53 protein-coding genes, 1 other RNA gene and 1 pseudogene (1 of these 55 only partly in view) are annotated in these 55,653 nt (G+C 58.0%); 29 read left to right on the top strand and 26 right to left on the bottom strand.

What is annotated here, in order from left to right:
* Positions 1 to 418: 418 nt before the first annotated feature.
* The 4 genes from RYC17_RS21960 to RYC17_RS21975 are packed head-to-tail and all read right to left on the bottom strand — an operon-like array spanning position 419 to position 3,268.
* The gene (locus RYC17_RS21960) at positions 419 to 1,153 is read right to left on the bottom strand and encodes an amino acid ABC transporter ATP-binding protein (protein ID WP_003317352.1); all 735 of its coding nucleotides are present in this window, start codon (positions 1,151 to 1,153) and stop codon (positions 419 to 421) included.
* The gene (locus RYC17_RS21965) at positions 1,140 to 1,790 is read right to left on the bottom strand and encodes an amino acid ABC transporter permease (protein ID WP_032074436.1); all 651 of its coding nucleotides are present in this window, start codon (positions 1,788 to 1,790) and stop codon (positions 1,140 to 1,142) included. The genes RYC17_RS21960 and RYC17_RS21965 overlap by 14 nt, the downstream gene beginning before the upstream one ends.
* Entirely contained in the window at positions 1,787 to 2,452 is a 666-nt protein-coding gene (locus RYC17_RS21970) for an amino acid ABC transporter permease (protein WP_219170773.1), read from the bottom strand. The genes RYC17_RS21965 and RYC17_RS21970 overlap by 4 nt, the downstream gene beginning before the upstream one ends.
* A 30-nt stretch (positions 2,453 to 2,482) precedes the next feature.
* Positions 2,483 to 3,268, bottom strand: a complete 786-nt coding sequence (locus tag RYC17_RS21975; RefSeq protein WP_002551557.1) for a transporter substrate-binding domain-containing protein — start codon at positions 3,266 to 3,268, stop codon at positions 2,483 to 2,485.
* A 249-nt stretch (positions 3,269 to 3,517) separates the two neighbouring features.
* Here RYC17_RS21975 and RYC17_RS21980 point away from each other — a divergent pair, with 249 nt between their 5' ends.
* The 6 genes from RYC17_RS21980 to RYC17_RS22005 all read left to right on the top strand — a co-directional run bounded on the left by RYC17_RS21980 (position 3,518) and on the right by RYC17_RS22005 (position 9,604).
* Positions 3,518 to 4,222 (top strand): FadR/GntR family transcriptional regulator, encoded by a 705-nt coding sequence (locus tag RYC17_RS21980; RefSeq protein ID WP_004655184.1) that lies wholly within the window; start codon positions 3,518 to 3,520, stop codon positions 4,220 to 4,222.
* Positions 4,223 to 4,343: 121 nt separating this feature from the next.
* Positions 4,344 to 4,673, top strand: a complete 330-nt coding sequence (gene trxA / locus RYC17_RS21985) for a thioredoxin TrxA (protein WP_004655183.1) — start codon at positions 4,344 to 4,346, stop codon at positions 4,671 to 4,673.
* Between the two features lie 231 nt (positions 4,674 to 4,904).
* A complete protein-coding gene (gene rho, locus RYC17_RS21990; RefSeq protein WP_002551560.1) occupies positions 4,905 to 6,164 on the top strand; it encodes a transcription termination factor Rho in 1,260 nt (419 codons plus the stop codon).
* 128 nt (positions 6,165 to 6,292) lie between these two features.
* Positions 6,293 to 7,759: a 4-hydroxy-3-polyprenylbenzoate decarboxylase gene (gene ubiD, locus RYC17_RS21995; RefSeq protein ID WP_024674574.1), complete on the top strand. Its 1,467-nt coding sequence runs from the start codon at positions 6,293 to 6,295 to the stop codon at positions 7,757 to 7,759.
* Positions 7,759 to 8,727 carry a CDP-6-deoxy-delta-3,4-glucoseen reductase gene (locus RYC17_RS22000; RefSeq protein WP_057401137.1) on the top strand — a complete coding sequence of 323 codons (969 nt, stop codon included), beginning with the start codon at positions 7,759 to 7,761 and terminating at the stop codon, positions 8,725 to 8,727. Before ubiD ends, RYC17_RS22000 begins: the two co-directional genes overlap by 1 nt.
* A gap of 208 nt (positions 8,728 to 8,935) precedes the next feature.
* Positions 8,936 to 9,604, top strand: coding sequence for a gamma-glutamylcyclotransferase (locus tag RYC17_RS22005; RefSeq protein WP_002551563.1), 669 nt, complete (start codon positions 8,936 to 8,938; stop codon positions 9,602 to 9,604).
* Positions 9,605 to 9,616: 12 nt separating this feature from the next.
* On the opposite strand, the gene glpT is transcribed toward RYC17_RS22005, so the two are convergent.
* Positions 9,617 to 10,966 carry a glycerol-3-phosphate transporter gene (glpT, locus tag RYC17_RS22010; RefSeq protein WP_005744792.1) on the bottom strand — a complete coding sequence of 450 codons (1,350 nt, stop codon included), beginning with the start codon at positions 10,964 to 10,966 and terminating at the stop codon, positions 9,617 to 9,619.
* 274 nt (positions 10,967 to 11,240) lie between these two features.
* Between glpT and RYC17_RS22015 the strand changes: the two genes are divergently transcribed.
* Complete coding sequence (locus tag RYC17_RS22015; protein WP_316904462.1) at positions 11,241 to 11,906, top strand: energy transducer TonB; 666 nt, start codon at positions 11,241 to 11,243, stop codon at positions 11,904 to 11,906.
* Positions 11,903 to 12,538: an energy transducer TonB gene (locus RYC17_RS22020; protein ID WP_316887554.1), complete on the top strand. Its 636-nt coding sequence runs from the start codon at positions 11,903 to 11,905 to the stop codon at positions 12,536 to 12,538. The genes RYC17_RS22015 and RYC17_RS22020 overlap by 4 nt, the downstream gene beginning before the upstream one ends.
* Positions 12,539 to 12,828: 290 nt before the next feature.
* Here the strand turns inward: RYC17_RS22020 and RYC17_RS22025 are convergent, their stop codons facing one another.
* From RYC17_RS22025 to RYC17_RS22045, 5 genes and pseudogenes are all read right to left on the bottom strand, one after another.
* Positions 12,829 to 13,407, bottom strand: a complete 579-nt coding sequence (locus RYC17_RS22025) for a hypothetical protein (RefSeq protein ID WP_223886826.1) — start codon at positions 13,405 to 13,407, stop codon at positions 12,829 to 12,831.
* Between the two features lie 209 nt (positions 13,408 to 13,616).
* Positions 13,617 to 14,408 carry a hypothetical protein gene (locus RYC17_RS22030; protein WP_230017316.1) on the bottom strand — a complete coding sequence of 264 codons (792 nt, stop codon included), beginning with the start codon at positions 14,406 to 14,408 and terminating at the stop codon, positions 13,617 to 13,619.
* Positions 14,409 to 14,456: 48 nt separating this feature from the next.
* The gene (locus tag RYC17_RS22035; protein ID WP_230017317.1) at positions 14,457 to 14,729 is read right to left on the bottom strand and encodes a bacteriocin immunity protein; all 273 of its coding nucleotides are present in this window, start codon (positions 14,727 to 14,729) and stop codon (positions 14,457 to 14,459) included.
* Positions 14,719 to 16,352, bottom strand: a pseudogene (locus RYC17_RS22040) (S-type pyocin domain-containing protein). The gene RYC17_RS22035 and the pseudogene RYC17_RS22040 overlap by 11 nt, the downstream one beginning before the upstream one ends.
* Positions 16,353 to 16,680: 328 nt before the next feature.
* Entirely contained in the window at positions 16,681 to 17,721 is a 1,041-nt protein-coding gene (locus tag RYC17_RS22045) for an NADPH:quinone oxidoreductase family protein (RefSeq protein WP_316904498.1), read from the bottom strand.
* A gap of 130 nt (positions 17,722 to 17,851) precedes the next feature.
* On the opposite strand from RYC17_RS22045, the gene RYC17_RS22050 reads away from it, so the two are divergent.
* Positions 17,852 to 18,259, top strand: coding sequence for a flagellar basal body-associated protein FliL (locus RYC17_RS22050; RefSeq protein WP_002551568.1), 408 nt, complete (start codon positions 17,852 to 17,854; stop codon positions 18,257 to 18,259).
* Between the two features lie 6 nt (positions 18,260 to 18,265).
* Here RYC17_RS22050 and RYC17_RS22055 read toward each other — a convergent pair whose 3' ends face one another.
* Entirely contained in the window at positions 18,266 to 18,715 is a 450-nt protein-coding gene (locus RYC17_RS22055; protein WP_058402773.1) for an EVE domain-containing protein, read from the bottom strand.
* 193 nt (positions 18,716 to 18,908) lie between these two features.
* Here RYC17_RS22055 and RYC17_RS22060 point away from each other — a divergent pair, with 193 nt between their 5' ends.
* Positions 18,909 to 19,061 carry a hypothetical protein gene (locus RYC17_RS22060; RefSeq protein WP_058402774.1) on the top strand — a complete coding sequence of 51 codons (153 nt, stop codon included), beginning with the start codon at positions 18,909 to 18,911 and terminating at the stop codon, positions 19,059 to 19,061.
* A 45-nt stretch (positions 19,062 to 19,106) separates the two neighbouring features.
* Here the strand turns inward: RYC17_RS22060 and RYC17_RS22065 are convergent, their stop codons facing one another.
* The 4 genes from RYC17_RS22065 to RYC17_RS22080 form a co-directional block, all read right to left on the bottom strand.
* Positions 19,107 to 19,718, bottom strand: a complete 612-nt coding sequence (locus RYC17_RS22065; RefSeq protein WP_122280499.1) for a 5-formyltetrahydrofolate cyclo-ligase — start codon at positions 19,716 to 19,718, stop codon at positions 19,107 to 19,109.
* Between the two features lie 94 nt (positions 19,719 to 19,812).
* Positions 19,813 to 19,991, bottom strand: a non-coding RNA gene (gene ssrS, locus RYC17_RS22070) — 6S RNA.
* A 30-nt stretch (positions 19,992 to 20,021) separates the two neighbouring features.
* Entirely contained in the window at positions 20,022 to 20,351 is a 330-nt protein-coding gene (locus RYC17_RS22075) for a cell division protein ZapA (RefSeq protein WP_003317331.1), read from the bottom strand.
* Positions 20,348 to 20,557, bottom strand: coding sequence for a TIGR02449 family protein (locus RYC17_RS22080; protein ID WP_002551573.1), 210 nt, complete (start codon positions 20,555 to 20,557; stop codon positions 20,348 to 20,350). Before RYC17_RS22080 ends, RYC17_RS22075 begins: the two co-directional genes overlap by 4 nt.
* A 150-nt stretch (positions 20,558 to 20,707) precedes the next feature.
* On the opposite strand from RYC17_RS22080, the gene RYC17_RS22085 reads away from it, so the two are divergent.
* The 4 genes from RYC17_RS22085 (at position 20,708) to RYC17_RS22100 (ending at position 25,146) form a co-directional block, all read left to right on the top strand.
* On the top strand, positions 20,708 to 21,262 hold the full coding sequence (locus tag RYC17_RS22085) for a YecA family protein (RefSeq protein ID WP_005734812.1): 555 nt from the start codon (positions 20,708 to 20,710) through the stop codon (positions 21,260 to 21,262).
* Positions 21,263 to 21,337: 75 nt separating this feature from the next.
* Complete coding sequence (gene pepP, locus RYC17_RS22090) at positions 21,338 to 22,672, top strand: Xaa-Pro aminopeptidase (protein ID WP_058408245.1); 1,335 nt, start codon at positions 21,338 to 21,340, stop codon at positions 22,670 to 22,672.
* Positions 22,669 to 23,856 (top strand): 2-octaprenyl-6-methoxyphenyl hydroxylase, encoded by a 1,188-nt coding sequence (gene ubiH, locus RYC17_RS22095; RefSeq protein ID WP_230017320.1) that lies wholly within the window; start codon positions 22,669 to 22,671, stop codon positions 23,854 to 23,856. The genes pepP and ubiH overlap by 4 nt, the downstream gene beginning before the upstream one ends.
* 51 nt (positions 23,857 to 23,907) lie before the next feature.
* Positions 23,908 to 25,146, top strand: a complete 1,239-nt coding sequence (locus RYC17_RS22100; protein ID WP_316904466.1) for a 2-octaprenyl-3-methyl-6-methoxy-1,4-benzoquinol hydroxylase — start codon at positions 23,908 to 23,910, stop codon at positions 25,144 to 25,146.
* Between the two features lie 48 nt (positions 25,147 to 25,194).
* On the opposite strand, the gene RYC17_RS22105 is transcribed toward RYC17_RS22100, so the two are convergent.
* Positions 25,195 to 26,187, bottom strand: a complete 993-nt coding sequence (locus RYC17_RS22105; protein WP_230017321.1) for an AraC family transcriptional regulator — start codon at positions 26,185 to 26,187, stop codon at positions 25,195 to 25,197.
* Between the two features lie 637 nt (positions 26,188 to 26,824).
* Here RYC17_RS22105 and RYC17_RS22110 point away from each other — a divergent pair.
* The 4 genes from RYC17_RS22110 to RYC17_RS22125 all read left to right on the top strand — a co-directional run bounded on the left by RYC17_RS22110 (position 26,825) and on the right by RYC17_RS22125 (position 30,888).
* Positions 26,825 to 28,108, top strand: coding sequence for an MFS transporter (locus RYC17_RS22110; RefSeq protein WP_058402779.1), 1,284 nt, complete (start codon positions 26,825 to 26,827; stop codon positions 28,106 to 28,108).
* Between the two features lie 214 nt (positions 28,109 to 28,322).
* Complete coding sequence (locus RYC17_RS22115; RefSeq protein ID WP_230017322.1) at positions 28,323 to 28,904, top strand: alpha/beta hydrolase; 582 nt, start codon at positions 28,323 to 28,325, stop codon at positions 28,902 to 28,904.
* Between the two features lie 80 nt (positions 28,905 to 28,984).
* Entirely contained in the window at positions 28,985 to 29,935 is a 951-nt protein-coding gene (locus RYC17_RS22120; RefSeq protein WP_058402781.1) for a sigma 54-interacting transcriptional regulator, read from the top strand.
* Positions 29,936 to 30,105: 170 nt separating this feature from the next.
* Complete coding sequence (locus RYC17_RS22125; RefSeq protein WP_058402782.1) at positions 30,106 to 30,888, top strand: MetQ/NlpA family ABC transporter substrate-binding protein; 783 nt, start codon at positions 30,106 to 30,108, stop codon at positions 30,886 to 30,888.
* Positions 30,889 to 31,193: 305 nt separating this feature from the next.
* Here the strand turns inward: RYC17_RS22125 and RYC17_RS22130 are convergent, their stop codons facing one another.
* Positions 31,194 to 32,456, bottom strand: a complete 1,263-nt coding sequence (locus RYC17_RS22130) for a lipase family protein (protein ID WP_316904468.1) — start codon at positions 32,454 to 32,456, stop codon at positions 31,194 to 31,196.
* 116 nt (positions 32,457 to 32,572) lie between these two features.
* Here RYC17_RS22130 and RYC17_RS22135 point away from each other — a divergent pair, with 116 nt between their 5' ends.
* On the top strand, positions 32,573 to 33,799 hold the full coding sequence (locus RYC17_RS22135) for an MFS transporter (protein WP_316904470.1): 1,227 nt from the start codon (positions 32,573 to 32,575) through the stop codon (positions 33,797 to 33,799).
* A gap of 120 nt (positions 33,800 to 33,919) precedes the next feature.
* Here the strand turns inward: RYC17_RS22135 and RYC17_RS22140 are convergent, their stop codons facing one another.
* From RYC17_RS22140 to RYC17_RS22155, 4 genes are all read right to left on the bottom strand, one after another.
* Positions 33,920 to 34,537, bottom strand: a complete 618-nt coding sequence (locus RYC17_RS22140) for a GAD-like domain-containing protein (protein WP_219171671.1) — start codon at positions 34,535 to 34,537, stop codon at positions 33,920 to 33,922.
* Between the two features lie 54 nt (positions 34,538 to 34,591).
* Complete coding sequence (locus tag RYC17_RS22145) at positions 34,592 to 35,209, bottom strand: GAD-like domain-containing protein (protein ID WP_054985511.1); 618 nt, start codon at positions 35,207 to 35,209, stop codon at positions 34,592 to 34,594.
* Positions 35,210 to 35,222: 13 nt separating this feature from the next.
* Positions 35,223 to 36,584 (bottom strand): DUF6861 domain-containing protein, encoded by a 1,362-nt coding sequence (locus RYC17_RS22150; protein ID WP_316904472.1) that lies wholly within the window; start codon positions 36,582 to 36,584, stop codon positions 35,223 to 35,225.
* Positions 36,585 to 36,743: 159 nt separating this feature from the next.
* Positions 36,744 to 39,842 (bottom strand): autotransporter domain-containing protein, encoded by a 3,099-nt coding sequence (locus RYC17_RS22155; RefSeq protein ID WP_316904474.1) that lies wholly within the window; start codon positions 39,840 to 39,842, stop codon positions 36,744 to 36,746.
* A gap of 219 nt (positions 39,843 to 40,061) precedes the next feature.
* On the opposite strand from RYC17_RS22155, the gene RYC17_RS22160 reads away from it, so the two are divergent.
* The 10 genes from RYC17_RS22160 to RYC17_RS22205 all read left to right on the top strand — a co-directional run bounded on the left by RYC17_RS22160 (position 40,062) and on the right by RYC17_RS22205 (position 52,272).
* Positions 40,062 to 40,958: a TauD/TfdA dioxygenase family protein gene (locus RYC17_RS22160; RefSeq protein ID WP_005730943.1), complete on the top strand. Its 897-nt coding sequence runs from the start codon at positions 40,062 to 40,064 to the stop codon at positions 40,956 to 40,958.
* A gap of 16 nt (positions 40,959 to 40,974) precedes the next feature.
* Positions 40,975 to 41,856 (top strand): ABC transporter ATP-binding protein, encoded by an 882-nt coding sequence (locus tag RYC17_RS22165; RefSeq protein ID WP_316904476.1) that lies wholly within the window; start codon positions 40,975 to 40,977, stop codon positions 41,854 to 41,856.
* Between the two features lie 91 nt (positions 41,857 to 41,947).
* Positions 41,948 to 42,814, top strand: coding sequence for an ABC transporter permease (locus RYC17_RS22170; RefSeq protein WP_003317308.1), 867 nt, complete (start codon positions 41,948 to 41,950; stop codon positions 42,812 to 42,814).
* A 38-nt stretch (positions 42,815 to 42,852) separates the two neighbouring features.
* A complete protein-coding gene (locus tag RYC17_RS22175; RefSeq protein WP_316904479.1) occupies positions 42,853 to 43,872 on the top strand; it encodes an ABC transporter substrate-binding protein in 1,020 nt (339 codons plus the stop codon).
* Between the two features lie 486 nt (positions 43,873 to 44,358).
* Positions 44,359 to 44,574, top strand: a complete 216-nt coding sequence (locus RYC17_RS22180) for a DUF6124 family protein (RefSeq protein ID WP_005747748.1) — start codon at positions 44,359 to 44,361, stop codon at positions 44,572 to 44,574.
* Positions 44,575 to 44,685: 111 nt separating this feature from the next.
* Positions 44,686 to 45,636, top strand: coding sequence for an RHS repeat-associated core domain-containing protein (locus RYC17_RS22185; RefSeq protein WP_316904481.1), 951 nt, complete (start codon positions 44,686 to 44,688; stop codon positions 45,634 to 45,636).
* A 70-nt stretch (positions 45,637 to 45,706) separates the two neighbouring features.
* Positions 45,707 to 46,729, top strand: coding sequence for an RHS repeat-associated core domain-containing protein (locus tag RYC17_RS22190; protein WP_316904483.1), 1,023 nt, complete (start codon positions 45,707 to 45,709; stop codon positions 46,727 to 46,729).
* 241 nt (positions 46,730 to 46,970) lie between these two features.
* Positions 46,971 to 48,089: an efflux RND transporter periplasmic adaptor subunit gene (locus RYC17_RS22195; protein ID WP_058408296.1), complete on the top strand. Its 1,119-nt coding sequence runs from the start codon at positions 46,971 to 46,973 to the stop codon at positions 48,087 to 48,089.
* Complete coding sequence (locus tag RYC17_RS22200; RefSeq protein WP_057404580.1) at positions 48,086 to 49,174, top strand: efflux RND transporter periplasmic adaptor subunit; 1,089 nt, start codon at positions 48,086 to 48,088, stop codon at positions 49,172 to 49,174. Before RYC17_RS22195 ends, RYC17_RS22200 begins: the two co-directional genes overlap by 4 nt.
* A complete protein-coding gene (locus tag RYC17_RS22205; protein WP_122258880.1) occupies positions 49,171 to 52,272 on the top strand; it encodes an efflux RND transporter permease subunit in 3,102 nt (1,033 codons plus the stop codon). The genes RYC17_RS22200 and RYC17_RS22205 overlap by 4 nt, the downstream gene beginning before the upstream one ends.
* Before the next feature lie 52 nt (positions 52,273 to 52,324).
* Here RYC17_RS22205 and RYC17_RS22210 read toward each other — a convergent pair whose 3' ends face one another.
* The 5 genes from RYC17_RS22210 to RYC17_RS22230 form a co-directional block, all read right to left on the bottom strand.
* The gene (locus RYC17_RS22210) at positions 52,325 to 52,792 is read right to left on the bottom strand and encodes a hypothetical protein (RefSeq protein WP_122258879.1); all 468 of its coding nucleotides are present in this window, start codon (positions 52,790 to 52,792) and stop codon (positions 52,325 to 52,327) included.
* 130 nt (positions 52,793 to 52,922) lie between these two features.
* Complete coding sequence (locus RYC17_RS22215; protein WP_122258878.1) at positions 52,923 to 53,549, bottom strand: class I SAM-dependent methyltransferase; 627 nt, start codon at positions 53,547 to 53,549, stop codon at positions 52,923 to 52,925.
* Between the two features lie 56 nt (positions 53,550 to 53,605).
* Positions 53,606 to 54,250, bottom strand: a complete 645-nt coding sequence (locus RYC17_RS22220; RefSeq protein WP_002551596.1) for a methionine ABC transporter permease — start codon at positions 54,248 to 54,250, stop codon at positions 53,606 to 53,608.
* Complete coding sequence (locus RYC17_RS22225; RefSeq protein ID WP_122258877.1) at positions 54,240 to 55,370, bottom strand: methionine ABC transporter ATP-binding protein; 1,131 nt, start codon at positions 55,368 to 55,370, stop codon at positions 54,240 to 54,242. The genes RYC17_RS22220 and RYC17_RS22225 overlap by 11 nt, the downstream gene beginning before the upstream one ends.
* A protein-coding gene (locus RYC17_RS22230) for a MetQ/NlpA family ABC transporter substrate-binding protein (RefSeq protein WP_004654148.1) crosses the window boundary here: on the bottom strand, positions 55,367 to 55,653 show its 3' portion. 502 nt of this gene lie beyond the right edge of the window; the window shows 287 of its 789 coding nt (coding positions 503-789); its start codon lies beyond the right edge, outside the window; the stop codon is at positions 55,367 to 55,369. Before RYC17_RS22230 ends, RYC17_RS22225 begins: the two co-directional genes overlap by 4 nt.

The raw sequence follows: 55,653 nt of genomic DNA on the forward strand, positions 1-55,653 counted from the left end.
CCCATTTGAACACCCCCATGAGGTCGGATTGGTGTCCAACTTCTTGGGGGCAGTTCACTGGAGCGTGCGGAACGATAATCCCGACTATCGTGCGGCGCTCCGCGTCGCATGCGGTTCTGGACGCTCTGCGTCCGATCTTGAATGCGCGGCGCGGCGCAGATCTGTGACGCGGAGCGTCACGAACGGCATTCCCACGCTGGAGCGTGCGGAACGATAATCCCGACTATCGTGCTCCGCTCCGCGTCGCATGCAGTTCTGGGAGCTCTGCGTCCAATCTTGAGCATACGGAGCGGCACAGATCTGTGACGCGGAGCGTCACGAACGGCATTCTCACGCTGGAGCGTGCGGAACGATAACCTCAACTATCGTGCGACGCTCCGCGTCGCATGCAGTTCTGGACGCTCTGCGTTCGCTCTTGTCACGCGTGCTCTACGGTGCCGATGAAGTTCGCCAGTTCCGGGGTTTTCGGGTTGGCGAAGAGTACTTTCGGGTCGCCCACTTCATGCACCTTGCCCTGGTGCATGAACACCAGCTTGTCGCCCACTTCACGGGCGAAGCGCATTTCGTGAGTCACCATGATCAGGGTCATGCCGTCGGCGGCCAGCTGGCGCACCACGCTGAGCACTTCGTTGACCAGCTCCGGGTCCAGCGCCGAGGTGATTTCGTCGCACAGCAACACCTTGGGCGACATCGCCAGTGCGCGGGCAATCGCTACGCGTTGCTGCTGGCCACCGGACAGGCGATCCGGGAAGGCGTCGAACTTCTCGCCCAGCCCGACACGCTCCAGCATCTTTCTCGCCAGCTTCGCGGCTTCGGCCTTCGGCACTTTCTGCACGACCTGCGGCGCGAGCATTACGTTCTCGCCCACGCTCAGATGCGGGAACAGGTTGAACTGCTGAAACACCATGCCGACCTTCTGGCGCAGGGTGCGCAGATCGGCGCGTGCGGCGTCCAGGTATTCGCCATCGACCTCGATCACGCCATCGTTGATCGACTCCAGGCCGTTGAGCGTGCGCAACAGGGTGCTTTTGCCCGAGCCGCTGCGACCGATGATCGCCACGACCTGGCCTTCCTCGACCGACAGATCGATGCCTTTGAGCACGTGATGATCGCCATAGTATTTATGCAGGGCGGAAATTCTAAGCAGAGGCATGCAGTCTCCTTTCCAGATGGCGCGCGCACAGCGACAAGGGGTAGCACAGGATGAAGTAGCCCAGAGCAACGAAGCCATAGACCATGAAAGGTTCGAACGTAGCGTTGGCCAGCATGCTGCCGGTCTTGGTCAGTTCGGTGAAGCCGATGATCGACGTCACCGCGGTGCCTTTGACCACCTGCACGGAAAAGCCGACCGTTGGCGCAACTGCGATACGCAGCGCCTGAGGCAATATCACGTAGCGCATCTGCTCGAACGGGGTCATCGCCAGGCTGGCAGACGCTTCCCACTGGCCCTTGGAGATCGACTCCACGCAGCCGCGCCAGATCTCGGCGAGGTAGGCGCTGGTAAACAGCGTCAAGGCCAGCGCTGCCGCTGCCCAGGGCGAAATGTTCATGCCCATCAGGGCAACACCGAAGAACACCAGAAACAGCTGCATCAGCAGTGGTGTGCCTTGAAACAGTTCTATATAGAGCTTGGCGGTCACACGCGGGCCGGTTTTTTCCGAGGTACGCATGCCCATCACCAGCAAGCCGATCAAGCCACCGCCAATGAAGGCCACCAGCGACAGGGCAACGGTCCATTGCAGGCCGATCAGCAGATTGCGCAGGATGTCCCAGAGGGTGAAATCCATCAGCTGTTCCTCGATATGTAGCGACGCCCGATCCAGGCCAGCAGTTGCCGGATCAGCAGCGCCATGGCCAGGTAGATCAGCGTGGTCACAATGTAGGTTTCGAACGAGCGGAAGTTGCGCGACTGAATGAAGTTGGCAAAGAAGCTCAACTCTTCAGTGGCAATCTGCGAGCAGACCGCCGAGCCCAGCATCACAATGATGATCTGGCTGCTCAAGGCCGGCCAGACCTTGCTCAATGCCGGGACCAGGACCACGTAGCGAAACGCTTCATAACGATTCATCGCCAGCGCTGCCGACGCTTCAAGCTGTCCCTTGGGAATCGCCTGGATGCCTGCCCGAATAATTTCTGTCGAGTAGGCGCCCAGGTTGATGACCATCGCCAGCACCGCCGCCTGCCATTCCGTGATCTGCACGCCCAGCGATGGCAGGCCGAAGAAAATGAAGAACAGCTGGACCAGAAACGGTGTATTGCGGATCAGCTCGACATAGATCGCAAATATCGTCGCAAAGGGCTGGATCTTCCAGGCCCTCACGACGGCACCGACAATGCCGAGGCTGACGCCCAGCAGGGTGCCAATGGCCGTCAGTTCCAGCGTGAACAAAGCCCCGCGCAACAGCACATCAATGTTCTGCAGGACCGGTGTGAAGTCGAAGTGATAAGCCATTGGTGAATCCTGTGACCGGGAAAGCAGTGATCAGAGATCGGCAGGCAGCGGTTGCTTCAGCCATTTCTGCGACGCTTTTTCCAGCGCGCCGTCAGCCTTGGCGGCGTTGAGGATCTCGTCGACCTTGCCCAGCAGTTCCGGCTGGCCTTTGTTCACGCCGACATAAACAGGCGAATCCTTGAGTTTCACTTTCAGCGCTGGAATGCGCTTGGGGTTGCGCTCGCTGATAGCGACCATCACCACGTTGCCGCTGGCGATCAGGTCGGTCTGGCCAGCCAGGTAGGCGGCGATGGTCGAGTTGTTATCTTCAAAGCGCTTGATGGTTGCGCCTTCCGGTGCAACTTTCGACAGCTCGATGTCTTCGATTGCGCCACGGGTAACACTGATGGTCTTGCCTTTCAGGTCAGCGATGTCCTTGACCGGAGAATCAGGTGGGCCGAATACCGCCAGGTAGAACGGCGCGTACGCGCGGGAGAAATCGATGACTTTCTCGCGATCCGGGTTCTTGCCCAGGCTGGAGATCACCAGATCAACCTTGCCGGTGGTCAGGAACGGGATGCGGTTGGTGCTGTTGACCGGCGTCAGTTCCAGCTTGACCTTCAATTGGTCGGCCAGCAGTTGCGCGGTGTCGATGTCCAGGCCGCGAGGCTTCATGTCCGGGCCGACCGAGCCGAATGGCGGGAAGTCCTGCGGAACGGCCACCTTCAGGGTGCCACGCGCTACAACGTCGTCCAGGCCGTTGGCGTGGGCGGGTGTCTGGCTCAGCATCAGGCTGGCAAACAGTGCAGCAAGCAGGGCGCTGTAACGCTTGGTCATAGAAATCTCCGGGCGAAACGTAGGATGTTGGCCTGTCTCCAGTGCACAGCGCATGCCATCCGACGATGACGTGCCATAACTCAAGCTTTGCAGCGTGTTTATGGTCTTACTGGTCTGACCAGTCAAGGCGTGGTTCGCCCTGCTTTGGCGCGTTGAAAAGCGCTGCCGCCCCAGCACTGGGCGTCGCTTGCCGAATCTTCGGGATGGCGATAAAAGGGATTTTTACTGGACTGACTGGCCTGAACAGTGATGCCCCACACCTCACTCGCAGTACCCGAATCAGCCCTCCGGGCCATTCGCAAGTTGATTGCCGAGCAAGGCTACAAGCCCGGCGAAAGCCTGCCATCGCAACGCGATCTGGCTGTTTTGCTGGGAGTCAGTCGTGCTTCATTGCGTGAGGCCTTGTCATCGCTCAGCGCATTGGGAGTGGTCAGCGTTCAGCCGGGTAAAGGCGTGTTTGTGCAGTCCATTTCTGAACCAGAACAGCGCACGAGTGGTTTTTCCTGGCCTTTTGAGGCACAGGTTTCTCCGGCCGACACGTTTCAACTGCGTTACGCGCTGGAAGGCTTCGCCGCGGGTCTGGCGGCCGTCACCCTGACCGCTGATGAACGGGATGTGCTTGAAGACAATGTCGAAGCCATGCGTATGGAATTGCGTGCCGGTGACTTCGAGGCCGCAGCCCGGCTGGATTTCGAGTTTCACCGGCACATCCTGGTCGCCAGTGGCAATCAGGCCATGCTGGGAATCGTGACCGCAGGTGCCGACATCTTCCTTGAGAGCCAGAAAATGCCGTTCATACGTGCGGCAAGGGTCATGGAAACCTGGCAGGAGCACCGCAAGATCCTTCGCGCGCTGGCTCGGCATGCGTCGGGGCCCGCGCAAAAGGCCATGCAGGATCATATCCGTGGCGCAGCACTTCGCACCGGCATCGTGTTCGTTTCGCCTTCCAGCTGAGCCCCTGCCATAACTCCAGTCATGCACCACCATAGCCAGACTCAATGAACCTTCGCTTCCTGAATGACTTGCAGCCCGCTATGATGAGCGTCGTTTTTCGCCTATGACCTCGGAGACTTCCATGAGCAACGAAAAGATCAAACACGTCACCGACGCTAACTTCGAAGCCGAAGTACTCAAGGCTGAGGGTGCTGTGCTTGTAGACTACTGGGCTGAGTGGTGCGGTCCGTGCAAGATGATTGCCCCGGTGCTGGACGAAATCGCCGACACCTATGCAGGCAAGCTGACAATTGCCAAGCTGAATATCGATGAAAATCAGGAAACCCCTGCCAAGCATGGCGTGCGCGGTATTCCGACGTTGATGCTGTTCAAGAATGGCAACGTTGAAGCGACCAAAGTCGGTGCGCTGTCGAAGTCGCAGCTGGCCGCGTTTCTCGACGCCAACATCTGAGACGTTTCAAAGCCCCGCAAATTGCGGGGTTTTTTTCGGGCGCTGCACTAGACGCCTGGAAAATCCGGTGGTACATTCGGCCCCGCAACGGCTTCTCCGTTGCCCCCTGCTAGCCGTCGCCGACGCTCTCCTTTCGATTTAGTACGCGATCCTGTCGCCTTCTCTGCGGCGCGGCCTCATTAAGCCAAAAGCTTAATTTCCCCCTCCATACATGATTACGTCATTCCCCATATGAACCTGACTGAACTCAAGCAAAAGCCGATTACCGAATTGCTCGAAATGGCCGAACAGGCTGGCATAGAAAATATGGCCCGTTCGCGCAAGCAGGACGTCATTTTTTCCCTGCTCAAACGGCACGCCAAAAGTGGCGAGGAAATATCCGGTGATGGCGTGCTGGAGATTCTCCAGGACGGCTTCGGTTTCCTGCGCTCTGCAGACGCTTCCTACCTGGCCGGCCCGGATGACATCTATGTCTCCCCTAGCCAGATCCGCCGTTTCAACCTGCGTACCGGCGACACCATCGTTGGCAAGATCCGTCCACCAAAGGAAGGTGAGCGTTATTTCGCTCTGCTCAAGGTCGACACGATCAACTACGACCGTCCGGAAAACGCCAAGAACAAGATTCTGTTCGAAAACCTGACGCCGCTGTTCCCGACGATTCGCATGAAGATGGAAGCCGGTAACGGTTCCACCGAAGACCTGACCGGTCGTGTGATCGATCTGTGCGCACCGATCGGTAAAGGTCAGCGTGGTCTGATCGTTGCTCCGCCGAAAGCGGGCAAGACCATCATGCTGCAGAACATCGCGTCGAACATCACGCGTAACAACCCGGAAGTGCACCTGATCGTTCTGCTGATCGATGAGCGTCCGGAAGAAGTAACCGAAATGCAGCGCACCGTGCGCGGCGAAGTGGTTGCCTCGACATTCGACGAACCGCCAACCCGTCACGTACAGGTTGCCGAAATGGTGATCGAGAAGGCCAAGCGCCTGGTCGAGCACAAGAAAGACGTCGTTATCCTGCTGGACTCCATCACTCGTCTGGCTCGCGCCTACAACACCGTCATCCCGAGCTCCGGCAAGGTACTGACCGGTGGTGTCGATGCTCATGCACTCGAGAAGCCAAAGCGCTTCTTCGGTGCTGCGCGAAACATCGAAGAAGGCGGCTCGTTGACCATCATCGCCACCGCACTGGTTGAAACCGGTTCGAAGATGGATGAAGTCATCTACGAAGAGTTCAAGGGTACTGGCAACATGGAGCTGCCTCTGGATCGCAAGATCGCAGAGAAGCGTGTGTTCCCGGCCATCAACATCAACCGCTCCGGCACACGCCGTGAAGAGCTGTTGACCGCTGATGACGAGTTGCAGCGCATGTGGATCCTGCGCAAGCTGCTGCACCCGATGGACGAAGTCGCGGCTATCGAGTTCCTGATCGACAAGCTCAAGCAGACCAAGACCAACGACGAGTTCTTCCTGTCCATGAAACGCAAGTAACTGGCAGGCTGAAACAAAAAATGGTGTCCTTCGGGGCACCATTTTTTTTGCCCACGCGCCGCCGATTAGCTGCCTTGAAGGGCTGGAGCAGGTACGATGTGCGTCTATTTGGATAAATGGCCGGGTTAATGAAATTCAAAGATCTAAGGGATTTCGTGCAGCAGCTTGAGCAGCGCGGAGAGTTGAAACGCATCCAGATGCCGATCTCGCCTGTGCTGGAAATGACTGAAATCTGCGACCGTACCCTGCGTGCCAAGGGCCCGGCCCTGCTGTTCGAAAAACCGGTCGGCTTTGATATTCCGGTGCTGGGCAACCTGTTCGGCACGCCCGAGCGCGTGGCCATGGGCATGGGCGCAGAGGCTGTCAGTGAGTTGCGTGAAATCGGCAAGCTGCTGGCGTTTCTGAAAGAACCCGAGCCGCCCAAGGGCCTGAAAGATGCGTGGTCCAAGCTGCCCATCTTCCGCAAAGTCATCGCCATGGCCCCCAAGGTGGTCAAGGATGCACCCTGCCAGGAGATTGTCATCGAAGGCGATGACGTCGATCTCGGCATGCTGCCCGTGCAAACCTGCTGGCCGGGCGACGTCGCACCGCTGATTACCTGGGGCCTGACGGTCACCAAGGGCCCGAACAAGGAGCGGCAGAACCTCGGCATCTACCGCCAGCAGGTCATTGGCCGCAACAAGATCATCATGCGTTGGCTCAGCCATCGTGGCGGCGCGCTGGATTTTCGCGACTGGTGCGCCAAGCATCCCGGTGAGCCTTATCCGGTTGCCGTCGCACTGGGTGCTGACCCGGCGACCATTCTTGGTGCCGTGACGCCAGTGCCGGACAGCCTGTCCGAATATGCCTTCGCCGGGCTGTTGCGTGGGTCACGTACCGAGCTGATCAAGTGCCGTGGCAGCAACCTGCAGGTGCCAGCCAGCGCCGAGATCGTGCTGGAGGGTGTGATTCATCCGGGCGAGATGGCCAATGAAGGGCCTTATGGCGACCACACCGGCTATTACAACGAAGTCGACAGCTTTCCGGTGTTGACCGTCGAGCGCATCACGCACCGTATCAAGCCGATCTACCACAGCACCTACACCGGGCGTCCACCGGACGAGCCCGCCATTCTGGGTGTCGCGCTGAACGAAGTGTTCGTGCCGATTCTGCAAAAGCAGTTTCCGGAGATCGTCGATTTTTACCTGCCGCCTGAAGGTTGCTCCTATCGCATGGCGGTGGTGACCATCAAGAAACAGTACCCCGGTCATGCCAAGCGCGTGATGCTGGGGGTCTGGTCGTTCCTGCGCCAGTTCATGTACACCAAGTTCGTGATCGTCACCGATGACGACATCAATGCACGTGACTGGAATGACGTGATCTGGGCCATCACCACACGCATGGACCCCAAGCGCGACACGGTCATGATCGACAACACGCCCATCGATTACCTCGATTTTGCCTCCCCGGTGTCCGGCCTGGGATCAAAAATGGGCCTGGACGCCACTAACAAATGGCCAGGCGAGACCACACGTGAATGGGGCAGGGCTATCGTCAAGGACGAAGCCACCACACGCCGTGTGGACGAGATCTGGACTCAGTTGGGAATAGACTGATGCGCGTAACCTTGCAGCCGTCAGGTGCGGTGCTGGACACCCTGCCGGGCGAGCGGATTCTCGATGCTGCGCAGCGTCTGGGCTATGAATGCCCGCAGAGCTGTCGCAACGGTAACTGTCATATCTGCTCGGCCTTGCTGGTCGAGGGGCGGGTGATGCAGTCGGGGCAGACGCTTGATCACGGTGAGATTCATACGTGTGTAGCAGAGCCGCTTGAAGATTGTGTTGTGCTCTGGGATGGCGTGCTGGCCAAGGGTGAGCTGCCGGTGCGCAGCTTTGCCTGTCAGGTGAGCGAGTGTGTCGAAATCGGTGGCGATGTCTGGCGGGTAGGTTTGCGCGCCCCGGCAGGCAAGCCTCCGCGTTATCACGCCGGGCAGTACCTGATGATCGAGCGGGAGAATGGCGAGAAGTCGGCATTCTCCATCGCATCGGCACCGCACAGCGGTCGTGATCTGGAATTGCATGTACTGGCTCGTGAAGACAGTGCGCGCAGCCTGATCGAGCAACTGCAACGCAACAAAATGGCGCGGGTCGAGCTGCCGTTTGGCGATACCCACCTTGCCGAGCTGCCGGACGGGCCTTTGGTATTGATTGCTGCCGGTACAGGTATGGCGCAAATGAACAGTTTGCTTGAGTACTGTCGCTCAGCAGGCTTCAGTCACCCGGTGCATTTGTACTGGGGCGTGCGTCGGCCCGAGGACTTTTACCAGGTCAGCCACTGGGATGAGTGGGCGAAACTGCCGAACCTGTTCCTGCACAAGGTCGTCAGTGACCTGTGTGGCTGGGAAGGGCGTTGTGGTCTGCTGCACGAGGCGGTTTGCGAAGACATCAAGGACCTGTCGGCGGTTTACGTCTACGCCAGCGGCTCGCCTGCCATGGTTTACGGAACGCTGGACGCTCTTGTCAGTGCCGGAATGGACGCTCACCAGATGCGCGCAGACGTATTCGCCTACGCACCGCGTCCGTGATGCCTGACTGACGGCTGCATAACTGGAGTGTAAATTGCTTTAGCTGCTTATAGCTTACGGCGATGTCAATTCGTCGCCAGACAACTTTTTGTAGAAACAGGCCTTTGGCCTGTGGCAACAACCGAACCACGACACCCTGATGCCGCTCACCCACGAGCGAGTCAGCGGGGCTCGGTAAAAACTGACAGTCAGACTGTCAGGGAGGCAAATGGAGAATCCAATCAATGAGTTGGCCGCTGCAGTGCATGACGGCCTTGGGCTGACGTATCCGCCCGTTATCGATCTGGGTCCGCAGCTTACCCGCGAGCAACTGCTCGCATCCATGGACGCCACCATGCGTCTTCATAAAGGCGGCCCGGTCTGGCTGTTCGCCTACGGCTCGCTGATCTGGCGTCCCGAGTGCACCGCCGTAGAGAGCCAGCGCGGTCGAGTGCACGGTTATCACCGCGGGCTTTACCTGTGGTCGCACGAGCATCGCGGTACGCCGGAGGTGCCGGGCCTGGTATTCGGGCTGGATCGCGGCGGTTCATGCACCGGTTTTGCCTATCGCCTGCCGGATGAGTGCCTGGAGAAATCGCTGCTGGCCTTGTGGGAGCGTGAGATGCCATATCCCTCGTATCGCCCGCACTGGCTCAATTGCCGCCTTGAAGACGGCAGGAAGGTACAGGCGCTGGGCTTCGTGCTGGAACGGCATTTGCCCAGCTACGCGGGCAACCTGCCCGACAGTGTGTTGAGTCAGGTGCTGGCCAGCGCCAGCGGGCGCTATGGAACCACCCGCGAGTACGTGGAACAGACTGCCAAGGCCCTGCGTAGCCACGCCATGCCAGACCTGAATCTGGAGGCGCGGCTCAAGCGCTGCAAGTCAGAGACCGCCTGACCGGCCTTTGGGTCAGTCCTTGGTATCGCGCGAGGTGCTGGCGACCTGTTTGTGCCGCAGCGTCGGCGCAAGGAATGCCATCGCCAGAATGCACGCGCCGATCAGCAGCACAAAGCCGCCGTCCCAGCCGAAGTGGTCGACCGTGTAGCCCATCGCCGCACTCGCCGCAACCGACCCGCCCAGATAGCCGAACAGCCCGGTAAAGCCGGCTGCCGTACCCGCTGCCTTCTTCGGCGCCAGTTCCAGCGCCTGCAGGCCGATCAGCATGACCGGGCCATAGATCAGGAAGCCGATGGATACCAGCGCGATCATGTCGACGGTCGGGTTGCCTTCAGGGTTCAGCCAATACACCAGCGTGGCAATGGTCACCAGAAACATGAACACCATGCCGGTCAGGCCGCGATTGCCCTTGAAGATCTTGTCCGACATCCAGCCGCACAGCAGCGTGCCCGGAATACCCGCCCACTCGTACAGAAAATAGGCCCATGAGGTCTTGTCGACCGTGAAGTGCTTGGCTTCTTTCAGATAGGTTGGCGCCCAGTCCAGCACGCCGTAGCGCAGCAGATAAACGAACACGTTGGCCATGGCGATGTACCACAGGAACTTGTTGCGCAGCACGTACTTGACGAAGATTTCCCGGGCGCTGAATTCCTCTTCGTGGCTGGCATCGTAGCCTTCCGGGTAATCGTTCTTGTAGTGCTCGATAGGCGGCAGGCCGACCGATTGCGGCGTGTCTCGCATCGTGGCGAAAGCAAAGACCGCGACCAGCAACGCAACGGCCGCCGGCACATAGAATGCTGCATGCCAGTCGTTGGTCCAGCCCATGCCAAGCAGGAACAGCGGGCCGATCAGGCCGCCGCCGACGTTGTGCGCCACGTTCCACACAGACACCACGCCGCCGCGCTCTTTCTGCGACCACCAGTGGACCATCGTCCGCCCGCTCGGCGGCCAGCCCATGCCCTGGGCCCAGCCATTGATGAACAACAGCACGAACATGATCGTGACACTGGACGTCGCCCACGGCGCGAAGCCGAAGATGAACATGATTCCGGCAGAAACCAATAGCCCGAAGGGCAGGAAGTAGCGCGGGTTGGAGCGGTCCGAAACAATCCCCATGAGGAATTTCGACAAGCCATAGGCAATTGCGATGGCCGACATCGCAACGCCCAACTGGCCACGCGTATAGCCTTCGTCGATCAGATAAGGCATCGCCAGCGAGAAATTCTTGCGCAGCAGGTAGTAACCGGCATAACCGATAAAGATGCCTGCGAAGATCTGCCAGCGCAGACGCCGATAAGTGCTATCGACCTTTTCTTCGGGAAGGGGTGCCTGATGCCTGGCAGGGCGGAAAAACCCAAACATGGAGAAGCTCCTGATTATTGTTTTTTTTGCGAATGCGAATATTACATTTTCATTACAGAAAAAAGCAGTGCCTTTGGACTGATTTTTTGTAGGAGATGCCGACGTTTTCCTGTTCTTTTATGAACATTTGGCGAGCGTTTGTATGTGTTTCAAAAGTTTGGGATGGGTCCTACAGGCGTATCGGAAGCCGCGTACTTACTGGTCTTTCGGCAGGCTTTTACCATCGTCGTCATTGCGCCGCAGCGGCGCACCACGACGATGAGCCCATACAACAATGAGAATTTTCGCCTTCATGATTGCCGTCGCACTGGCCCCGCACGTTGGCGCGACGGAGTCATTTCTGGTGCCGGTGTACACGCCGACACCAGTGTTTCCTCCTGAACTGGTCAAGACCCGCTACGCAGGCAAGGTCAGGGCACAGCTGTGGATAAAGTCCGACGGGCAGGTCCGCGAAGTCAGGGCCGTAGAGAGCGGCCACCCGCAACTCGCCGAAGCGGTGGAGCAGGCGCTAGGTCAATGGCGCTACAAGCCTTGGGTGGGAACAGTCGGCGCGCCGCCCATGAACACGATCACCGTGCCGGTGATTTTCGGCTCCCATGGCTATAGGCGTTTCAATACCGAAGTCACCGTCGGCCTGGGCAACATCCGTTGCGGTTACCTCAACCACGAAGTGAAGTCCGCCCGCCAGGACTATCCCAAAGAGCCGCTGAGTAAAGTCGACGTGTTCTGGTACACCGGGCAGGCGCTGTTCGGCAGTCATGTTGCCCACCTGCGTAGCGAGCCCCAACGCCAGGTCCTGCTTGAGCAACTGGGCGCCGCGATACCGATGATGGTCAGCAATTGCAGAAGCAATCCCGATCGTTTGTACGGCGACTATCTGCCAGCACCGATCAAGGCGTTGATGGTCGGGTTGGCTGAGCAAGCGGAGGGCAGCGAATGAGCCGTGTGCTGAGTGTGATCGTGTTGGCAGGGATACTCTCGGCGGGGACAGCACAGGCGTTGCCGTCGTATCCGGTGCCGTTGTATATGCCGGAGCCGGACTATCCGGCGTCGATGCGTTATGCCTTGGTAAAAAACAGTGTCACCGTCAGGATTTTCATTCAGGCCGATGGCGGCGTGCGCTTTCTTGAAGTGCGGGGGGCAACTGATCCGAGGTTCATCAGCCTGACCCGAAGTGCTGTTGAGCTATGGACCTTTGAACCCTGGGAGCCACCGGCCTCTCATCCCGAGGGCGAAGCAGTTATGGTCACGTTTACCTTCACAGGGCGACCACACACCAACCCGCCGCTGACATCCAATGCCGAGCTGAAGCAGGAGTTGTGCTGGCAGTTGAACAGGGAAATGTTCGAGGGTCGCAAATGGCGCAAGGACGTCAAGCCGGATGCGCTAATGCGGACAGAGTTATACCTGTCGAGCGGTCCGGTCATAGAGCAATTTCTCACCCTGGACGAACGTCAGGCATTGGTTGTTGAATTGCTGGAGGCGGCGCCGGGCATTATCGCCCAATGTCAAAAGAATCCGATGCGTAAGTATGTGGATTATTTGCCGGAGAATGTGAGGAAGGTGTTGTAGGAAGGGCGGGGCATCAGCGAAGTGCCAGTATCAAAGCAGTTTCAGAATGCAGCCCTGTGGTTGACGACGACCCTGTGTTTCATCAGAATGCTCGCGAGGGCTCAATAAGAGCAGGGCCTGCTCGATTCAATGACGATACCGGCGAGCAGGTGTGGATTGTGCGAGGCGTCACTCGTGCGGTAGCGGCAACTGGCGACAACGGTTGGCTTTCGACCCCTTTCAGGCCTCGTGTCTGGACGTGCTAAGCAAGCGCTGCGACTACCAGCCCTCTCGTACTCTGAAAAAGGCGCCTATGGCGCTTTTTTTGGTTTCAGAGTCCCTACTTTGATCGCCGGTCGCCTCCTAAGTATTTTGTAGGCGGTGACCACCGAGTAGAAAAATCCTCGTTCAGCTTCTTCTTGTGGCGACAAAATTGCGCACCCTCTGGCATTGCGTATGACCGTAAGTCGATGCCCATCACGCGTCTGATAACCCTCGCAATAAATCTGTGCACCTGCACTTAAAATTCCGGCAACAAATGCAGATACATCCTGAATGGTTTTGCAGCCAGACTTGGCCAGTTCATGACCGTGCCCCTGCCAAATGTGGTTGACTCCAAAACCGCTACTGAAGCCGAAATGCTTACCTACACGCAAATAAATTTCTCCGCCTGGCAAGGTCAGGTTGCGGCTTTCGTACATAGAAATGTAACCGAAGCTCAACTCTCCTGAGGTCGGGTGAGGGATGCAATAATCTTTGTCTAGAGTGGAAAAGTCATAAGCTGTCGGCATATCCGCCGTGGCCAAAACAGTCTGCGTTACCTGGTAAGCCAAGTCAGGCTCGGTCGGCGGCGTTAATGCTGACAAAATCAAGTCGTCCGTAACAAGCAAGGCCCGAGTCGGGAAAGCGGCTATTTTCTCACAGCTTTAATCGTGTTAACGGCGAAGTTGCTATCAGTTATTTCAAGGAGGCGGAGGTCAGGGTCGAGCATGATTTGAGTAGCGATCAGGTCTGTTTTGATGCCTTGTGTCAGTTCCACTTGATGCACAGTGCCGGGACCAAAGCGTCATCGCCTTGGTCCCGGCCTTGTCGCGAAAGATTAGTGAGTGGCGTTCATATGTTGAATTGTTTCAAGCTGGCTCAGTCCGAGCGCGCCGTGAGCGTTGATCGCGTTCGAGAAGTCTGTGATCGCGATTTCGATAGTGCCTCTCAGTACCTTGATTGCATTATCGATTTCTCGCGACGCTTCAGGTCCAAATGTCACCTCGACCGCATGGCGGGATTCGGCCTCTTTAGCGCGAGCTTCCTCGGCGTTGCGCAAGGCCAAAGCGTGCTTGGCTTCTTCGACCTGACGCTGTGCAAGTTGTAACGCGGCCTCTATGGCCCGCTGCTGCGCTGCTTGTTCCTCCGCGAGTCGTCGAGCTGCCGCTTCAGCCTCGGCTCTTGCGCGCGCTGCTTCTTCGGCTTGGCGGTGTGCGGCTTCTTGGGCCATGCGCTCGTTATACTCGCGTTCCTGTTCTATTAGCCGAGCATGCAGCGATTCGAGATTGCCTTTGAGTTCGTTTAGAAAGCGGATGCTCTCCATATGAAAACGGGCGTCTCCCGTCATATAGTAAAAATCAGTGGGCACCCCGCCTGGCATACCCCGCATCTGTGCGTTTAACTCAAGAGACGATTTATCCCAGGGATCAGTGCCCCACAAAAAATACGAATTGTCGATGTGGTCCTGTTGCAAGGGAGCGCGTTTGCTGGCAACCAGATGATTGATAGCGTGTATGTGTTTATCGGTTATATCGATGTAACGTGTTCCGTTCCAGTCGCCGACGTGAGCCGCAAGCTCGGCTTGCAGAAAGCCAGGTAATTGCTGGAGGTGATGATGTAATTCTTCCATGGATGATTTCCTTTTTTATAGTGTTAGAGCTGTTTGTGTATGGGGTTCTTACTCTTTGAATCCCGGCTTGCCATTTTTAGCTCGCCATTCTTTGATTGTTTTTAAAATACCCTCCGGGGTGTCCTCCTGACCTTCCTCGGGATAAAAGATTACGTCTGTTTGCGCTGGATGCTCTGTCACCTTTACAAAGTGCTTAACTAAACGATCCATGTGCTTAACAAACTCATCACCATGAAGTTGAATGTGTTGAGAAGAGAGTCCCCTCAAAAATTCCAGGAATTCTTCTTCGGTGTAATCTTCTAGCTTTTCTTTAAAGATCATTTTTTTGGCTCCTGTGATGATCAATATGTTGCCTTGGTGTCATAATAACCAAGTTGTCGATGTCATAAACCGCGCCGCCTTTTGAAATATAATTTTTATGATGGATTTCAAATCTCGTACGGCCTCCGGCTTGGTCGCTGAGTCTAGGGTGGGGCGCACCACCACCTCGCATTATTTCAAGGTTATTCTGAGTAAACTGTTTCCCTAGCTCGGGATCATCGGCTACGGCTATCCAGGTTGCTTTCCTCAGTGAAGCAAAATCACCAAATCGTCGTCCGCGCAGTTGATCTGCAATATGCGTCGGAATCGATGCGCCTTCTGCACGCGTTCTGTCTCCTAGCCAAACTCCAGTCACCGCTTCACCATACCTACTCGCAACCCCCGGGATCGACCTCGGGTCCTTGAACAGCAGGTAGCTATTCGGCAGCCCTGAATCAATCGGCGATATGAGAATGTAATCATCAGGATCATCTCGATCAATCGCCGGGTAAGCTTCAAGCTCGGGTACAAAAGGTGTCACTACGTTGCCTGGATCTGTCGGCAACGCGGGTGGCCCTGCGGGTGAGCTTGTCGAACTGTCCGCCGGTTGTGCTATTGGCGTCCATATAAGGGCCGGTGTCGATTCCCCGTCTCGGATAAACTCGTAGGAATTGTTCAGTGCGTTATAGGTGAAAGTTCTTACGCGAACCTTGGTACCTACTTTCACACCATCCGCAGCTACCCAGCGTGCAGCGCCGCTTGCGCCAGCTCCATCGGACGTCAGTCGATGAGGCACATCCAGCGTGCCTTTGACGCTGGCAAGGTACTGCAGATCGATATGCGGTGGCAGGTTGAGCTGCGACAGAGGTGTGGCGATCACAGCAGGCGGCAGCTCTGAGTCGCCCAACGGTTGTGGATACATCGCCAGCAAGGTGACCAGATTGCTGCCAAGTGTTCTGGTCGCGATCCTGATGAGCTGGTCTTTCGCGATGTTGGTCGCAACGGTCCTGATGCCCGGTGCTGCGGTGGTGGTTGACGCGGGGGCAATAACTGACCACAGCTTGTTGATGCCAGCGGCCTGTCGGGATGATGTCCGATCTGCATCCTGACTCGCCGTTTTATCAGCTAGCGACAGTTCAGCATGGCGCATGGAAAGTGCTGCTGATTGTTCATTGATCAGCGTGACCGACTCGGCAAGAAGCTTTGCTTCGTAGGTTTGAGATAACGCGTTTACCCACGCTTCATGGGCCTGCTGCACACGTTGAGGATCGCCCTGGCTGTAGTGCACCAGATAGTTCAGGTGGTCTTTTTATGTGGCATGTTCAAGTTCTTGACCGGTGAGACTCAGAGCCTGAGCGCGCGGTCTTCCATTAGCGACTGTTTGGATTCAATTAAATAATTTATGTTGGCCTTTTCCTGAAGTATCAGGTCGCGCATTTGCTGTTCGTTCGAGTGGTTGAAATTCAGCGACGCTATTTCTTCTTGAATAGAGCTCTGTAGCCTTCCAAAAGCCTGCGAGTAGTTTTGTGCAAATTCAGATTGTGAATGCGGATAGGCGTTTGTCAGCGCTTCAAGAGCTTGCCTATGAGCTTGATCTTTTTCGCCCTGTGCACGTACTTGCGCTTCAATACGTGCTCGCTCCATGGCTTCTGCCTGAACTCTTGCTTGAGCCGCTACATATTCTGCAGCCTGACGCTCTGCCTGCGCTTGAGCTTCAGCATTTGCTTGAGCCTGCGCTGCTTGCTGTTGTGCTCGCGCACGTAGACGCCTTCGTCTACGTTTACTGCTGGACGCCCCTGTATTAGTAAAACCGCCTCCAAAAAAACCAGAATTTTGAGGCTTGGGTGCACTTCCGTGACTTATGTTTACAGTTCCGCTTGTCTGGTCATGTAATATATTTGTTTGCCGCTTTTTTCGTGTGGCCATACGGTTCTCCTTGTCTGTATGACTATAGTGTTTTAGTCCTCAAGTATTAATGACATACATATGTATTGTGTTGCTTGGTTTTTGGTTGGTTGGATGGTTTTGTTGGCGTGGTGCCTATTGCGATAACCACCTTCCCCACAGCCCTGCGCTCACCCAACAAATCAATCGCCTCCCCAGCCTTTTCCAGCGGATAAACCGTCGACACCAGCGGCTTCAATTTCCCTTCTTCAAACCACGCAAACAGCTGCTTGAAGTTCGCCGCATTGTCCTGCGGTTGCCGCTGAGCAAACGAGCCCCAGAACACGCCGACCACCGATGCGCCCTTAAGCAGGGTCAGGTTGACGGGCAGGTCCGGGATGCGGCCGCTGGCGAAGCCGACGACCAGCAGGCGGCCGTTCCAGGCGATGGCGCGGATGGCCTGGTCAAAAAGGTCGCCGCCGACCGGGTCGTAGATGACGTCGGCGCCGTTGCCGTTGGTGAGGCGTTTTACTTCGTCCTTGAGGCTGGTTTCGCTGTAGTTGATCAGTTCGTCTGCGCCTGCGTTTTTGGCGACTTCAAGTTTTTCAGCGCTGCTGGCGGCGGCGATGACGCGTGCGCCGAGGGCTTTACCAATTTCCACGGCGGCCAGGCCCACGCCGCCGGATGCGCCGAGCACCAGCAGGGTTTCGCCGGCTTGCAGGTTGGCGCGTTGTTTGAGCGCATGCATGGAGGTGCCGTAGGTCATGCTGAACGCCGCAGCGGTGGTGAAGTCCATGCTCGTCGGTATCGGCAGTACGTTGTAACCGGGTACAGCGACCTGCTCGGCAAAACTGCCCCAGCCGGTGAGCGCCATCACGCGGTCGCCGGGCTTGAGATGGGTTACCTTTTCACCGACGGCCGCTATCACGCCGGCGGCCTCGCCACCCGGCGAGAAAGGGAAGGGGGGCTTGAACTGGTATTTGCCCTCGATGATCAACGTGTCGGGAAAGTTGACCCCGGCGGCGTGCACGTCGAGGAGGATTTCGTTCTTTTTGATCTCGGGGCCAGGCACGTCTTCAAGCACCAGCGTGCTGGCCGGACCGAAGGCTTTGCATAACAGGGCTTTCATTAGGCTATTCCTTTTTCGGTAATGGCCGATAAAGTGAGTTAAGTGGGTTCTCGGGTCAACAAGCATGGCCCGGCCTGATAAGCACACATAAGCTGTAAGCTACGTGGCAAACCGTATTAAGGAGTGGACTGTGAAAGCGTGGATTCTGGTATTGCTGGCCTTGTCATTGCCTGTCATGGCGCAAGAGGAAGCCAAGGAAGAAGGCGGCCCGCCCAAAGCGGCCTATGTCTCGCTGACGCCACCGTTCGTGGGCAACTACGCGCTGGATGGCGGCCCCAAGCTGCGCGTCTACAAGGCTGACATCGCGTTGCGTGTAACGGGTGCCGATGCCGAGGCGGCGGTGAAACGCAATGACGCCTTGATCCGTAATCAACTGGTGTCGTTGTTCACTCAGCAGACGGTTGATTCCATGAGCAGTGCCGAGGCGAAGGAAAACATTCGTCAGGAAGCGCTCAAGCAGGTGCAGCGCGTCATGAACGATGAAGAAGGCAAGCCGATTGTCGAAGACTTGCTGTTCAATAACTTCATCGTTCAATAACGCGTGTCAGCGCAGTGCCAGGATCGCCGCCCACTGTTCGGCGGTGACGGGCATCACTGAAAGCCGACTGCCTTTTTGCACCAGAGGCAGTTGCTCCAGCTGGCTTTGTTGCTTCAGATAACCGAGCCCCAGCACGTTCTTGAAGATATCCACAAACTCGACGTCTATGGCGCTCCACGGGTTTTTATCCGCGGCGGCCTTGGCGTCGTGATAGTGGCTGTCGGGGTCCAGTGCAGTGGGGTCCGGATAAGCGGCTTTGGCGATTTTGCCGATGCCGGCGATTCCCGGCTCCGGGCAACTGGAGTGGTAGAAAAAGAATTCGTCGCCCTCTGCCATGCTCCTTAGAAAATTACGCGCCTGATAGTTGCGCACCCCGTCCCAGCGGGCGTTACCCCGTTTTTGCAGGTCGCTGATCGAGAATTCGTCAGGCTCGGACTTCATCAGCCAATAGGCCATTGCTCTCTCTCCAGAGACAAAAGTTCACGGTATTACCGACAGTTTGATGACAAACCGACAGTCGGCTTGCGCCACTATTTGCGTACTGGTTCACGTTACCGCAAAATGCCGCCCTTTAAAGCTCCACGCTGTTGCACGGCCTATACAAAAACCGATGCTGACATCGTATTGATTTGCCTAAGGAGGGCAGTCAATGAAACGCAAGCCTGATTTACTCTGGATTCTGGTTATTCTGTTTGGCTTGGGTGTCGTGACAACCGGTTATGCGCAAAGCTTATGGACCAGCAAGGATGACGCTCCAGTCGAAATCACTCAACAACAGCAAAAAATCCCCGGCAGGCATTAAGCCCTGCTTCTGCTCTGATCGTTGACTGCCCTGTTGGCTGAACGATCAGAGTATCTGTGTCAGATACCAGCCTTTATCAGATACCGTGCCTTGCAGCGGTACATCCCAACTGGCCTGCGCCAGTCGATCCACTTTCTGACATTCGTGAGCCAGCCCGAGTAGAACCGGTTTGCGCCAGGCCTTTCTGCGTGCCAGATACGCCAGGCTGCGGTCATAAAACCCACCGCCCATGCCCAGACGACCGCCTTCGTTATCGAACCCTACCAATGGCATCAGCACCAGATCGAGTGCCCACACATGGCGTTGTTTCGCACGGTTGATGAGAGGCTCGGGAATGCGGAAGCGATTGGGGATGAATTTTTCGCCGGGACGCACGCGCTGAAAAACCATGCGCGTGCGCGGCCATGCATTGAGCACCGGCAGGTAAGTGGCCTTGCCGCGTCGTTGTGCTTCACGCAGCAACAGCCGCGGGTCGATCTCGCCATCCATCGGCAGGTACAGCGAAACATGCCGGGCACGTCGAAACAGCGGGTGCTGCGCCAATTGGCGGTAAACATCGCGGGCTGCTGCGCGTTGCTGGCTGCGAGTCAGCGCCCTGCGTGCCTTGCGTAGCTGGCGGCGCAGTTGCGGACGGGTGAGCGATTGGGCGCTGATCATGAGCAGAAGGTCATGCAGGCTGATCCGGGAAGGGAGTTGAAACCAGAGCAGAATCGTCGTTGCCAGACAGCAGGGCTGGCAACGAACTGAATGTGGACTCCCCGACGAACCGCTGTCGGTTTAGCCCTTGAACCCGAAAGTTCAAGGTGGAGATTGCAGGAGGTTTTAAGGCTTTCCGTCGAGCGGACATGCACACCAACCCCAACGTGCAACCCCCGTGGTTGTGCGTATCGGCTCAGGGACATGACCGACTGGCAAGCACTCCAGGGAGCAGCGCGAGTATACAGAAATGCCTCGCAATAATCAGCCCCGAGTTGAATCCGGTGTGCCGGGCGTGTCTGTGGCCAGCACCAGATCGACCTTGTCGAGCAGATCGCGGACCTGTTCGCGAGTCGAACCGCTGGTCTGTACGTCAGGCAAATGTTCTTTATGTAGCAGGTCGTGAGTGATGTTGAGCGCGGCCATCACGGCGATGCGATCGGCACCGATGACTTTGCCGCTGCTGCGGATTTCACGCATCTTGCCGTCCAGATAACGGGCGGCGCTGACCAGGTTGGTGCGCTCTTCCTGAGGGCAGATGATCGAGTATTCCTTGTCGAGGATCTGAACGGTAACGCTGTTGCCATTGCTCATGAGTCTTGCTCCAGGGCTTTGAGGCGCGAAATCATTGACTCGACCTTCTGCCGGGCGATTTCGTTTTTTTCAATGAGTTGGGCGCGTTCCTCGCGCCAGGTCTTTTCCTGAGCTAATAGGAGTGCATTTTGGCCTTTAAGTTGCTCGGCATACTTCAGGAGCAGCTCCACACGTTTCATCAGCGCTTGCAGGTCGGTGTCTTCCATTGTTTTCCACTGAATACTTTCTGATGAATGGCAGGGGAGGCGATGCTTGTGCTCAAGCTCGAACCGCCGTCCGGGTGATCTTGTCGCGCGGATAGTCTAGGATACAAGGCCTTCATTCTAGACATTGCGCCGTTTGGCGACTAGCTACCCATGCCCATTCAGAATTCTCCGTACAAAGCGTTCGCCACTCTGCTTAACAGTGGCGGTCATCAGGTATCCCCTGCCGAGCTGCATGGCCTGCTGCTGGGGCGCAGTTGCGCAGGTGCCGGTTTCGATAACGAAGGCTGGTTTGCCGATGCTTCGGTGCTGCTGGAAACCGAGCCGCAAGACAATATCCGCCAGGCGCTTATCGGCTTGCAAGAGATGGTCAAGGGCGAACTCACCGGTGACGACATGACCGTCGTGCTGTTGCTGCCGGGCGACGAAGAGCCGCTGACCGAGCGTGCTGCCGCACTGGGCCAATGGTGTCAGGGGTTTCTGGCAGGCTTCGGTCTGGCCATTGGCGACAAGACCCTCGGCACCGAAGCCAAGGATGTTCTTGAGGATCTGGCGGCCATTGCCCAGGTTCAGGACGCACTGGACGAGTCCGAAGACGGCGAGACCGACTATATGGAAGTCATGGAATACATGCGCGTAGCGCCATTGTTGCTGTTCACCGAATTCAATGAGCCTGCTGCGCCGCAACCCAAGCCTTCTCTGCACTGATTGCCCATCACTGCGACACCGCGCCGCGCTGACGACAGTGCGGCCCGGTAGACTCCATCAGGACTCCTGCTGCCCATGATTCAGATCCCGAAGTCCGAATACGCCCGCCGCCGCAAGGCTCTGATGGCTCAGATGGAGCCGGACAGCATTGCCATCCTGCCCGCTGCTGCGGTTGCCATTCGCAATCGTGATGTCGAGCATATCTACCGGCAGGACAGTGACTTTCAGTACCTCAGCGGCTTTCCCGAGCCGGAAGCGGTGGTGGTGCTGATTCCCGGACGCGAATATGGCGAGTACGTTTTGTTCTGCCGTGAACGCAACCCCGAGCGCGAATTGTGGGAAGGTCTGCGCGCCGGACAGGAAGGCGCGATCCGCGATTTCGGTGCAGACGATGCATTCCCGATCAACGACATCGACGAAATTCTGCCGGGCCTCATCGAGGGCCGTGACCGGGTCTATTCGGCGATGGGCAGCAACCCTGAATTCGACCGGCACCTGATGGACTGGATCAACGTGATCCGCTCCAAGGCGCACCTCGGTGCTCAGCCGCCCAAGGAATTTGTCGCGCTGGATCATCTGTTGCACGACATGCGCCTGTACAAATCGGCGGCGGAAATCAAAGTCATGCGCAGCGCGGCGGACATCTCTGCGCGTGCCCATGTGCGAGCAATGCAGGCCTGTCGCGCAGGCCTGCACGAGTTCAGCCTGGAAGCCGAGCTGGATTACGAATTTCGCAAGGGCGGTTCGAAGATGCCTGCCTACGGCTCGATCGTGGCCTCGGGGCGCAACGGTTGCATCCTGCATTACCAGCAGAACGATGCCGTTCTCAAGGATGGCGATCTGGTGCTGATCGATGCGGGCTGCGAAATCGACTGCTATGCCAGTGACATCACCCGGACGTTTCCGGTGAGCGGCAAGTTTTCTCCCGAACAAAAAGCCATCTACGAGCTGGTGCTCAAGTCTCAGTATGCGGCTTTCGAGGCCATCGGCCCCGACAAGCACTGGAACCAGGCGCACGAAGCGACGGTCAAGGTGATTACCGCAGGGCTGGTCGAGCTGGGTTTGCTGCGAGGCGACGTCGATCAGTTGATCGAGAGCGAGGCCTACAAGATGTTTTACATGCACCGTGCCGGTCACTGGCTGGGCATGGATGTACACGACGTCGGTGAATACAAGGTCGGCGGCGAGTGGCGTGTACTGGAGGTCGGCATGACGCTGACTGTTGAACCCGGGATCTACATATCCCCCGACAATCTGGACGTCGCGAAGAAATGGCGAGGTATTGGTGTGCGAATCGAAGACGACGTGGTTGTAACCAGGCAGGGCTGTGAAATTCTGTCCGGTGGCGTGCCCAAGACCGTCGCCGAGATCGAGGCGCTGATGGCGGCTGCAAAGGCACAGGTCGCATGAGCCGCTTTAATATCGCCATCGTCGGCGGCGGATTGGTGGGTGCAAGTCTCGCGCTTTCACTGCAGGCCGGTGCCAAGGCGCGCGGCTGGAAAATCGTGCTCATCGAACCCTTCGCGCCGGGTGAGGCCTGGCAGCCCAGCTACGATGCGCGTTCTTCGGCACTGTCGTTCGGCTCGCGACGCATCTATGAGCGGCTTGGCCTCTGGCAGCAGATATCCCGCCGCGCCGAGCCGATTCTGCAAATTCAGGTCTCGGACCGTGGCCGCTTCGGAGCTACCCGTTTGTCTGCGATCGAAGAGGGTGTTCCGGCGCTCGGCTACGTAGTCGAGAACGCCTGGCTCGGTCAGGCACTGTGGGCGGCGCTGGATCGTGATGTCGTCAGTTGGCGTGTGCCGGCCGAGGTCAGGCACATGCAGCCGCTGGCCGATGGTTATCGCCTGAGCCTCAGTGACGAAACCGAACTGGATTGTGATCTGGCCGTGCTGGCCGATGGCGGCCGCTCCAGCCTGCGCGAGCAGCTGGGTATTGGAGTGCGGCAACGGCCCTACGACCAGCATGCGCTGATTGCCAATATCACGCCGAGCGAAGCGCATTGCGGGCAGGCGTTCGAACGTTTTACCGAGGACGGGCCGATGGCGCTGCTGCCATTGCCGGAAAACCGCTGTGCGCTGGTCTGGACGCGTCCGGGCAACGATACCCAGCGCCTGGCCGAGCTGGACGACCGCAGTTTTCTGGAAGAGCTGCAGGGCGTGTTTGGCTATCGCCTGGGCACGCTGCGTCAGGTCGGTGCACGGCATGTCTACCCCCTGGCGCTGGTCGAGGCCGAAGAGCAGGTGCGTTCGCATCTGGTGATTCTGGGTAATGCGGCGCACAGCCTGCATCCGGTTGCCGGGCAGGGGTTCAATCTGTCCTTGCGTGACGCCGATGCACTGGCCGAGACGCTGCTGGACAGCGCCGCGCCGCCCGGTGAGTTGTCTACTCTGCAGCTCTACCGTGAGCGTCAGCGTCAGGATCAGCAATTGACCGTGGGCTTCTCCGACAAGGTGACACGCCTGTTCGGCAGCTCCCGGTCGGCGGTTGCCGCCGGGCGTAACGTCGGGTTGCTGGGCCTGGACCTGTTGCCAGCCGCCAAGCGCTGGTTTGCCCGTCAGGCGATGGGCCTGGGGACTCGATCCGATGTGTGAATCACACACTTTAAACACACGGCTTCGGCCGCAAGCGAGAACGGTTTGACCATGGAAACGCGCGCAGATGTGCTGATTGTCGGAGCCGGAATGGTCGGCAGTGCCCTTGCTCTGGCGTTGCAGGGCAGCGGTCTTGATGTGCTGGTGGTCGACGGTGGGCCGCTGAGCGTCAAACCCTTTGACCAACACTCGGCTTTTGAGCCACGAGTCAGTGCCTTGTCGACAGCCAGTCAGCGAATTCTTCAGCGGCTGGGCGTGTGGGAAGGCATCGCGGCCCGTCGCATCAGCCCGTACGCGCACATGCAGGTCTGGGATGGCAGTGGCACCGGGCAGATTCACTTCTCTGCCTCCAGCGTGCATGCTGATGTGCTGGGCCATATCGTCGAGAACCGCGTGGTGCAGGATGCGTTGCTCGATCGCCTGCATGAAAGCGACATCGGCTTGCTGGCCAATGCGCGGCTGGAGCAGATGCGCCACTCCGGAGATGACTGGCTGCTGACCCTGGCCGACGGTCGCCAGTTGCGCGCACCGCTGGTGGTTGCCGCCGATGGTGCCAATTCGGCGGTGCGCCGCCTGACCGAAACGCCGACCCGTGAGTGGGATTACCTGCATCACGCTATCGTCACCAGTGTGCGCACCGCTGATTCCCACAGGAAAACTGCCTGGCAGCGTTTTACCGACGACGGTCCCTTGGCTTTTCTGCCACTGGAGCGCGAGGGCGAGCACTGGTGCTCTATTGTCTGGTCAGTCACACCGTCTGAAGCCGAGCGCCTGATGGTGTTGGAAGATGACCTGTTCTGTCGTGAACTGGAGCAGGCATTCGAGGGGCGTCTGGGTCAGGTAGTGTCTGCCGATGAGCGCGTTTGTGTGCCACTGCGTCAGCGTCATGCCAAGCGTTACGTTGCCAGGGGGTTGGCGCTGATTGGCGATGCGGCGCATACCATTCACCCGCTGGCCGGGCAGGGCGTGAACCTGGGCTTTCTCGACGCAGCCGTGCTGGCGCAAGTCCTGACCCACGCTGCCGGGCGTGGCGAACGCTGGTCTGACCTGCGCGTGCTGGGCCGCTACGAGCGTCGTCGCATGCCGCACAACCTGGCATTGATGGCCGCAATGGAAGGCTTCGAACGGCTGTTTCAGGCCAACCAATTGCCACTGCGCTGGTTGCGTAACACCGGTTTGAAAATGGTCAACCGGATGCCCGAAGCCAAGGCTCTGTTCGTGCGCGAAGCGTTAGGGTTGTCGGGAGATTTGCCTGAACTGGCGCGGCTTGAGCCCGCCACTACCCTATAGGGCCGGATGCGGAGCGTCGGCACGATAGTTGATGATCGTTCCTCACGCTCAGCGCACCAATCCGTTGCGATACTGCCCCGGTGTCAGTCCGGTCCAGCGTTTGAAGGCGCGGCTCAGGCTGGTTGTGTCGGTAAAGCCCAGCAGGTAGGCGATTTCGCTCAGCGAGCTGTGCGGGTCGTTCATGTGCAGCAATGCCAGGTTCTGGCGGCATTGATTGAGCAGCAGGTCGTAACAGCAGCCCTCGTCGGCCAGATGACGTTGCAAACTGCGCGTGCTCAGGTGCAGGGCTTCGGCGATGGTTTTTGCGGTGGGCTCGCCATCCGGCAGAAGGGTTTCGATGGCCGAGCGCACGCGCTGTTCCCAGATCAGCGAAGGTAACGGATCGCCCCTGGATTCCTGCCCGTTTACCTGTACCGGGCCGTCGTCCAGGTGGCTGTCGAACTGATCACCGCCAAATTCCAGCAAATTCTCCTGCGCCGCAAACATCACCGGTGAGCGGAACAGATCCTGCCAGGGCTGCGGGTTATCAGGCGCGGGACGTTGCAGATGCACCGCCAGCGGCGCGTAGCTCCTGCCTAACCGGTTGCGGCAGGTACGCACATAAATGGCGGCGAATGCATCCAGCAACTCATGAGCGGGCAACTGACACGATTTCGGCGTGCCGAAGCGGAATTCATAGCGCTCGCCCACCGTTCTGAAGTCCAGCTCCAGAGAGTCCTCGGCCATTGAGCGGTAACGTACGATGCGCTCGAAAACCTCGCGCAGTGAACCGCTGGCCACCAGCGTATAGCCCAGCGCGTGGAACGACGTGGGGCTGACAAAACGCGAGACACGTAAACCCAGGGTTGGATCGAGGCAGGCCTGTACCGCTCGCTGCCAGAGGGCGGCGGTGATGTCTGAGGGAAACTGTGCTCCGGGATCATCCAGCATATTCGGATCTATGCCCGCGCTCTGACACAACGCGTTGCTGTCCACGCCCAAGGCATCGAGCTGCTTGCGCAGTGCAGGGGTCCAGCTGGCGAGACTGCTTGGCTCAGGCATGTGGACGCCTCTCCCTGACATGAGGTGATTCAGCGTCTAGCAGTGCGGACAAGGTTTCACGGGGCATTTCCCTTGCCTGACGCCGTGACCAAGAATGAAAGCTTTTGTGACAGTTGTGCAAGCCTTATAGACGCGTTTCTTGCCATCGGGCGGCAATCGTCACGGTCGGGAGAGCGTCGGGCAGCGCTGAATAGGTCAAAGCGGACTATGAACACGCTTCGATCAAGCAGTTGTCGTATAACAAAAAATCCGAGCCTTCCCAGTAAAACTCCGATAACCGCTATTCAGCGGAGGCCTGGCGTTTATGTCATTTGACACTGGCATGGCAAATGACTATAAATGCGCCATGTTGTACGACAACTTAAGACTTGCAGAAAATTACAACCACAAAAATAATTCAAAGAGTAACAAGTCCATGACCAGTCTGATTTCTCAGGCAGTAAAAAAGTTTATCTCCCCCATTTTGTCAAAATTTTCGCCCGATTGTCGGCGAATTACCTCGATAACCCTGCTTAAAAAGCCCGTAACCTGAAGTTACATAAAACCAGCCGCCTCACGGTCATGGCCGCGGGACGCTCATCGCCAATCTAAAAATAAACAGGGTGAAGAGATGAAAATAAAAGGCATTCGATGGTGGATGGTGGGGCTGGTAACAGCTGGCCTGGTCGTCAACTACCTTGCACGCAACACGCTGTCCGTCGCAGCGCCGACGCTCATGAGCGAACTGAGCATTTCCACCGAGCAGTACGCGCACATCGTCGTCGCCTGGCAGCTGTGCTACGCCATCATGCAACCGGTGGCGGGCTACATCATCGACGCCATCGGCACCAAGATGGGCTTTGCGATTTTCGCCATTGCCTGGTCGGCTGCCTGCGCTGCCGCAGCGTTCGCAACGGGCTGGCAGAGCCTGGCCATCTTCCGTGGCATGCTCGGGCTGACCGAAGCGGCGGGTCTGCCCGCAGGCGTCAAGGCCACGACCGAATGGTTTCCGGCCAAGGAGCGTTCGGTTGCCATCGGCTGGTTCAACATTGGCTCGTCGTTCGGCGCATTGCTTGCGCCTCCGCTGGTGGTCTGGGCCATCCTGCAAAGTGGCTGGGAGCTGGCGTTTCTGATTGTCGGTGGTCTGGGTATCGTGTGGAGCGGGCTATGGCTGCTGTTGTACAAGCACCCGCGTGACCAGAAGCGTCTGGGCGATGCCGAACGTGACTATATTCTCAGCGGCCAGGAATCGCGCCTCAAGGATGCACCTGCCCAGAAAGGCAGTTGGAAACGCCTGTTCAAGAACCGCAATTTCTACGCTATCGCTTCGGCGCGCATCCTGTCCGAGCCTGCTTGGCAAACCTTCAACGCGTGGATCCCGCTGTACCTGATGACCGAGCGCCACATGAACATCAAGGAAGTCGCGATGTTCGCCTGGCTGCCGTTTCTGGCGGCTGACATCGGCTGTGTGCTGGGCGGCTATCTGAGCCCGCTGTTTCACAAATACTGCAAGGTTTCGCTGTTCACATCCCGCAAGATGGTCATGCTGTTCGGCTGCTCATGCATGATCGGCCCGGCCTGTATCGGGCTGGTCGAAAGCCCTTACACCGCTATTGCATTGCTGTGCATCGGTGGTTTCGCGCACCAGACACTGTCCGGCGCACTGTACTCGATCACCTCGGATTCGTTCGGCAAAAACGAGGTTGCCACGGCGACTGGCATGGGCGGGATGTTCGGTTTTCTGGGCGCTGCAGCGTTCACGATGGTGTTCGGTGTGCTGGTCACCAAAATCGGTTACAGCCCACTGTTCGTGGTACTGGCGATTTTCGACATCGTCGCCGCCATTGTGGTGTGGACCGTCGCCCGCGAAGTGCCGCAGAACGACGAGGCCGTGGCGCTGAGCGTTGACGAATCGGGTTCTCGAACTGTTCCCGCAACCTGAGGCCGTCGTAATCCTGTAACGAAGCGCGGATATTCTCTGCTCTGAAAGTGATTTTTTATTAGAGGCCGTTCCTCGAAGGCAGGGGACGGCTTCTTTTTTTGCCTGATAGCTGATATTCGTTTTAGGAATTAATAAATAGCTTCTTATTCCTTAGCGAATATAACTTCAATCCCTATACTCGTCTCATGAACGCATACATGCAGGAGGCGAATCCATGCATAACGAGTCGATCCGGTATCTGATCGTGCCAGGCTGGCAAGGGTCTCCTGATGATCATTGGCAGACCCACTGGCAAAACAGCCTGCCCAACAGCACGCGCGTGGAACAGGCCGACTGGCTCAAACCACGCCGTGAGGACTGGGTGGGCGAGTTGCAACGCACGATTGCAGCACACAGCACGCCGGTGATCCTGATCGCTCACAGCCTGGGTTGCGTGACGGTCGCGCATTGGGCGCAACTCGCACCGCTGGAGACTCTGCGTCAGGTGCAAGGTGCGTTGCTGGTAGCACCTGCCGACGTCGAGCGTCCGAATTGCCCGCCTGCATTGCGTAATTTTGCGCCGATCCCTGATGATCTGCTGCCGTTTCCGACACAGATTGTCAGTTCTGACAACGACCCTGCGGTCAGCTCTCAGCGCGCTATGGAAATGGCCCGTCACTGGGGCGCGGAAGTCGGGTTTCTGAGTCAGGCCGGGCATATCAACGTCAAGTCCGGTCATCAGCGCTGGGAGCAGGGGTTCGCCTACCTGTACCGGCTGCAAAACCGTCTGGAGCAGCATGCGCGTCGGCGCGCATGAGCGGCAGCTTGTTTATCGACCCAACGGGTCCTGTCTTTTAAACGCTTGAGCCGTCGCAAGGGCTCAGGCGGGAGTGTGTCATGAGCCTTCACGAAAATTTCGGTCAGCCGCTGCTGACTTTCCCCGATGCAGAAAAAAGCCCGCTGAGCATTCGCGCCAAGGCGCTGGTGTTCATCGACCCACGCTCGCGCCGTTTACGCGAAGAAATGGAACAGCTGGCACCTCGTTCACTGCCGGTCTTGATCCGTGGCGAGTCCGGGACCGGCAAGGAATTACTGGCGCGGCATATTCATCGCGGCAGTGATCGCTCGGGCTTGTTCGTTTCAGTCAACTGCGGTGCCATCAGTCCGACTTACGCCGATGCGGAGTTGTTCGGTTATGCCGCTGGAGCGCACAGCGGTTCGGTCAGCAGTCGGGCCGGCTGGTTTGGCTCGGCCAACGGCGGCACTTTGTATCTGGATGAGATCGGCGACCTGCCGCTGCCGATTCAGGTCAAGCTGCTCGCCGCCCTGGAAAACCACGAAGTCACGCGAGTTGGCGCGCACCAGCCGAGCCCGGTCGATGTGCGTCTGGTAGCCGCCACCAGCATCGATCTGGCGCAGGCGGTGGCTGCCGGAAAATTTCACGAGCGGCTTTATCACTACCTGAGCGAGGGGCGTCTTGACCTGCCGGCGTTGCGCGAGCAACCGGGCAACATCTTGCCGCTGGCCGAATACTTTGTCGGTATCTACAGCCAGCGCCTTAGCCTGCCTGTGCAACTGATCAGCGAAGACGCACAGCGCACGCTTGAAGCTCACAGCTGGCCCGGCAACACACGTGAGCTGGAGAACGTCATTCACTTTGCCTTGCTGGTCAGCAGCGGTGATGAAATTCGGGCTGAAGATATCAATCTGCCGGATATTGCCGCGCCGCTGACGCTGATCGAGCGTCAGGCAAAACTATTGGTTAGCGGCGGCGATCGAGAACAGCTTTGCGCGCTGCGGCGATTGCTCGAAACGGTAACATCGCAGCTTGAGCAGAACCCTGCGTGAAGGCGTGAGACAAAAAGATATAAGTACTCGATTAAAAAGTCTTTTATCGGAATATAAAATCTCGGTAATGTCAGCATGATGTCGCAGGGTTTGGATCGCGCGACGGCAAACCATTGAGTAATAAAGCGTCATTTTCTGATGACGCTCTCGGATTTCGCTAAGGACATTGCATGAAAAAGACGTTTCTGATGACCGCTCTGGCGGCTGTGTTTTCGATTGGCCTGGCTCACGCGGGCGAAAAGCTGGTAGTCGGCGCGACGCCCGTACCGCACGCGGAAATCCTTGAGCTGATCAAGCCGACCCTGGCCAAAGAAGGCGTGGACCTGGAAATCAAGGTCTTCACTGACTACGTGCAGCCAAACGTTCAATTGAGCGAAAAGCGCCTGGATGCCAACTATTTTCAAACCAAGCCTTATCTGGATGGCTTCAATAAGGGCAAAGGCACCAATCTGGTGACTGGCGTGGGCGTACACGTCGAACCGTTCGGCGGCTACTCCAGCAAGTACAAGAAACTGGCTGATTTGCCTGAAGGCGCAACCATCGCCATTCCAAACGAAGGCAGCAACGCAGGCCGCGCACTGTTGCTGTTGCAAAAAGGTGGCCTGATCACCCTGAAGGATCCGACCAACGCCCTGTCCACGCCGAAAGACATCGCAACCAACCCGAAGAAATTCAAATTTCGCGAACTGGAGTCGGCTGTACTGCCACGTGCGTTGAAGCAGGTTGACCTTGCCCTGATCAACACCAACTACGCGCTGGAAGCCAAGCTCAATCCGAAGAAAGACGCGCTGATCATCGAAGGTGCCGATTCGCCGTACGTTAACTTCCTCGTCACCCGCGAAGACAACGCTCACACCGACGCCATCGAAAAACTGTCGAAAGCGTTGACCAGCCAGGAAGTCAAAGACTTCATCAACAAGAAGTACGACGGCGCGGTACTGCCTGCGTTCTGACCCACTGAGTGTCGTGCGTAATCTAACTATCGTGCGACGCTCCGCGTCGCATGCCGTTCTGGAAGCTCCGCGTCCGGTCTTGAACAGGCGGCGCGGCGCAGACCTGTGACGCAGAGCGTCACGCAAGGCATTCCTGCGCTGGAGCGTGAGGAACGATAACATCACTATCACTATCGTGCGACGCTCCGCGTCGCATGCCGTTCTGGACGCTTTGCGTCCTCTTTTGAGCATATGGCGCGGCGCAGACCTGTGACGCGGAGCGTCACGCAAGGCATTCCTGCGCTGGAGCGTGAGGAACGATCATCTCACTGTCGTGCGACGCTCCGCGTCGCCCCACAATTCCCCGCCATAAACTCCCCCGAAAACGCTTTCTCGACAAAACGTGTCGAGTCCGGCAGCGAGCCATTCACCGCTCCCGAGTGATCCAGCTGCGGGTAGTAATGCCACTCGATGCGGTCGCCGGCCTTGCACGCATCTTTCACCAGCGCGATCTGGCTGCGAACAGGTGAAATGACATCCTTGCCCCCCGTGCCGATAAAAACCGGAATGTCAGACTTCAACGTCGGGTAGTCCGAATGACGATTGACCTGATCGAGTGCCTTATCGGGTGAGCGTTTGAAACTGTTGTTGAATGTCAGTCCATCCGCGACCACCTTGCGCTCGATGGCTTGCAGGCATTCACGCTGACTGGTTTCGAACGCGGGCTTTGCGCGGTCGCTCAGGTAATCGGCAGGATGCAGCGACGGGTCGATCAGCGCGGCAGTACTCAGTCGCAACAGGTTATAGGCCAGCGATGGCGTGACCTGATCGCGGAAGGTGTCTGGTCCGGCATGTTTCTCACGCGATTGAGCCATCGGATACGGCGTCCCTGTCGCAACCACACCGACAATGTTCAATTCGGGCGCATAAGTCTTCTGGTAGACGGCTGTTGCGAAAGCGGCACGGCCACCTTGCGACTGCCCGAACACAACCACCTGCGAAGACAGATTGAAGTCCGCCTTCTGAACCGCACGAATGCTGTCGAGCACACCATACGCCAGCGGACTGCTCAGCCCGAACGGGTGCAGCCCCGGCGTGCCCAAACCCTGGTAATCAGTAGCCACAATCGCGTAGCCCCGCCCGAGCCATTCATTCAGATAGCGCGTGTCGCGATCACTGCGCCCGGCAAAGGAAGGCGCACAGATGTCCGCGCTGCCAACCGTGCCATGCGCCCACGCCATCAGCGGCCATCCGCCCTTTGGCGGCTCACCCTTGGGCATGAACAAGGCTCCTGACACTGCGACTGGCTGGTTGTTGAGCCCGTCTGTCGAGGTGTACAGGATGCGGACATTCTGTCCGGCACTCTCAAGGCTCTGCGTGGCCGTCAGCGGCTCCGAGCGCAGCAGTTGGCCCGGTGTCGACGGCACTTTATCCGGCCATGTGTAAAATGCGGGAACACCGCCTTCGCCCGGGTCTGACTGGGCAACGGCGACAGTTTTCATGGAAGTGCCTGGCACTGCGCTGCAAGCTGCGAGCAGGACCATCAACAGGGTGGCCAGAACGGCCGAATACCTTGGCGATGAGTTCATCGGTATTTCTCCACAAGCTGACAGGAGAGAGCGCATCAGCATCGATGTATCAAGCCGATTATGACCTGAGCGATGATAACTGACGCACGCGCTGCCAGTACTGAACGGAGTTCTTCATGCGCAAGGATTACCTCGCTTTCTTCATCTCGCTTTTCCTGTCCAGGCTGGCGGATCAGATCCTGTTGTTTATTGTGCCGCTGGTGGTGTTCCAGACCACCAACAGCGCTTCATGGGCGGGGCTGGCGTTTTTCGTCGAATCGTTACCGAGGTTTCTCGCGTTTCCGTTGTGCGGCGCGCTGTGCGACAAGTATTCGCCTATCAGAATTCTGCACATCAGCCAGGTCTACCGGGCATTGCTCTGCGTGCTGGCGATGGTGTTCTACGCACTATTTGGTGGCATTGGATGGCTCGTGGTGCTCTCGGCATTGTGCGGGGTGCTGACCACGCAAGGCATCATGGCGCGCGAAGTGCTCATGCCGCATATCTTTCAGCACTACAGCTACACCAAAACGTTGTCCTATTCCCAGATCGCCGACCAGTCAGGGCTGGTCCTCGGGCCGCTGGTGGCGGCACTGATGCTTGAAGTGTGGGCCTGGCACTGGGTAGTGCTCTGGATCGCCGGACTATTCCTCCTGGCAGACCTCTGCATGTTGGCGTGGCAACGTCTTGGCCGTTTTAAGCTGGAAGTGTTCGAGCAGCATCAAGACATCTGGCTGCAGCCCTTGCGGATTGCGTTCGGGCATATCCGTGGCCTGGCCGAATTGAAAAAGATCATCACGCTGGCAGTAGGGGTCAACCTGATCGTCGGCGTCACGCTGGCTACCTCGGCAGCCATGGTCATCGGTGAGTACAACGCAGGCAAGGATAACTACGCAGGGCTGCAGGCGGCGGGGGCAGTGACTACTATCGTGATCCTGTTCTTCCTGGCCCGTGTGGTGCTGCCTTTGCGGGTGCTGGGCGGTGTCGGGTATTCAATGATCGCGATCGGGGCATTTATCAGCGCCCTGATTCCGAACCTGATTGGCTATGCGCTGGGTTTTTTGTTGATCGTCGGCTTCGACAAGATGTTCAACGTCTACATGCGCACCCTCCGGCAGCGGGTGATACCGCCTCAGGACTTCGGCAAGACGGTGGGCGTGATCACGCTGCTTAATAACATGTCCCAGCCCTTGGCAGGTTTGCTTGTGGCTTTGCTGGCCGCACCCTTGGGCACCCGGCAGGTCATCCTGATGCTGGCCGTGCTGACTTCCCTTCTCGGGGCAGGTGCGATGTGGTGGTTTGCAAAAGCGCGCGGCCCGTTCTCTGCCTCGATTGTTGAGGCGAATCGGGAGGCCGGGAAATGAAAATGGGGCTGAATCCGTTTCGCTGAATCTGGATGGAGTCAGGGCTTTTGAGCAAAAGCATTGTGCTTGTCCACGATGCAACGCCAAGAGCGCGGTGAAGAATTGATTTCATTGCTGTAGTCAAAGATCGGGAAATCCCCAATCCTGAAGTGGGGAGAGCTGAGACAGAAATGTTAGGTGCTCGATGGTTTTTACTTTTTGCAGGTTTTTCAGTTCCATCTGTCCGCCGAGTGCCAAGGCAGGGACGAAGCCGTACATCTCGTCACTTCTGAGTGGGCCGAGTTTTTCGAGGGCCGGTTTAAATAGATCGACTAAATCATTACTCTCAGGACTCTGGAATGAAAAAAATGCCCTCACTCCCAAATTATCATCTTTGCCAGCGAATATAGAAGTACGGGCAGAGTATCGCGAAATATAGGAGGAAACTGTCAAGCAGTACCCGTCATTTTCTCCCCAGATATAGAGCGCTCCGAACGCACTGCGTGCTATTACATGATAATGGTCTTTTTGGTGAAGTGGTGTATCGTAAAGCCATTGCTCAAGCAGGTGCTCGTAATCTTCGGGATTAACTGTCCAGAAAATTCCGTCTGCATACCCGCTCCAGCCGTGATCGGCCCAGTAATCAAGTAGTTGATCAGGCAGTTTGTTCTTATATTTTAAAATATTTGAGTGCGGCACATCATCGCGCTCAGTTGTGGGGCCGAATTTTTTGAGGAAAAAAGCATAATGCTCGTCCATCATGCAGTCCGAACTGGCAGCGTAATAAAAAAGGTAAGCTTCTGATTTCCGAATTTAGACATCAGGAAACCCCCAGTCCTGTAGCGGCGAGAGCTGAGAAAGAAACGTTAGGTGCTCGATGGTTTTTACTTTTTGTAGGTTTTTAAGTTCCATTGGCCCGCCGAGTGCCAAGGCAGGGACGAAGCCGTACATTTCATCACTTTTAAGTGCCCCGAGGCTTTTCAATGCTGGCTTGAATAGGTCATCTAGATCATTGTACTCGGCGATCATAGATGAAAAAAACGCCTTTGCTCCGAAGTCGAGTTTTTCTCCGGTAAATATTGATTTGCGGGTGGAATATCTTGATATATAGGCGTTCAAAGTTAAGCAGTATCCGTTCTTTTCTCCCCATATGTAGAGTATGCCGAATGCACTCCGAGCTATCACGTGATAGTTATCTTGCTGGTAAAGTGATGTGCCAGAAATCCATTGGTCAAGTATGTGCTCATAATCTTGAGGGTTGACGGTCCAAAATAACCCATCTGCGTAACCGCACCAACCGTACTCTGACCAGTAATCAAGCAGTTGATTGGGGAGTTTATTACGGTATCGGGATATACTTGATGCTGGAACTTCATTTCGCTCAATTACAGGTCCGAAGCCTTGCAGGAAAAACTCATAATCTTCATCCATAGTTAGCTCCTTATCAGCATTTTTCAAGTTTTGCATTAATTTTTGTAGTGTTGCGATCAAAATCAGGTACGCCGCTAGCGGCGGCATCCAATCCAGCTATACGGCTTGGCCATTGAGAACCGATACTCGAATTTATACGCCGATCACCAAAGTCACCTATAATGTCTTTCCCTCCAGCAAAAAGGTCTGGGTTATGAAGTGCTGCTAGAGTCGCCATCTTTTCTGAAGCCATTTTCTTGGCTAGCGCGGCTACCTCGCCAAGGGGGTTTCCTTCCAACCTCAATTGATCTCGAAACTTACTTTCCATATCAAGACTAAATGCTCTCCGTGCATCTCTCGCAACCTTCGCGTCCCTTACAACATCTCCATCCGTAAAAGCCTTCCGTCCTTTCAGATACTCCTCCACCGTTAGGTCATTCAACCCCTTTTGCTGTCCTTCTAGCTGATTATCGAACTCGTCAGCAAGGTTGCGGTGCTTTTTACTTAAATTAAAGCATGGCACCTTGTGCTCAGGCATGCCCGACGGTCTTTTCGGATCGGGCTCGTCCGCACGTCGATTGGGCGGTGGCGGTGGCGTTTCCTGTTTGTCCAGTGCACTTTTACGAGGGCCGGCGTTTTGCAGGTCGGGGTGTCTTGTCAGGGCGTCTTCGTGCTGGAGCATCCATTGGCCCAGCTTCGCACCTTTTTTACTGGCTTGCATTTCATTGGCAAGCACGCTTGCGTTGCCTCGGCCGCGCGTCAGGTAGGCGACGATGGCGCCCAGTAGGAGTATCACAACTTCTTCATGGCCTTGGGCGATGTGGTGCGCTGCACGGCTTACAACCTGCGGATCGTCGCCGCCGAAGGGGTTGAGGCCAGGCTCGCCACGGGTGCCTTGCCAGGCGATGGCGATGCCACGCGTGTAGTTGTCGACAATACGAGGAAGGCCGTCGACGAAGAATTCGGCAATGGATGCCAAGCCGAGAATGCCAAGGATCCAGGTGCTGAGTTCCAGGCCGATTGCGGCACCCGCCATGCCCATGGGCACCGCGCCTGCACCAAAGAAAAAACTGCCGACTCCCGCACCTATTGCGCCACCGGCGAGCGTACTGCCCGCGACGATCATGGCCATTTGGGTGACCACGTCTATCAGGTCGTTGATGATGCTGGCGATGTCGATATCTGCGAAACGCCGCCCAAGCCGACGGGCCGCTTCCAATTCACCGCGGTTGAACGCGCTTCTGATATTGCCGACGCGTCGGAGATTGAGCTGTAGTGTTGAAACCGGCTCATTGTTGAGGCTGCGCTGGAAGCTGGCTCCAGGCTGGTAGCCCATGCTTCGGCTAAAGCGTCGTTCTATATCGAGCCACGACGGCACAATGCTCCATAGCGGCATTCGGTGTCTCCCTGACTGCCCCGGCTGGTAGGTGCACCATAGAGAAGGCCGATAATGAAGTCAAAGTGGCCAGAGGTTTTCTGATTGGTCCTACACGTTGGCGCGCGAAGTCCCGCATGCTGCCCTCTGAACCTACAGAGAGCAGCACCATTACCTGTCTTAAAACGCCAATGTCACCCGGGCATTCAGCGACTGATCCGAAGCATCGTTGCTCACCTGACCGTCGTAACTCAGGCCTACGCTCAGCGTATCGCTCAACCCCAGGTCGACACCTGCGCCGAGCACTGCGGCGCTGCGGGCAATCGGGGCGCCGGAGAGTTCGAAGGTGCTGCCGCCGCTGAAGGCCGAGCGGCTTTCCGGGGTGACGTCACCGTAGGCGCGACGCCAGCCCAGTGTGGCGTTGGGTTTGATCGTCACGCTGCCGGCGTTCAAGCGAGTGGCAGCGCGCAGGCCCAGGGTGCTGAAGGTGATGTGGTTGTCCTGGGACTTGTTCTCCAGGCTGATGGCGTTGCTGTTCTCGTCGAAGGCGTCGGTGTCCAGCCGCACGTGGGCGAGGTTGGCGAAGGGTTCGAGCAGCGCATTGCCCATTTCGATGGAGTAGCCCAGTTCGCCGAAGACCTGATTGGTCGCTGCTTTGTAGTCTTCCTTGAAGTGCTCGGACGAGCCCGGCAGGTCCAGCGTGCGCTTGGCGGTCAGTTCATGCCAGGTGCGCACTGCGCCGAGACGCAGGCCCAGTTGGCCCCATTTCGCGCCGCCATAAACGCCCAGGTGGTAGTTGTCGCTGTCGGTAGAGCCGGACGCATGGCGCAGGTCGAAGCTGCTGTTGCTGAAGCCTGCCAATGCACCCACACGCCAGGTGTCGTCGAGCGGTACGTCGGCGCCGAACAACAGGCCGCTGGTGCGGGTTTCCAGGCCCGAGGCATCACGGCTGCTGTCGGTTTGACCGGTCGCACCGATGGCTTGAGTCCACACCACGCCACGCGAGGCATCACCAGCCAGGGTTTGCGTAGTGCTGCCGAATGACTGCGCGGACTGCGCTTGTTGCATGCGATCGTTCATGGCGTTGCGCACCAGACGGCTGTCTTCGATCAGCGCAGATTGAGTCGATGCGTGCAGCTCGTTGGACAGCGCCTTGAAGGTCGCCTGTGCGGTTGCTGCGTCGTCCTGCACCACTTGACGCCACAGGGCATTGCCTGCCCCCGCGCTGTCGAGCCCCTGAGCAACGGCACTGGCATTGCGCGTGGTCGCCAGACTGGCGAAGGTTTGTGCGTTGCGATTCAGCGTCAGCCCGACATCAGTCGCGGTGTAGTTCAGCGTCGGCGTAAGGAACGCGAAGTTGGTTTGCACGGCCGCAAATGCACCGCTGACGCCACCGGCTGCGGAGATAATCGAGTAACGGCTTGCTGCTACCCAGTTGCCGCCTTCAACCAATGACAACGTGCTGTTATTGATGGTCGCACGGCCGCTGGCGACGATGCGGTCGGCATTGCCATTGGCGTCCGACTCCACTTGGTAAACCGAACCCTGAGCCAGGTTGACGTCACCGTTGACGTTCAACTGGCCCACCGAATTACCCGGTGCAACCACACCGCCCTGAGCGACGTTGATGCCGCCGACGGTGCCGTTGCCCCCCAGCGTTGCGCCTTGCTGCACGCTGACGATGGAGTTGCCGAGGTTGCCATTAACTGCGAGGCGACCGGCCTGCACGGTCGTCGCGCCGGACAGGCTGCTGTTGCCGGTCAGGTTAAGCGAACCGGCACCGCGCTTGATCAACGCGCCGCTGCCCGCCAGGGTGTTGGCGAGGGTGTCGTTGGTGGACTGATCGAGCACCAGCGTTGCGTTGTCGGTGATCGTTCCGCTGCCGAAGGCCTGGGCATGGCCGGTCAGGGTGCCGCCGTTGATCACGGTGCCGCCCGAGTAGGTGTTGTTGCCTGTCAGTATCAGGTTGCCGGTGCCGTTTTTGATCAGTGCGCCACTGCCGCTGATGTCGTTGCGCCAGGCGTCAATGGCGTTATAGCCGCCCAGGCTGGCGTTCATGTTGACGGTGACGTTGGAATTGAACGCGCCGTAACCATCGCCTGCGGCATACAGATTCAAGCGACCGTAACCACCCGACTGGTCGATTACCGCGTAGCCCGAAGATATTTCAGTGGTCCCCAGAACCTCGCGGCGTTGGCTGGCGTCGAGGTACGGAAAGCGGGTTTCCAGCAGCACTTCTGCATTGGTCGGCACTACCGGAGCCAGGTTGGTGGGGCCGACCGGATCGAAACCGTAGGTCATGCGCGAGGTATACAGCGCTTTGTCCTGAGCGTGCTGGGAGGTGCGGTCAGTGGCCGGGTCGATACTCGCCATGCAGTTGTTGATGTTGCCGCCGCATTGCGCGGTGAAATAAGTCAGTGCTTGGGCGCGGGCGTCGGCGCGCAACTGTGCGTTGGCTGAGTTGGACAGGTTGTCGATGGCGAAATAGGTCGCCGTGATACGCCCGCCGATCACGTCGAGGGGCGAGTGCATGCCTGCTTCGATGCGGTTGTCGCCAATCTCCGAAGCACGCAGCATCAACTCGCTGAACCGCTCGGGGATCGCGTAGGCCAAGGCATAGGCAGACAGGTAGGCGGCGTTGGTATGGCCGCTGGGGAAACCCGAGTCACTGGCCGGCGTGGTGCTTTCGGCCGGGCGCAGGGAAGGCGCGACGACAAATGCCAGGTTCTGTCCGTCGAGGCTCTGCCGCCATGGCCGTGGATACAGATAGTGGGACTTGGCCGGGGTCGTGGAGGCGTCATTGCGCACGGCGCCGACCAGATCGACCACTTTGCCCAGCGCTGAAGACGAACTGCCTGCGCCATTGCCCTTGTCGTCGTACTTGACGGTTTTGTTGCTGTCGTCAAATTGCGTGATGGTAGTGAAGGCCCCCGCGCCTGCTTTATAGGCATCACTCAACGAGCCCAGACCGCTGATGGCGCTGTAGCTCTGATCGCGGCGGTCATCGAAGTAGGCAGCGGTTTCCTGCGCAAGCGTGCGCGAGTTGGCGCGGTCGACCACGATCTGCAGGTTGCGTCGCAGCAGGCTCTGCCCCAGCGCGGTCGGTGTGCCGGTATCCCAGGTCGCGCCGGTCGTCCACAGCGTGTTGAACCCGGAAAGCAGATCGACCCCGTTGATCCGGTTGTCATTTGCACGGCTCGCTGCCTGTACCGATACCGCAAGCAGTGAAAGTATCAACGACGACATCATTACGTGGGCAACCGGTTTATTACATCGCATGGCGAGCGCCTGTACTCAATCTGGATAAGGCGCCGACCCTAGCAAGGCGTTCTTACACTTGGATGTATCTGCCGTGACACATTTATGTGGGTGAGTGCGCTCAAAAAATCCTCAGAAAGCATTCAGAACTATCGATATTCCTCAACGGTATTTAAATTCTCTTTCTTATATCTATACAGTTCCGCCTTTCAGTCACACTGTTCTGGAGTCGGAGTTCTCATGCCAGCAGCCTCCCTCGCTTCATCGTCCGCTCAATCTGCTTCGCAATCGTTCGACGTGCGTCCATTCACCGGAAAGGTGGGCGCGGAAATCGTCGGGCTGGATCTGTCCAGGCCGTTGAATGACGCAGATTTTGCGCGAGTGCATCAGGCGCATCTGGATCACCACGTCGTGGTGTTCCGCGATCAGCAGATCACGCCGCAGCAGCAGGTCGATTTCAGCCGTCGTTTTGGGGTGTTGCAGATCCATGTGCTCAAGCAGTTTCTGCTGGCCAACCATCCGGAAATCCTGATCGTCTCCAACATTGTCGAGAACGAGAAGCCTGTGGGGCTGGGCGATGCCGGTAAATACTGGCATTCGGACCTGTCTTACAAAGAGCTGCCAAGCCTGGGTTCGATGCTTTACGCACAAGAGTTGCCGAGCGAAGGTGGCGACACGCTGTTCGCCGACATGCATCAGGCGTGGGACACCTTGCCGCAACACCTGCGTGATGCCGTCGAAGGGCGCTCGGCGGTTCACAGCTACACTGCGCGCTACGCCGAGGGCCATAACGCCGCCAACTGGCGTCCGACCCTGACCGCCGAGCAACTGGCCCAAGTGGTCGAAGTCAGCCACCCGATTGTTCGCACGCATCCTGAAACAGGCCGCAAGGCGTTGTTTGTCAGCGAGGGTTTCACCACCCGGATTCTTGATCTTCCGGAAGACGAGAGCCGCCAGATTCTCAACGAGATTTACGCCCACAGCGTGAAGCCCGAGCATATCTACCGGCACCAATGGCAAGCCAATGACATGGTGTTCTGGGACAACCGTTCCCTGATTCACCTGGCTGCCGGCTGCCCGGCCCACCTGCGACGCAAACTGCATCGCACGACCATTCAAGGCACCGCGCCATTTTGATTCAGGAGAGCCGTTCATGAATGCTGTCGCGCAAGGCCACACGGCCAGCACGAGCGCCCAACCGCAACCGACTGTTCAGCACACCACTGAAGCCTTGTTGCACGTTCGTGGTGTAAGCCTTGAATACCGCACGCCAGAGCGCGTGGTACGGGCGACGCATCAGGTCAGTTTCGAGGTCGACCCGGCTGATCGTTTCGTCTTGCTCGGCCCGTCGGGCTGCGGCAAGTCGACGTTGCTCAAGGCGGTGGCCGGGTTCATTCAGCCCAGCGAAGGCGAGATTCGTCTGGCCGGCCACCAGGTCAGCGAGCCCGGTCCGGACCGCATTGTGGTGTTTCAGGAATTCGACCAGTTACCGCCGTGGAAAACCGTGATCGAGAACGTCATGTTTCCGCTGCTGGCGTCACGCACCCTGAAGCGTCCCGAGGCGCTGGAGCGCGCTCGTTATTACCTGGAAAAAGTTGGCCTCAGCGCGTTTGCCGATGCCTATCCGCATACCTTGTCCGGTGGCATGAAAGCCCGTGTGGCAATTGCCCGAGCCCTGGCCATGCAGCCGAAAATCCTCTTGATGGACGAGCCGTTCGCCGCGCTTGATGCACTGACCCGGCGCAAGATGCAGGAAGAACTGCTGGAGCTATGGGACGAGGTGCGTTTCACGCTGCTGTTCGTTACCCATTCCATTGAAGAAGCGCTGGTGGTGGGCAACCGCATCCTGCTGTTGTCACCGCATCCGGGCCGCGTGCGGGCTGAAATCAACAGCCATCAATACGACCTGAAAAGCCTCGGCGGGGTTGGTTTCCAGCAAACCGCGCAGCGCATTCATCGCCTGTTGTTCGATGAGGGCGAGGCCGGGCCGGTGGAGCAGGATCTGAATTTTCAGGACATCCGGATTGCTTACTAGGCGACTGCCTTGATCGTTCCCACGCTCCGCGTGGTAATGCCTTTCAGGACGCTCCGCGTCCTATCTACACGATTACCGGGAAACCCGAACCATGAGCCTCGCACCTCCCGCTCGCGAAGAGTATGAAATCACGCTGGAGCCTTTCACTCAGGAAGACTTGGCCCGCGACCTGCCCCTGGCGCAGCGCATCTGGCAACTGAGCTGGGTGCGCAAATGCGTGATCATGATCGCGCTGGCCGTCATCTGGGAGCTTGCCGCGCGCCTGCAGAACAACGACCTGCTGTTGCCGAGCTTTCTGCAAACGGCAGCCGCCTTTTATGACGGGCTGATTTCCGGCGAGTTGCCGGGCAAGGTCTGGATCTCCCTGACCGTACTGATTCAGGGCTACCTGATCGGCATCGTGCTGGCATTTGCCCTGACCACGCTGGCAGTGTCTACGCAACTGGGCCGCGACCTGCTCAGCACGCTAACCGCCATGTTTAACCCGCTACCGGCCATTGCCCTGCTGCCACTGGCGCTGCTGTGGTTCGGGCTGGGGCAGAACAGTCTGATCTTCGTGCTGGTGCACTCGGTGCTGTGGGCGCTGGCGCTCAATACCTACGCCGGTTTTCTCGGCGTTTCGGAAACCCAGCGTATGGCCGGGCGCAACTATGGCCTTAAGGGCTTGCGCTTTGTCTGGCACATCCTGATTCCCGCTGCGCTGCCATCGATCCTCGCCGGCTTGAAAATCGGCTGGGCTTTCGCCTGGCGCACGCTGATCGCCGCCGAGCTGGTGTTTGGTGCGTCGTCCGGCAAGGGCGGGTTGGGCTGGTACATCTTCCAGAATCGTAACGAGCTGTATACCGACAAGGTTTTTGCAGGTCTGGCGGCAGTCATTCTCATCGGTCTGCTGGTCGAGAACCTGCTGTTCGCCAATATCGAGCGCCTGACCGTCAAGCGCTGGGGCATGCAGCGTTGAAGCACCATCTTTTTTTGAAAAATCAGGGTGAGAATCACATGAACACTGCATTTCATCGTCCGGCGCTGACTGCATTGGCGGCGACACTTGGCCTGTTCGGTGCCCTGCTCAGCAGTGGCGCGCAGGCGGAAGGCAAGATCAGCATCGCTCAGCAATTCGGCATCGGCTACCTGATCCTCGACGTGGTGCGCGATCAGAAACTGATCGAGAAACATGGCAAGGAGCAGGGGCTGGACATCAAGGTCGACTGGAACAGCATCTCCGGTGCCACGGCGATGAACGAAGCGCTGCTGGCCGGCGCGCTTGACGTGGTGTCGGCAGGCGTGCCGCCGATGCTGACCGTCTGGGATCGCACCAAGGGCAAACAGAACGTCAAGGCGATTGCTTCGTTGGGTTCGATGCCCAACTACCTGCTGACCAACAACCCCAACGTGAAAACCATCAAGGACTTCACTGACAAGGACCGCATCGCTGTGCCGGCTGCTGGTGTGGGCTTTCAGTCGCGTACCTTGCAGATCGAGACCGCCAAGGTATTCGGTAACGACAACTACAAGAAATTCGACAACATCTCGGTGAGCCTGGCGCACCCGGATGCCACCGCAGCGCTGCTGGCGGGCGGCTCGGAAATCAACTCACACTTCTCCAGCCCGCCGTTCCAGTATCAGGCGCTGGAAAACCCCAACGTCCACAAAGTGCTCAGTTCCTATGACGTGCTGGGCGGTCAGGCGACGTTCAACGTGCTCTACACCACCGAGAAATTCCACGACGAAAACCCCAAAACCTACAAGGCGTTCTACGACGCGCTGGCCGAAGCCGAGAAAATCATCAAGGCCGACAAGCCCGCTGCCGCGCAGACCTACATCCGCGTCGAGCAATCGAAACTGCCGTTGCCACTGGTAGAGAAAATCGTCGCCGACCCGGAAATCGACTTCACCGTTACCCCGCAGCGCACCTTGATCTACGCCGAAAAACTGCATGAACTGGGCGTGTTGAAAAACAAGGCGGCGAGCTGGAAGGACTACTTCTTCGAAGAGGCGCACGGCACAGAGGGCAGTTGATCGACGCGTTTTGAAGATGACGCGGAGCGTCATGAAGGGCATTCCCACGCGGAGCGTGAGGAACGATAGAAGATCTCCCGGGCGCCTATCGTTCCTCACGCTCCAGCGTGGGAATGCCGTTCTGGACGCTCTGCGTCCTCTTCTGAACAAATCAGGTTACTTCCGCTCACGAAAAACCTGTCCTGCGGGACATTTCCTTCAGTCTTTTCTCTTTCCTGCGTATGACCTTTCCTAGAAAATCCCGGGCCCTTGTGCCTGCCAACTCTGCGCACTAGGCTGCGTCGGTCGCTGATTTTTCAGCGATCGGGTTTAGCAGCCTGTCCAGAGACACGCAGCGCAATTACCGCTTTATGGCGGCTTTGCGTGGGGCACTTTCGAGTGCGCCGGGTCTGTGTTCTCTACCGGTCTGCTAACCCGCGTCAAAGTCGCCACCCTTGTTTGTTTAGCAGCGAACATCTGATGGCCCTACTTGCAGAGGCACGCATGATGATCAACTCGACCCCGTCTCCACCGCTCCCCAACTCTCTTGAAGATTCCCTGATACAGGTCAGTGAAATACTGCGCTGTGCCTCTGCCACCGCTTCTGAAACCGGTGACAACCTTGAGGGCCTGAAACGTGATCTTGCGTTCTCGGTGGTGCATCTGATCAACATGGCCAAGGCCGAGCTGGAGCGCTCGCTGGAATGTGTTCAGAGCCACTGACAGCCCCTGACGCAACCTAGCAGTTCTACGAGTAGCCGCTGCGGTCCCTGCAATGCATTGTGTGTCTGAAGAGGCCTGCCTCGCCGATCAAGACCACTCCGGTTACTCACCATGCGCCAGCAAACTACCCTGTGCCGTTACCGCTATGACGCGCTTGACCGGCTCGCGACTCGTACGCCGATGGCAGGTGCCATTGCCCGCTCGTTCTATCAGTCCGACACCCTGGTCAGCGAGATTCAGGGGGCAGAACACGTTCGGTTCCTGCATCGAGACCGTCAGTTGCTGGCCACTCAGTCAGCGCTCGCTACGCTGTTGATCGGCTCGGACCAACAGCACAGCGTGCTCCACACCGTATCGGCCAGCTTGTCTGACCCTATCGCTTACACCCCCTATGGGCATAGGCAAGCGTTGAACCAACTGCCAGGCTTCAACGGTGAGCGCCCCGACCCATTGACCGGTCATTATCTGCTGGGCAATGGTTATCGCGCCTACAATCCCGTTTTGATGCGTTTCAACAGTCCTGACAGCCTGAGTCCGTTTGGCAAGGGTGGTATGAATGCCTATGCGTACTGCGCGGGTGATCCGGTTAATCGGTCTGATCCGACCGGGCATAAGATAGATGAGAGTCAGATACTTTCATTTGTGTGGATAGGGCTCGGTTTGTTCGGTGCTTACTTGGGTGTAAAAGCGGCTGTTCCTGCGATAAAGGCTGTCGCCAAGGGCAATGCTCCGCTATCAACGAAACTGACAGCTTCCTCGGCACTCGGCCAGATCGCAGCGAGCACCGTGTTTACCGTAAGCCGTGTAATCAACGCGGTCGACCCTGACGGCCCTGCCAAGGATGTTTTGCTCGCGACTGCAATAGGCATGGTGATTCCAGTGCTAGCCGTTAGGACATTCAACCCGCGCATCAAGCGTTGGGAGGATGCAGGGGCAGATATAAAACTGCTCAATGATAGGCGTTCAAGTTTAAAAAGTGAGTTCGCTGATACCGCTAGCGCCATTCGAGGAACACGCCCTTGGGGTGATCCGGCAGACGAATTGAGTCGCATGATGTACTGATACGTTTATCTGTACATGAATTCTCCAGCCTGATTCACCTGAACGCTTACTCCATCATCAGGGAAAGATAATGGCTACCCTCTGCACGTACACCTACGACCCGCTGGACCGTGTCTCCACATTGGACCCGCTGGCTCAGGCCATCTCCAACCGGTTCTACAACGGCGAGCAACTGATGACCGAGTTGCAGGGCGACAGGCAACGAACCTGTGTCCGCGCAGGCGGCCAGTTACTGGCGCAGCAGGATCGCGCGGGCGAAGAGGTCGTGACGACGATGATCGCCGGCGACCTGCGCAACAGCGTTCTGCACGTGAGCGAAGACGGGAGGCAGGCTGATATCGCCTACACGCCGTTCGGGCATCGTCAAGCCGAGCAAGCTATTGCAGAACTACCCGGTTTCAACGGCGAGCAGCCTGACCCGGTAACCGGCCATTACCTGCTCGGCAATGGCTATCGCGCCTACAACCCGGTGCTGATGCGCTTTAACAGCCCGGACAGTTTTAGCCCGTTTGGTGAGGGTGGGTTGAATGCGTATGCGTATGCGCTAAACAATCTGATCAAATACATAGACCCGACCGGGCATTTTTCGTCTTTCTTAAGTGGGGTTTTGGCGGCTGGTTTATTGCTCACTGGAGGTGGGTCAATTTATGTGTCTACTCACGTAAAAGAATCGAATCCAACGCTCAGTGGGGTGCTTATGGGCGTGGGCAGTGTGTTAGCTGTTGCGGGCGTTGGTTTTGCTCTGAGTTCAATTGTAAAGAAGGCTGCTGGAGTGGGGCGTTCAATCCCTGACCCGGAGAGTATCGGGCTTGCTAGCCGGGGCCCTGGTTTGCCATTCAGAAACTCGATAAAATTTACACGTTGGCAAACCGCTGCTGGGTTGCAGGATGCACCCTTTACATTGCCACGAGCAAAACTATTATCATCAAACCCTGCACCGGCAAGGTCGTCTGTTCGCAGAAGAGTTGACCCTACATACAAAAATACAAGAGAGCTTAAGTTTAAAAAGGCTTTATCTCGTGTCCACAAGATGCCAACTCTTACTGAAGAGTTGCCGACTAACATTCGCCAGGGTACTGAATCGTTGGCTTAATCGATAAGCTACGTTTAATTTCGGCAGTGACGCTCAAGGCAACGTCTCTGCCGAAATTCGTACCAGCAAAACTCAAAATAAATGCGCTGAGTCCCTTTGGGCCAATCACTCATTTGAAGGTCTTTCTTGTCTACCCACTTTCTGCCCAGTTAATGAACGCTCCCTCTCGCGCACAGTCGCATAGTCACGCTATTCTCTCGCCCTATCGCGCCCGCATCCGGCAGCCGCACAAGGAGTCTGCATGCCCGTTCTTCCTTCTAGACTGGTTACATTCGGTCTCGCTGCTGCCTTGGCGATGTTAACGGGGTGTGGCGAGGAAAAACCGGCGGCGCCCGAACTGCCCAGGGTTTATGTGCAAACGGTAAAAAGTGCCGACTTCGCCGCCAGTGTCGCCCTGACCGGTGATGTTCAGGCGCGGGTGCAGACCCGGCTTTCATTCCGGGTCAATGGCAAGATCATTCAGCGTAATGTCGATGTGGGCGACCGGGTCACTGCCCGGCAGGTGCTGGCCCGGCTTGATCCGAAGGATTTGCAGATCAATGTCGATTCGGCCGCAGCCTCTGTGGCCGCCGAGCAGGCCCGCGTGAATCAGGCCAGCGCTGCTTTCGTCCGGCAACAAAAGCTGCTGCCCAAGGGCTATACCAGCCGCAGTGAATATGACTCGGCCCAGGCCGCCTTGCGCGGCAGCGAAAGCTCGTTGAAGGCTGCGCAGGCGCAACTGGCCAATGCCCGTGAACAATTGGGGTATACCGCACTAGTCGCGGATGCGCCGGGTGTGATCACCGCGCGTCAGGCTGAAGTCGGGCAGGTGGTGCAGGCCACGATGCCGATTTTCGATCTGGCACGCGACGGTGATCGGGATGCGGTGTTCAATGTCTACGAGTCCCTGTTCGTTCAGCCGCCGACCAATCAGCCTGTGCAGGTCACGCTGCTCGACAACCCGGACATCAAGGTCAGCGGCAAAGTACGCGAAGTGACCCCGGCAGTCTCGGCGCAAACCGGCACTTTACAGGTCAAGATCGCGCTCGATCCGCTGCCTGAAGGCATGGACCTGGGCTCGGTAGTCAGCGTGGCGCTGAGCGCACCGGCCAATGCCAGTGTCGAGCTGCCTTGGGCGGCGCTGACCAAGGACCTTGGCGAGCAGTTGGGCAAGCCCGCCGTGTGGGTGGTGGACGAGCAGGGCAAAGTCAATTTGCGCAGGGTCACCGTTACTCGTTATCTGACCGCCAAAGTCATCATCGGCGACGGGCTTAAAAGTGGAGAGAAAGTCGTGGTGGCAGGCGGACAGTTGTTACACCCGGACATGCAGGTCGAGATTGCCGAACAGCCCAAACAGCAGAACGCGCAGGTGCAGCCATGAAGCGTTTGTCGTCATGCCTGTTGTTGGGTGGCCTTCTGTCCAGTGGCTTTCTGTTGAGTGGCTGCGGCAAGGACGAGGCCCCTCCGGAACCGGTGCGTCCTGTCGTGTTCGTCGAAGCCAAGCCTGAGTCAAATCAGGATTTCGGGCGTTTTGCCGGCAATATTCAGGCGCGTTATCAGAGCGTGTTGGGTTTTCGTGTGGCGGGACGTATTGCCCGGCGCAACGTCGACGTAGGCGCTGAAGTGAAGAAAGGCGATTTGCTCGCCACCCTTGATCCGACCGATCAGCAGAATACAGTGCGTGCCCGGCAGGGCGACCTGGCCAATGTGCAGGCGCAGTTGATCAACGCTCAGGCCAACGCCCGCCGCCAGCAGGAGCTGTTTGATCGCGGCGTCGGTGCCCAGGCACAACTGGACATCGCCCTGACCGATCTGAAGACCGCCAGCTCGTCGCAGGAACAGGCCAAAGCCGCTGCACAACAGGCCCGCGATCAATTGAGCTACAGCGAGCTGCGCAGTGATCACGATGCTGTGGTCACCGAATGGAAAGTTGAAGCCGGTCAGGTTGTTACGGCCGGGCAGGAAGTCGTGACCCTGGCGCGGCCGGACATCAAGGAAGCGGTGATCGACCTCCCTGACACACTGGCCGACCAGCTGCCGTCCGACGTGGTATTCACGGTAGCCAGTCAGTTGAATCCGGAAGTGAATACCACCGCCACCATTCGTGAAATCGAACCTCAGGCCGACCGCACCACACGTACCCGCCGTGCACGTCTGACGCTGGCGCAAACGCCAGCGGCGTTCCGGCTGGGCACGGCCATCAGCGTGACGCTCAGCTCGACCATCACGCCGCGCATGCGTTTGCCGATCAATGCCTTGCAGCAGGCCGATGGCAAAAGCCAGATATGGATCGTCGACCCGCAAAACCAGACGGTGAACCCGAGGGCTGTGAACATTATCAGCCGTGACAGCAACAGTTTCGTGCTGGCCGATGGCGTCAAGGCAGGTGAAAAAGTGGTGAGCGCGGGCGTCAACAGCCTCAAGCCGGGCCAGAAAGTCAAAGTCGATGAGGAAAGCCCGCGATGAAAGGGAATTTCAATCTGTCTGAGTGGGCCATCAAGCATCAATCGTTTGTCTGGTATCTGATGTTTGTCGCGCTGCTGATGGGCGTGTTTTCCTACATGAAGCTTGGGCGCGAGGAAGACCCGTCCTTCACTATCAAGACCATGATTATCCAGACCCGCTGGCCGGGCGCGACGGTGGACGAGACTCTCGAGCAAGTCACCGACCGCATCGAGAAGAAGCTCGAAGAGCTGGACTCGCTGGACTACGTGAAGAGCTATACCCGACCGGGCGAATCCACGGTCTTCGTCTACCTGCGTGACACCACCAGCGCCAAGGCGATACCGGAAATCTGGTATCAGGTGCGCAAGAAAGTCGATGACATCCGTGGCCAGTTCCCGCAGGGGCTGCAAGGCCCGTCGTTCAACGACGAGTTCGGCGATGTGTACGGCTCGATCTATGCGTTTACCGCAGACGGTTTCTCGATGCGCCAGTTGCGTGACTACGTCGAGAAGGTTCGCGCCGACATCCGCGACGTGCCCGGGCTGGGCAAGGTCGAGATGATCGGTCAGCAGGACGAAGTGGTGTACCTGAACTTCTCGACACGCAAACTCGCAGCATTGGGCATCGACCAGAGCCAGGTGGTGCAAAGCCTGCAATCGCAGAACGCGGTGACGCCTGCCGGGGTTATAGAAGCCGGGCCGGAGCGGATCTCGGTGCGTACCTCCGGCCAGTTCGCGTCCGAGAAGGATCTGGCTGCAGTCAATCTACGCATCAATGACCGTTTTTATCGTCTGAGCGACATTGCTGACATAACCCGTGGCTACACCGATCCGCCCAAGCCGCTGTTCCGCTTCGATGGCAAACCGGCGATCGGCCTGGCCATCGCGATGCAGAAGGGCGGCAATATCCAGTCGTTCGGCAAGGCGCTGCACGAACGTATGGACGCTACCACAGCGGAGCTGCCAGTCGGCATTGGCGTGCACAAGGTGTCGGATCAGGCCGAGGTGGTGAACAAGGCTGTGGGCGGCTTCACCAGCGCGTTGTTCGAGGCAGTGATTATCGTGCTGTTGGTCAGCTTCGTCAGCCTCGGGTTTCGCGCAGGGTTGGTGGTCGCGTGTTCGATTCCGCTGGTGTTGGCGATGGTGTTCGTGTTCATGGAATACAGCGGCATCACCATGCAACGGATTTCCCTCGGCGCGCTGATCATCGCCCTCGGCCTGCTGGTGGACGACGCCATGATTACCGTGGAAATGATGGTCACACGTTTGGAAATGGGTGAATCCAAGGAGCAGGCTGCGACGTACGCCTATACCTCGACAGCGTTCCCGATGCTCACCGGTACGCTGGTGACCGTGGCCGGCTTTGTGCCGATCGGGCTGAACAACAGCTCGGCGGGGGAATACACATTCACACTGTTTGCCGTGATTGCCGTGGCGATGCTGGTGTCGTGGTTGGTCGCCGTTCTGTTCGCACCGGTGATCGGCGTGCACATTCTGAGCGCCAACATCAAACCGAAATCCGAAGAGCCGGGCCGCATCGGCCGGGCATTCAACGGCAGCATGCTCTGGGCCATGCGCCATCGCTGGCTGGCGATTGCCATCACGGTAGGGTTGTTCGCCGCGTCGCTGTTCTCCATGCAGTTCGTGCAGAACCAGTTCTTCCCGTCTTCGGACCGCCCGGAAATTCTGGTCGACCTGAACCTGCCGCAGAACGCCTCAATCAACGAAACGCGCAAGGTGGTGGATCGTTTTGAAGCGAGCCTCAAGGACGATCCGGACATTGAGCGCTGGAGCACCTATATTGGCCAGGGCGCGCTGCGTTTTTACCTGCCCCTTGATCAGCAACTGGAAAACCCGTTCTACGCCCAGCTGGTGATTGTCAGCAAAGGCCTGGAGGAGCGGGGCGCGTTGACTGCCCGTCTGCAAAAACGCTTGCGTGATGACTTCGTCGGCATCGGTTCGTATGTGCAGGCGCTGGAGATGGGCCCTCCAGTGGGTCGTCCGTTGCAGTATCGCGTCAGCGGCGAGAACATCGACAAGGTGCGCCAGCACGCCATCGAGCTGGCCAAACTGCTCGATCACAACTCGCATGTGGGCGAAGTGATCTATGACTGGAACGAGCCGGGCAAGGTGCTGCGCATCGATATCAATCAGGACAAGGCCCGGCAGTTGGGCCTGTCGTCGGAAGACGTCGCCAAGCTGATGAACAGCGTGGTCAGCGGTTCTACCGTGACCCAGGTGCGTGATGATATCTATCTGATCAATGTGATCGGACGTGCTGAAGACGCAGAACGCGGCACGCCGGAAACCCTGCAGAACCTGCAAATCGTGACCCAGACTGGAGCATCCATTCCGCTGCTGGCGTTCGCCACCGTTGGTTACGAGCTGGAGCAGCCGTTGGTCTGGCGCCGCGATCGCATGCCGACCATCACCGTGAAAGGCGCGGTACGGGACGCGATTCAGCCAACCGATCTGGTCAAACAGCTGCAACCTGAAATCGACAAGTTCGCCGCTGGCCTGCCGGTCGGCTACAAGGTTGCAACGGGCGGCACGGTCGAAGAAAGCAGCAAGGCGCAGGGGCCGATCGCCAGCGTTGCGCCGCTGATGCTGTTCCTCATGGCAACGTTCCTGATGATTCAGTTGCACAGCATTCAGAAGATGTTTCTGGTGGCCAGTGTCGCGCCTCTGGGCTTGATCGGCGTGGTGCTGGCGCTGATTCCGACGGGGACGCCACTGGGGTTCGTGGCGATTCTCGGTGTACTGGCGCTGATCGGCATCATCATCCGCAACTCGGTGATTCTGGTGACCCAGATCGATGCCTATGAAAAGAGCGGCTACCTGCCGTGGGACGCCGTAGTCGAAGCCACCGAGCACCGCCGCCGCCCGATTTTGCTGACCGCGGCCGCGGCGAGCCTGGGCATGATCCCCATTGCGCGGGAAGTGTTCTGGGGCCCGATGGCCTACGCCATGATCGGTGGCATCATCATCGCCACGTTGCTGACCCTGCTATTCCTGCCTGCGTTGTACGTGGCCTGGTACCGCATCAAGGAACCAACCGACGAACAGCGTCGCGAAGCGGCGGACAAGGATGACGATGAGCAGGTACGGCTTGCGCATTGAGTAATATGTGTTCTGCCACCTTTGAAAGGTGGCAGAGTCGCTGGTGCGGTAATTAGTCGGACAAAGTCAGGCTAAGGTTGGCGAACCGCACTGGGCCGAACGGCGAGGCCTTTGTCAGGCCTGAAGGCGAAAAGCTGGAGGTGTCCGCCGGGGCAGATATATTCAAGAAGCATTTCCTGAGCTGCGCCTGGAAATCGAAGTCGCCAGAATAATGCACCCATTCCTGAGTTGCGAAGTTTACGACCTGCGTCAGATTAATCGCACCCTCAATGTTGTAGCCGCCCACGACTACAACGAAAAACACCTCGCCTACGTTCTCTGCGTTAAGAACGTCGAACTCGAGATGCAGACGCTGGGGGGGCAGTTCAATAATCGACTGGCTTACGGTCACTCCGGTATTCAGCTTGATGCTTTGACCTTCACCTTCCATGGGCTTGAAATCTGGCTCAAAGCCCGCTGGGGCTGTCCAGTGAGTAAGATTGTCGCTGAAATCGCCATTTTTCAGATATTCGGTCGCCATGATCAGTTCCTTTGATCGATTCGGATGGATACAAGCCGCCTGTTTAAGTGGCTGAATCTATCCTAAGGCGCACCGGTTGCTGAACGATACTGTCAGAAGTACCAGCACACGAACTGCGCAGCGCCGCACATCACTGACGCCGCCAGACGCTTGCCAGCCAAGGCTGCTGCTCTCTCGGCAACCCGGCGGGGCGGTAGTAGTGTTCCAGCTCGCTAAACCCGGCTTCGGTCAGCAGTTCGCGCCATGTTTCGAGGTCGTGGTACGCGCCGTAACGCTCGCCGTTCCAGCCTTCCTGATTCTCACCACGCGGGTTGGAGCTGAACAGCACGCCGCCCGGTTTGAGCGTGGCATACAGTTCGCGCAGCACGCGTGGCAGCTCCTGTCTGGGGATGTGGAACAGCACTGCGTTGGCGAAGAGGCCATCGAAGCGGCCTTGCGGCAGGTCGAGTTCGAGGAAGTTCTGCTGTAGCACTTCGCAACCGGTCTCGGCGCGGGCCATTTCGGCGAAACGTTCGGAGCCATCGAGCCCGACCGCCACATGGCCCATTGCTGTGAACGTCTTCAAATCACGCCCCGGCCCGCAGCCGAAGTCGAGAATCTGCCACGGTGCCGGGCCTTCGATATGCCGCAACAGGGCATCGATGTTCTGGCTGACGTCGTGGTCGCGTGTGCCTTCGCGAAATTCGTCGGCCACGCTGTTGTAATGGCTGACAGTGGTCGAGGTAATCTGCGCAAGCGTGTGAGGGTCGAGTTTCATCAGGGGCGGTCCGGTAAAGGAAGACCGCCAATATACCCTCGCTGCGTTGCGGCTGCTCAGCGCCTGTCGAAGCTGCGCGCCAGCCGGTCACCGCCCAGTTGCACCAGCGCTACGACCGCCACCAGCAAGACGATCACGGTCAGCATCACCTGCGTATCGAAGCGCTGATAGCCGTAGCGATAGGCAATGTCGCCCAGCCCGCCTGCGCCGATGGCACCGGCCATGGCTGATGAGTTGATCATCGTCACCAGCGTGATGGTAAAGCCGCCGACGATGCCGGGGCGCGCTTCTGGCAGCAATACGTGCCAGATGATGTGCCAGCGCCGACAGCCCATCGCTTGCGCCGCTTCGACCAGGCCGTGATCGACCTCGCGCAGGCTCACTTCGGCGATCCGTGCAAAGAACGGCGTGGCTGCAATGGTCAGCGGTACAACGGCTGCCCAGACCCCATACGTGGTGCCGACGATCATCCGCGTGAAGGGGATCAGCGCGACCATCAGGATCAGGAAGGGAATAGAGCGAAACAGGTTTACGAAGGCGCCCAGCACGCGGTTGATCCCCGGTGCTTCATAGATGCCGCCTTTGGAACTGGTGACCAGAATCACTGCCAGCGGGATGCCCAGCAGCAGTGCGATCAATGACGACACACCGACCATCAGAAACGTGTCGAGAGTGCCTTGCAGCAAACGATCAACCCACATAACCCAATACCTCCGCGCGTGGCGCCAGTGTGCGGGCGCGTGCCAGCAACTCGTCGCGTGTATGCACTGAGCCGGCGACCGACAGAATCAAGTGGCCGATGGCCCGCTCCTGAATCCGCTCGACCCCGCCCTGCAGCAATTGCACCTTGCCGCCCAGTGCGGCAAACAGCGCGGCCAGATCAGGCCCCTGGTCACTGGCACCGGTAAAATGCACATCCAGTAACAGGGCTGCATCAGGCCGTTGCGGCTGATCGCTCAGACGCTCGGCCCACTCCTTCGGCAGCCCGGTTTGCAGCGGTGCCAGCAGGGTTTTGCTGACGTCGTGCTGTGGGTCGCCAAACACTTGCCAGACCGGCCCTTGCTCGACTATCCGGCCTTGCTCCAGCACCACAACGCGGTGGCAGATATCACGAATAACCGCCATTTCATGGGTGATCAGCACGATGGTCAGGCCCAGGCGCTGATTGATCTCGCGCAGCAGGCCGAGGATCGACTGGGTGGTTTCCGGGTCCAGCGCTGAAGTGGCTTCGTCGCACAGCAGAATCGCCGGGTCGTGTACCAGCGCGCGGGCGATGCCGACACGCTGTTTCTGTCCGCCGGACAGTTGCGCGGGATACGCCTTGTGCTTGTCCTGCAAGCCCACCAGTTCCAGTAACTGCGCGACCTTTTGCGCGCGTTGCTCCTTGGGCACGCCTGCGACCTTGAGCGGCAGTTCGACGTTCTGCCAGACGGTCTTGGCCGACATCAGATTGAAGTGCTGGAAGATCATGCCGATGCGTCGGCGCAGCTCCACCAGTTTGTCTTCGTCGAACTCGCCGATGTCCACCTGATCGATCAGCACCCGGCCGCTGCTGGGTTGTTCCAGGCGATTGATAGTGCGGATCAGCGAGGATTTGCCTGCGCCGCTGCGGCCAATGATGCCGAATATCTCGCCGCGCTGGACAGCCAGGTCGATATTGCCCAGCGCTTCAACGGGGCCTTGCTTGCCGTGATAGGTCTTGCCCAGGTTGATGAACCGCACATGGGCGCGATTCAGCTCCGGGTGCAGCTCGGCCTGTTGCGCCAGTGTGCTTGCGCTCGGGGTGTTGAGTGGCAGTTGGCGTTGCGCGGTTGCGGTCATTCTTTCCATCCCGCCTGGTAAAGCTTGCCGTTGACCTTGTCGAGCGAAGCGCGGACGACGGGCGAGTGCTGATAGATATCGACGAATTTAGCCAGACGCGGATCATCTTTATGATCAGGTTTGATCACGAACTGAATGACGTATTCCGGGTGGTCCAGACCATCGAACAGGATGGCCGAGTCGGCGGGAAAGGTCTTGGCCAGACGGATATAGGCAGGGTAGCCCTGTACCAGATCGGCGTCATCGTAGGCGCGCACCAGTTGCACGGCTTCAACCTGAATGA

This window comes from Pseudomonas syringae group sp. J248-6 (assembly GCF_032586995.1).
Classification (GTDB): domain Bacteria; phylum Pseudomonadota; class Gammaproteobacteria; order Pseudomonadales; family Pseudomonadaceae; genus Aquipseudomonas; species Aquipseudomonas amygdali.

Bases quoted from the DNA above. Each gene is read 5' to 3' on its own strand.
- RYC17_RS22215 (WP_122258878.1), bottom strand. From the start codon at position 53,549: ATGAAACTCGACCCTCACACGCTTGCGCAGATTACCTCGACCACTGTC.
- RYC17_RS21975 (WP_002551557.1), bottom strand. From the start codon at position 3,268: ATGACCAAGCGTTACAGCGCCCTGCTTGCTGCACTGTTTGCCAGCCTG.
- RYC17_RS22060 (WP_058402774.1), top strand. From the start codon at position 18,909: ATGAAACGCAAGCCTGATTTACTCTGGATTCTGGTTATTCTGTTTGGC.
- RYC17_RS22190 (WP_316904483.1), top strand. From the start codon at position 45,707: ATGGCTACCCTCTGCACGTACACCTACGACCCGCTGGACCGTGTCTCC.
- RYC17_RS21960 (WP_003317352.1), bottom strand. From the start codon at position 1,153: ATGCCTCTGCTTAGAATTTCCGCCCTGCATAAATACTATGGCGATCAT.
- RYC17_RS22170 (WP_003317308.1), top strand. From the start codon at position 41,948: ATGAGCCTCGCACCTCCCGCTCGCGAAGAGTATGAAATCACGCTGGAG.
- RYC17_RS22150 (WP_316904472.1), bottom strand. From the start codon at position 36,584: ATGCCGCTATGGAGCATTGTGCCGTCGTGGCTCGATATAGAACGACGC.
- RYC17_RS22180 (WP_005747748.1), top strand. From the start codon at position 44,359: ATGATCAACTCGACCCCGTCTCCACCGCTCCCCAACTCTCTTGAAGAT.
- RYC17_RS21980 (WP_004655184.1), top strand. From the start codon at position 3,518: ATGCCCCACACCTCACTCGCAGTACCCGAATCAGCCCTCCGGGCCATT.
- RYC17_RS22135 (WP_316904470.1), top strand. From the start codon at position 32,573: ATGCGCAAGGATTACCTCGCTTTCTTCATCTCGCTTTTCCTGTCCAGG.
- RYC17_RS22200 (WP_057404580.1), top strand. From the start codon at position 48,086: ATGAAGCGTTTGTCGTCATGCCTGTTGTTGGGTGGCCTTCTGTCCAGT.
- RYC17_RS22155 (WP_316904474.1), bottom strand. From the start codon at position 39,842: ATGCGATGTAATAAACCGGTTGCCCACGTAATGATGTCGTCGTTGATA.
- RYC17_RS22145 (WP_054985511.1), bottom strand. From the start codon at position 35,209: ATGGATGAAGATTATGAGTTTTTCCTGCAAGGCTTCGGACCTGTAATT.
- RYC17_RS22100 (WP_316904466.1), top strand. From the start codon at position 23,908: ATGGAAACGCGCGCAGATGTGCTGATTGTCGGAGCCGGAATGGTCGGC.
- RYC17_RS22125 (WP_058402782.1), top strand. From the start codon at position 30,106: ATGAAAAAGACGTTTCTGATGACCGCTCTGGCGGCTGTGTTTTCGATT.
- RYC17_RS22055 (WP_058402773.1), bottom strand. From the start codon at position 18,715: ATGGCCTATTGGCTGATGAAGTCCGAGCCTGACGAATTCTCGATCAGC.
- glpT (WP_005744792.1), bottom strand. From the start codon at position 10,966: ATGTTTGGGTTTTTCCGCCCTGCCAGGCATCAGGCACCCCTTCCCGAA.
- RYC17_RS22140 (WP_219171671.1), bottom strand. From the start codon at position 34,537: ATGGACGAGCATTATGCTTTTTTCCTCAAAAAATTCGGCCCCACAACT.
- pepP (WP_058408245.1), top strand. From the start codon at position 21,338: ATGATTCAGATCCCGAAGTCCGAATACGCCCGCCGCCGCAAGGCTCTG.
- RYC17_RS22160 (WP_005730943.1), top strand. From the start codon at position 40,062: ATGCCAGCAGCCTCCCTCGCTTCATCGTCCGCTCAATCTGCTTCGCAA.
- RYC17_RS22035 (WP_230017317.1), bottom strand. From the start codon at position 14,729: ATGATCTTTAAAGAAAAGCTAGAAGATTACACCGAAGAAGAATTCCTG.
- rho (WP_002551560.1), top strand. From the start codon at position 4,905: ATGAACCTGACTGAACTCAAGCAAAAGCCGATTACCGAATTGCTCGAA.
- RYC17_RS22165 (WP_316904476.1), top strand. From the start codon at position 40,975: ATGAATGCTGTCGCGCAAGGCCACACGGCCAGCACGAGCGCCCAACCG.
- RYC17_RS22020 (WP_316887554.1), top strand. From the start codon at position 11,903: ATGAGCCGTGTGCTGAGTGTGATCGTGTTGGCAGGGATACTCTCGGCG.
- RYC17_RS22110 (WP_058402779.1), top strand. From the start codon at position 26,825: ATGGTGGGGCTGGTAACAGCTGGCCTGGTCGTCAACTACCTTGCACGC.
- RYC17_RS22000 (WP_057401137.1), top strand. From the start codon at position 7,759: ATGCGCGTAACCTTGCAGCCGTCAGGTGCGGTGCTGGACACCCTGCCG.
- RYC17_RS22065 (WP_122280499.1), bottom strand. From the start codon at position 19,718: ATGATCAGCGCCCAATCGCTCACCCGTCCGCAACTGCGCCGCCAGCTA.
- RYC17_RS22105 (WP_230017321.1), bottom strand. From the start codon at position 26,187: ATGCCTGAGCCAAGCAGTCTCGCCAGCTGGACCCCTGCACTGCGCAAG.
- RYC17_RS22130 (WP_316904468.1), bottom strand. From the start codon at position 32,456: ATGAACTCATCGCCAAGGTATTCGGCCGTTCTGGCCACCCTGTTGATG.
- RYC17_RS21970 (WP_219170773.1), bottom strand. From the start codon at position 2,452: ATGGCTTATCACTTCGACTTCACACCGGTCCTGCAGAACATTGATGTG.
- ubiH (WP_230017320.1), top strand. From the start codon at position 22,669: ATGAGCCGCTTTAATATCGCCATCGTCGGCGGCGGATTGGTGGGTGCA.
- RYC17_RS22210 (WP_122258879.1), bottom strand. From the start codon at position 52,792: ATGGCGACCGAATATCTGAAAAATGGCGATTTCAGCGACAATCTTACT.
- RYC17_RS22220 (WP_002551596.1), bottom strand. From the start codon at position 54,250: ATGTGGGTTGATCGTTTGCTGCAAGGCACTCTCGACACGTTTCTGATG.
- RYC17_RS22195 (WP_058408296.1), top strand. From the start codon at position 46,971: ATGCCCGTTCTTCCTTCTAGACTGGTTACATTCGGTCTCGCTGCTGCC.
- RYC17_RS22030 (WP_230017316.1), bottom strand. From the start codon at position 14,408: ATGGAAGAATTACATCATCACCTCCAGCAATTACCTGGCTTTCTGCAA.
- RYC17_RS22085 (WP_005734812.1), top strand. From the start codon at position 20,708: ATGCCCATTCAGAATTCTCCGTACAAAGCGTTCGCCACTCTGCTTAAC.
- RYC17_RS22045 (WP_316904498.1), bottom strand. From the start codon at position 17,721: ATGAAAGCCCTGTTATGCAAAGCCTTCGGTCCGGCCAGCACGCTGGTG.
- RYC17_RS22015 (WP_316904462.1), top strand. From the start codon at position 11,241: ATGAGAATTTTCGCCTTCATGATTGCCGTCGCACTGGCCCCGCACGTT.
- ubiD (WP_024674574.1), top strand. From the start codon at position 6,293: ATGAAATTCAAAGATCTAAGGGATTTCGTGCAGCAGCTTGAGCAGCGC.
- RYC17_RS22185 (WP_316904481.1), top strand. From the start codon at position 44,686: ATGCGCCAGCAAACTACCCTGTGCCGTTACCGCTATGACGCGCTTGAC.
- RYC17_RS22175 (WP_316904479.1), top strand. From the start codon at position 42,853: ATGAACACTGCATTTCATCGTCCGGCGCTGACTGCATTGGCGGCGACA.
- RYC17_RS22075 (WP_003317331.1), bottom strand. From the start codon at position 20,351: ATGAGCAATGGCAACAGCGTTACCGTTCAGATCCTCGACAAGGAATAC.
- RYC17_RS22205 (WP_122258880.1), top strand. From the start codon at position 49,171: ATGAAAGGGAATTTCAATCTGTCTGAGTGGGCCATCAAGCATCAATCG.
- RYC17_RS22080 (WP_002551573.1), bottom strand. From the start codon at position 20,557: ATGGAAGACACCGACCTGCAAGCGCTGATGAAACGTGTGGAGCTGCTC.
- RYC17_RS22115 (WP_230017322.1), top strand. From the start codon at position 28,323: ATGCATAACGAGTCGATCCGGTATCTGATCGTGCCAGGCTGGCAAGGG.
- RYC17_RS22225 (WP_122258877.1), bottom strand. From the start codon at position 55,370: ATGACCGCAACCGCGCAACGCCAACTGCCACTCAACACCCCGAGCGCA.
- RYC17_RS22120 (WP_058402781.1), top strand. From the start codon at position 28,985: ATGAGCCTTCACGAAAATTTCGGTCAGCCGCTGCTGACTTTCCCCGAT.
- RYC17_RS22005 (WP_002551563.1), top strand. From the start codon at position 8,936: ATGGAGAATCCAATCAATGAGTTGGCCGCTGCAGTGCATGACGGCCTT.
- trxA (WP_004655183.1), top strand. From the start codon at position 4,344: ATGAGCAACGAAAAGATCAAACACGTCACCGACGCTAACTTCGAAGCC.